The organism is Blautia obeum ATCC 29174 (genome assembly GCF_025147765.1).
In the GTDB taxonomy this organism is placed as follows: domain Bacteria; phylum Bacillota; class Clostridia; order Lachnospirales; family Lachnospiraceae; genus Blautia_A; species Blautia_A obeum.
Genome location: NZ_CP102265.1, coordinates 1 through 57,671, shown reverse-complemented (window position 1 = coordinate 57,671; position 57,671 = coordinate 1). Strand labels below are relative to the sequence as shown.

Below are 57,671 nucleotides of genomic sequence, written 5' to 3'. Positions count from 1 at the left end.
GTTCCAGAATCAGCCAGCTAATTCCTGTCGTAAGAAGTCGCAGAATCGCAAATCCCCGAATTCCCAGGAAACTCATAGTCTCAGCTATTCCACTGCCCAGAGGATTCACAAACGGCTGTTGCAGAATCCGCCATGCGCCTATAAGTGAAGGAGCACGAAAGAACACCCACGCAATATTCACAAGAAGCAGCGTAAGAATCCAGCCAGCCACCGGATGAAGGATTCTCTTTTTATCTTTCCTAATCTGTGAAAGGCATATAGCGCCAACCATATAGATCCCATGGATCAGTCCCCATACAACAAAATTCCATGACGCTCCATGCCAGAATCCACTCAGCAGAAAAACGATCAGTACATTCCTGCATCGCTTTGCAAACCCTCTGCGGTTTCCTCCAAGTGGAATATATACATAATCTGTAAACCAGCATGTCAGGCTGATATGCCATCTTTTCCAGAAATCCTGTATGCTTACCGCGCGATAAGGATGCCTGAAATTTTCCATAAGCCGTATTCCCATCATACGTGCCGCACCTCTTGCAATATCTGTATATCCCGAAAAATCACAATAAATCTGAACCGCAAAAAACGCCGTTCCCAGAACCGCTCCAATCCCTCCGGCATCCTGCGGTGCAGCATATACTTTATCAACATATACCGCCAGATAATCTGCCACGACAACTTTTTTGTAAAATCCCCGGAGCATCAGCCAGAAACCATTCAGCAGATTTTCCCCTCTCATTGTATGCTTTTCCTTCAGCTGTCCAAGAAGATTACCTGCTCTCTCGATCGGACCTGCAACCAGCTGTGGAAAGAACGAGACAAACAGAGCATAGCTTAAAGGACTTTTTTCCGCTGAAATTTCGCCACGATACACATCGATCACATATGCCATTGTCTGGAAGGTATAAAATGAGATTCCCACTGGCGGGACTGAATATTTCAGACCGATCAGAAATCCCAGACATACAGTCACTGCCAAAATCAGCCAGGCTCTTCTGTATCTGCCCTTCTCAACAGCAATTCCCGCCAGATACGTGATTGCCGTTGTAAGCAGAAGCAGTCCTCCTGCCCAGGAACTTTCTTTTATGTAAAAGAAATAGCTCACAGCCAGTAGAAAGAGTTCTCTGTATTTCCATGGAATCTTCCAGTACAAAAGCACTACCACCGGAAAGGAGAAAACAAATGTCAGTGATATAAAATTCATTTCTTTTCCTCCTTCGCAAACTGTTCTTTCAGATCCCTTATCACTTTTTCAGTCCGGATCTGTGCCCCTTCCGTAGACAAATGATTATCCGTTCCATACAGATAAATTCCTGTATACAAAGAATCCTCAAGTTCCGAAATGACAGGAACATTCAGCTGACTCTTAAAATATTCATGCAGCCGGATTCTTTCCTCCTGTGTGCTGTCTTCAGAAAGCGCATATTTATTCCTGGGTGAGTAAGTAAAATAAACTTTTATTCCCTGATCCAGAAATCTTTGAAATTCTGTATTTATGGAATCGATATAAGTATCCTTCGGATATGCATTTACTGTATAATTTACCGGAAGTCCGTAAATCGGTTTTTCACTTGTGGAATTCGGACGGTACACTACATAATCCCCGTATTCATTGTAGCTTGGCTCCTCCACTTCATTTCCATCCTCGTCATACTCTGATGCGCAGACATCATAATTTTTTCTTTCCATATCTGCTCTTGCATCCTGATATGCAGTAAAAGCAGTGAAAATCTGTTTATACTCTCTGAGGTCCAGCTGCGCAAACACATCATAATCAGACTCCATCATGGCAAAAGTTGCATAATCCAGTTCCTTCTGATAACAGAACTGCCGGTTTGCCGCATCAAATTCCGGAGAATCCAGAAGAACATCTCCTTCCTTCATACAGGAACGAATCAGTTCAAGCTGCGGAAGTGCCGGTGAATAGGCAAAAACTCCCATATTGACTACTTCATAATCAGGAAAAGCCTGGTCTATCATCTCACTGTCGTAACCAAATCTTGTCGAAGAGCCGGAAAACAGGACAATCTTCTTTTTATCCTTCATACTCAGCAGACGATCATATTTATCCTGGAATGTATCGAAATAATTTCCACTGTAGGCCGGAGCCTCGATTGCGTTGATATGCAGAGTATGCAGCATATCACAGTCCTGAAATGCATAGTCACTGATTTTTTCCAGATCATCATAAAGATACAACTGTTCCAGATGACTGTTTCTGAATGCCCACTTTTCAATTTCATAGATTCCCGGCGAAAGAATCACGGTTTTACAGTCTGTATCTGCAAAAGCATTCTCCCGGATTGTACGTACCGGCAATCCTCCAAGACTGGGTGGAATACAGATCTGCTGTGCCTTGCCGCTATATCCGGTTATGACTGCAAAGCCTGATACTTTTTTGTATATAAAATCTGCCTCGTCTGTCCACGGCGTCCACTGTGCATACAGCACAAGCCCTGCTTTCCACGCGATCCGGCTTCCAAGTCCCACAGCCTGGCCGCTTCCATCAGCCCTGGTATTCCATCCAAGCAGTGTGTAACCCTTTCTGAAAAAGAGATCCGTTCCTATTGAAGTATTGATTCTCTGGTGAGTACCTCGATAACAGATGCTCACTCTGTCTGAATCCCCTGAAGTGTTTTGTCCGCCATTGGCATCATACAAAATCTCATATTTTCCTTTTTCAGCCTGAATGCAGATACTCTCCGAATATTTTACTTCATGCAGAACAATCTCCACGGTTTTTCCATCATCATCTTTTATTATTTCTGTCTCGCCATGATAATCTGTGCCCAGAATCTGCCAGTTATTATCCAGCGTGACTGTAAAGCTCACATTGCTTCCGGATTTTATTGTTCTGACAGGATCCGTTACCTGATACCCATCCCCCTTTTCCATAACAATATGACAAAGCTGTTCTTTTTCGGGCTCTTTCTGCTTACATCCTATCAGACCTGTCACTATCAGAAGAAGGAATACCCAGAATACAGTTTTTAATTTTCTTTTACCCATAGTTCAGTCTCCTCCTTCCGTTTTATCTTATAAATACACAGCGGCCTTCCGGTAGACTTAAGGCACAGCTTTAATTGCTTGCTAACCTTAGTTATACCAGAAGACCGCCTGATTGTACCAGTCTTTTAAGACTCTTTATTTATTGTTTTTTCTTGCTGCAATTGCCTTCTGCTCTTCCGGCAGATCCTTCTCTATCGTAAAGAAGAAAATCAGAATTGCACAGATCACATAAGCAATTGTCTCTACCCAGATATATCCGACAGAGATTGCTGTCTGTGCCGCAGCTGTCTGTGCTGCAGTACCCAGTGCAATGTCTGCTGCCTGGTCATATCCACTGGCATTTAAGATTGCACTGAAAATAGAATTACATACCGGAGTCGCAGCAACCATGATGGAACTGTAAATAGACATTGTCAATCCATCTGTACGGATCCCGAATTTGTACTCAATATGATCAATAACATCCGCAAGCATGGCAAGGATCATGTAGCATGCCGGAGCAGATCCGAGACATTTCAGTGCCACACCGATTGCTACAGGAACAATCTGTCCGTTACCCATAATCGCGATCACACCACCGACAGCTCCCAGCAGCATACCAACCATACATACAATACGTTTTCCAAATTTATTACAGAGAGGTACGATTGCCACTGCTGCCACAGCCATCGGAACCGCACCCATGATACTTAAAAGTGACTGTGAAGCACCCCAGGCATCTGCTGTTCCAAAGAAAGTGTTGTCCATTACCCATTTACAGAAATACGTCATGGAACCGTTCTTCATAGCGCCGCTCCACTGGAAGCCCATGTAGAACAGCATAACGATCCACCACATTTTTTCACTGGTAACTGCGGAAAGCTGTTCTTTCAGAGAAGCAGTTTTGACTGTTTTCTCCTCTTCAGCTCCCTGTGACATCTGCTCTTCTGTTACACGCTCACGTGTAAATTTAAACTGTAAGAAAATGGTAAGTGCAGAAAAAATAGCAATGGCAGTCATCGCTACCAGCCACAGATGCTGATTTTCTTTCAGTGCGAAAGAAACCAGGATCGGGAATACCATGGAACCGGCACCCATAACAGCAAGTCCTGCCACATTTGTGAAGGAAGCCAGTGCACCTCTCTGTTTACTGTTTCTTGTAGATACAGGAATCAGTGTGGAGTTAGCTGTATTGTAGATCGGATAAGCCACAGCATAAAACAGGTTGTAGGCAATCGCGATCCACACCATTTTGGCAGTTCCCTCAAAAGGAACTACAAACATCAGTACAGAGGCAATGGACAGAGTCAGAGCAGACAGCAGGATCCACGGTCTTGCCTTTCCAGCCATTGTTCTCGTACGCTCAATAAGCTGACCTACGATCAGGTTTGCTGCTACGATCAGAATGGTCGAGAACAGCTGTAAAGTTGTCAGAAATGTCAGGTTCAGTTTCAGGACATCTGTAAAATAATTCTGAAGGATACTGGTAAAAATACCGGAAGCCAGAAGTGCTCCGAACGGTCCGATAAAATATCCGATCAACATCTCCGGAAGTTTTACATCCTCTGATTTGATTCTGGAACCGGTCAGTGGACCGTTCCAGAAATCTTTATTTGTCTTGCTCATAAAATCAATCCTTTACTACTTTGAAGAAGGAGGAAATAATCGTGAAGATCAGAGCGACCGCACATACGATCATTCCAATGATCGCACCTTTTAAATCCGCCATATTCTGAGCGTTGTTCTCAAAAGTCATGATGGACCCGATTGCAGCGATTCTGCTTCCCACAAAAGCAATCAGCGCATATGCTGTCAGCACACCGCATGCTACCGGAATAATATCCAGAACCGGCTTTGCTCCCATTTTCACAGAAACTATGATCATAACGATTTCAAGAATCGCAGCAACAGCCAGGCAGGCAACGATTGTATTATCAGTACCAGTAGTTTTTACAAAATAGTTTGTTTTGCAGTTCATCATGTACAGAACCAGTCCTGCAACAGTTACTAGAACTGTGATTACACTTAAGACCAGTCCTGCGCCCATTTTTTTCTTTTCAGTCATAGTTATTCCTCCTTACTGCTCTTTCTTTTTCAGTCCAAGCAGGTACATTGCTGCACAGAGTACAGTCAGTACACCAAATCCGATACGAAGACCTGTGATCAGGTTATCATACCATGTATTCAGTTTCTCAATATGTGTAGAGGTTGACATACCATCCATTGCATTTGAGTTTGCAAGTGCATAATTCTGATACAGCATTGCCTGTTTCAGATCTGTCAGAAGTTCTTCACTCTGGCTTGCATTTTCTACACTCCAGTATGGCCATACTGCTTCTACTGCTGCCATGGTGTTGTCACCGGTGTTACATGTCATGGTTACACCATTATGTACTGCCATGTGAATCTTCGTATAAGCCGGATCCTGAATGAAGTCCTCAGACATCAGGCCCTTGAAGCCCCATTCTTTGTGAAGGATATTCAGAAGCAGTCCGGTATGTGCATTACTTGTCACACAGCCGACACGGTTGTATGTAGTCATTACAGCAAGCGCATTTGCATCTTTGATACAGGACTGTGTACCACGAAGCTCATTTTCACGTGCAGCCTGTTCTGTCATAAACTCGGCAATACCGGTACGGTTGATCTCCGTATCATTGAATGCCAGATGTTTCGGTGCGATCAGTACGCCATAGTCATGTCCGGCCTTGATGATTGCTGCACCCTGACCTGCTGTCAGAACTGCATCTTCTGAGAAATATTCATGGTTACGTGCATTGTACGGTGTACGATGAAGGTTGGTTCCAACTCCCCACCAGATTGCTGTATTTGCCCACAGAGAATAGTTACCTACTGCTTTTCCCCATTCTGCAGCCAGCTGTTTGCTGAATGTCTGGCCAATAACAGTCTCATTTGCCATAACACCCATCTTGTAGTCACGGTTCGGATCATCTTCTGCGATCACACAAGGATCTCCTGTAGAAGCATCGGAGTTTGCATACTGGCCCAGCGGATAAGAGTTGAATCCGTTCGGTCCATCGTTCTGGATTGCTTCCGGAGAAGTGATAGATTCGATAACCTTTGTGCTGGTTCCACCAAGTCCAGTACGGATCAGGCATTCTTCCAGAGTAAGCTGATCCATCAGTGTACTCCATCTTTCATCTGTGATATCTTCTACACCCTTCATATTTGCCAAGGTCATTCCATTATCTGCCCCGAAGGTTACAGAAGACGGATCTCCGTTTGCTTCGATATCACTGTAGTCATCAGCCATAGTGCTGATCATCTCATCTGTAGCTGTCAGGTCTTTGTATGTTTCCGGCCAAGTTCCTTCCCAGTCATTTCTGCTTAAGTAAGTAACGGTGTCTTCCATCCAGTTATTCAGATCTGCATCCTGGAGCTGATTTTCTACCGGTGTACCATTTAAAGTTACTGCAAAGGAAGAGGAATCGAAATCACCAAGTTCCCATGTCTGTACATTATCTTTATTTCCTTCAACATCCTGATCCTGTGCAGCAAGCACGTTATTTACTGCCTCATGTGCACCATTTCCAACAGTGAAGTAATAAGTTCCATTGTCCAGTATCCAGTTACCTGTTGTTCCTGCTTCATTCTCGCAGGAGCTGTCCCAGCTTGCCATATCCTGTGCATCTGCTGTAATTGTAACAGTCTGGCTTTCGCCTGGCTCGATCATATCTGTTTTTTCATAGTCGAGAAGCTGTACTGCTGATTTTTCTACTTTATTTTCTACATCATAGTCTGTATAAGGAACAGAAGTATACAGCTGCACAACATCTTTACCAGCAACATCTCCTGTATTCTTAACATCTACTTCTGCTGTTACAGTTCTGTTAGCAAGGTCTACATCCACACTCTTGAGAGTCTGCTCGAAAGTTGTATAAGAAAGACCATATCCAAACGGATAAGATACTTCATCATCATAGTTCCATGCTTTGCCTGTAGAACTTCCTACAGTTGCGTCCGCATTTCCCTGTCCAAGTACCGTATCTGCATATCTTGTCTCGTAATATTTATATCCAGTATAAATATCCTCTGCTTCCACTTCTTCTGCATTGATATTTACAGACGGATCTGCATTTGTCCACTCATAGTTTCCAAAATTCTGTGCTGCCGGTGAGTTGGCATTTGTCACAGCATAAGTATCTGTCAGATGACCGGACGGATTTGCTTCTCCGGAAAGGATATCTGCCACACCATAGAAACCATAACCTCCTGGGAAACCAATTTCCATGATTGCATCTACACCATCGTTATTTTTGATCTCATCAATTTCCATTGCATTTGCATTATTCAGCATAACAATGACTTTACCGCCGTTGTTCTCTTTTGCTTCAACAGCAGCGTTGATCAGGTCACGCTCATCATCACTTAAGCCAAGCGGGTCAGTCTGATTCAGATTCTGAGATGCATCTACGCCATCCACACCCGGAAGGTAAGTTCCGTTTTCTGTAGAAGAACGTCCGATTGTTACAAGCATAACATTGTAGTTATCCATGGAATCCTTCCACTTGTCATCTACACTGTCCATTTTTTCCTGAGAAGGCTCTTTGCTTGCAAATACACCATCTGTTGCCGGAGCTGTGATGTGGTAATATTCCATAATATTTCCCCACATGTTAACCTCTGTCTTAAACTCTGATTCCAGACTCTTGTACAGATCATGAAGGTCTTCATTGATCTTGAATCCCTTTGCATCCAACGCTTCAACAAAATCTACAGTATCTGCATCTGTTCCTTTATTCTCATTCAGGGAGCTTCCCATGTCTCCACCCTGTACCGGATAGTAGCTGGAAAATCCAAGAAGGGACAGTTTCTGTGTCTCATCTTTTGACAGCGGAAGTGCATTATTCTCGTTCTTTAACAGAACCGTTCCTTCCTCACTCATACGTTCTCCCAGATCCTCGATGGAATCCAGAAGTTCTGTCGTGCTGGAATAATCAGATTTATGTGTGTACAGGTCCTCATCTGTACTGTCTGTTACCATCGCACTGCTCTTTGTGCCAAGAAATTTGTCGATATCTGTACGATAGCTGTCTACTACAGGTCCTGCCGCAACAGAAACGGTCAGAAGAGACGCTGTAAGAGTAGTCAGACCACGCCAGAGATTTCTTTTTCTGCTCATGATTATAGCTCCTTTCTTTCCCTAAATATGGTCAAGCCTCATCGCTCAAGTGCTTCCATACTTTCTATGAACATAAATTTAACATATTTTTAAAAACGCTCCCATTTTTTTCGCAGACTGCACTTTTTCAGCCGTAAATGGAAGCGTTTTTTTATTAAATTTTCACAAACAAAATTTTTTAAGAAATCTTGCACAAATTGCGAAGTTTGTTTTTGTCTATATTGCCCATATGTTTTATTTTGCTACAATTACCGGAATCTCACAGGTATATATTCTTTCTTCATCAGAAACAGTAATCTTTACAGATCCGGCTTCTCCGGCACGGACTACAGCCATCGCTTCACCGTAATAAGTATCGACCGTATCCTGCGCATAATTTCCTTCTACATAGGAGCAGGCACTTCCCAGCCCTTCGAGCGTAGCATTCTCTACTGTAACTTTCAGATGATGCTTCTCCATCGGTTTCCAGTTTCCGGCAGAATCTCCATACTGTAATGGAATAAACAGCAATCTGCCAGCCTTCACAGTTTTCTGCTCCGGTCTGATATGAAGTACTGTTTCTTCATTTGCTGTCATCAGAGTCTGACGACTGATCTCCTGTCCGTTTTTATCATAAGAAACTGCTGTGATCTCACCGTCTTCATATGGAATGTGGAATTTTGAACGGCATTTCTTTACTTTGCCACGGGCAGCTTTTTTACCATTGACCAGAAGTTCCACCTCTGCTGCTCTTGCAAAAACTTCAACCTCTGCTTTTTCTCCGGCACATCCCCGCCATGACCAGCTTTCCAGTGCTTTGGACAGCGCCCATCCGGTCAATTGCAGATTCTCCTTCTGATAAACAGGTTTCACAGCAATAAACGGACCCGTTTCCCTCTCAAAAGCAACTCTTGTATAAGCAGCCTCTGCACGAGGTTTTCCGAGAAGGTCGATTCTTCCGTTGTTTCCAGTCATTCTGGTATGTGGCATCCTGCCTCTGTAATCTTCATACTCAGCAGCACCATCTCCGGTCTCTCCGATATATTCCCATCCGGACCAGACAAAATCGCCCAAGATTCGTTTATTCTTCTTTGCAATCTCCCAGAAGCTATATGCATCCTTGCAGAAAGTCTCTGTACCGAGGATCAGACGTTTCGGATATTTTTTCAGGTCATGTTTGTATCGGAAAAGTCCGTAGTTGTAACCAGCGATATCCATATTTGCAAAAGCATCTTTTGTTTTCCAGTCACATGGCGGAAGTGTCGCACCAATTTTCATAAAATAGTCGCCAACCAGACAGGCAAGTGTATTATAGAATTCACTTCCTACCGGTTTTTTCTTTTCTTTTTCCTGTTTTTTTGCCTCCTGCTCTGCAATCTCCGCACTTTTTTCTGCTTTATCATCGCTGTAGACACCCATTCCCATGGAGCTTAAGAAGTTAAAGAAAATGTTGATTCCGCAGGTTACCGGTCTGTATGGATCCAGCTTATGAAGATAAGAAGTCATTCTGCCGGTCAGTTCGATTCCTTTTTTCTGTGCAGTTTCTGCAACTTCATTTCCGGTGGAATACATGATCACACATGGATGATTGTAATCTTTCTCCACCATATCTTTAAGGTCCTGCTGCCACCATTCATTCAGATATCCTGCATAGTCATATTTTGTCTTATGAATATACCAGACATCTACATATTCGTCCATCATCAGCATTCCCTGACGGTCGCAGGCATCCAGCATGTCTTTGGAACACGGATAATGAGAAGAACGAATCGCATTATAACCATTCTCTTTGAGGATACGGACTCTTCGTTCTTCCGCTTCCGGATAAGTGCAGGCTCCCAGTACACCATTATCATGATGTACGCAGGCTCCTCTGAGGATTTCCCTCTTACCGTTGATCGTAAGACCTTTTTCCGGATTCCATTCAAGAAGTCGGATTCCAAATGTTTCCTCTACGACATCCTCTCCAAAGGTTGCACGCAGAGTATAAAGATTCGGATGATCACAGTCCCAGAGCTTTGCGTTCGGAATTTCCATACGGAAAACCGACGGGTGTCCGGTATTTTCAACCTCTTGTGTAAGAATACAATTCTCTTTATCCAAGACCTCTGCTTTCACCCTGCCCAGGCAGGAAGTTTTTATTTCTACCTCGATCACTGCCGGTGCATAGCTGACCGTATGGATCTTGATTCCATTTACCGGAATGTACTTCTGATCACCTGTCCAGAGGTACACCGGACGGTAGATTCCTGTTCCGGAATACCAGCGGCTGTTTGGCTGGTCAGAATTCCGTGCGATCACGCGGATTTCATTCTGTGCTTCGTATTTCAGAAATCCTTCCGTATCTACATAGAAATTTGTATAACCATATGGTCTGTATGCGGCTTTCTTTCCATTAATATAGACTTCTGCATTATGATAAACACTTTCAAACTCAATGAGAACTTTTTTGCCGCTGTACTCTGACGGCACAAAAACATGTTTCGTATATTCATAATCGCCACCCAGATACCATCCGGAATTTCCCTCGCTGACACTTTCTTTGGTACGCGGTTCACTCCGCATGGCATCATGTGGAAGTGTTACGGAATATGGTTCTTCATCTCTGGTCAGGCATCTACAAGTCCAGTTTCTGTTAAAATCTATCTTCTTCATTTCAAATCTTCACCCTTCTTGTTTCTCCTCTGACCAGAGAAATTTTTTCTTCACCGAGTTCCAGAACTCCACCTTCTGCATCTGCAATCACTTCCAGACATTCTCCATCCCAGGCCAGCCGGACCGTCCCGTCACTTCCCACAGGAAGTATACAGTCCAGGTCTGTAAAATACTGCATCTGCGGCTTTAATACATAAGTAACCCCATCCTTGTTTACAAGATCCAGTCCGGCAAAGTATTTTGCCAGAAAATAGATAGGACTTGCCGCCCATGCATGGCAGAGACTCTTGCCAAAATGATCCCCGTACATATCATACTGTTCTTCCTTCGGCACGGACGGATCATATTCTTCCCAGAATGTGACTGCCCCAAGATCCAGCATACCACCCCAGTAGGAACGGATCTTGTCCAGAACTTCTGTCAGTTTTCCCATCTGGCACAGTACATCCAACTCAAAGAAGTTAAAGTATGGTGTTGTGATTGCCGGAATTTCATCATTTTCGAGTACGTTTTTGAGTATTTTTTCCTGCTTCTGTTTGTCTGCGATATCAAACAGAATTGCAAAAATATTCGCATGTCTTGTCACATTACGTTTACCAGAAGTGAAGGAATCGATATATGCACCCTTTTCTTCATCCCAGAAAAATTTCTCAATGGAAGCAGTCAGTTTTTCATAGTCCTGCCTGTAAGCACTTCCGTCCTTACCAAGCTGTTCGCTGATTTCTGCCATCACACGGAAACATGCTGCATAAAGCATCTGTTCCGCACAGAGCGGACCATCTTTATCCATATCTGCCCAGTCAATATATACCCAGTCTTTTTCTTTCCCGATCAGGAAGCCATGTTCCTCTCGCCTGCCATTACAAAACTCCATAAGGGAAACCATCTTCGGATAAACCAGTTCCAGAAATTCTCTGTCGCCATATCCTTCATTGTGATAATCCACCCCCAGTAGCCACAACAGAGAGTAATCTACAATTGTATTGATGTGCTTTGTCATCGGGTCATTGCCGCGAAGTGCCAGAATCGTTCTCTGATCAATATCTGCATCAGCCATCAGATAACGGTTTACAAAGAAGCTCTGGTATGCATCTCCTGACCAGATCCATTTATCACGTTTCACTCCATCGATAAAAAAGATTCCACTGCAAAGACGGAATGTATGCTCTGCCACCGACCAGATCTGATTCAGACGTTCTTCTCCACAATGAAAAGCTGCTTTTACCGGGATATCCACATACTGATGATTTGCTCTGAGGATAACTTCTCCCGGCTTACAATCCGGAATATACGCAAAACGTACTGCACAGCATGGACACTTTCCAGTTTCTTTGTCCGGCTGCCAGCTGTAATAGCAATTTACCGGATCAATTGCCTCTTCCCTGGATTCGCCGCAGCAGATCCATACCGGCTGATATCCGTTTTTGAACTCTGCTTCCAGAACAGCATTCAGCTCTGTTTCAAATTCATAAAGTGTTCCGCCATTATATTCTGTGACACAGACTGGCTCATACACCTTTTCACTGTATTCCCAGACTGTCGGATTCTGTTCCGGTCTGGTGAAATATTTGCTTCTTCCCGCCGGCTGTGGGTCCTTTTCATAATCCTCTACCATCCATCCTGTATCAGAGCAGATCACATCGCCTTCTATATAAATACATGGAAAAGCCTCAATGCAGCCTGCATGAACAGCTATTGCAACTTCTCCCGGTCCACAGGTGATCTTTTTTCCAAATGGATATTTCTTTTCTCCTGCCAGCACATGTCCGATCGCATTGGAATATACAGTGAAAGATGTTTCTTCCTCCAGATGATAAGTGCGGCGAAAAGCAACACGGTTGCGGAAACCTTCACTCTTCCAGAAAGCCGGCCATCCAAACCCTCGCTCCACACGACTGAAATTCTGCTTCATTCCATGATATAACTCAAAATCTCCCGGATACCAGATCCAATAACTTTTGCTCATTCCCGATTCCTCCAGTTTTTTCTGTTTTATTCAATTCCATTTGCACTGAGCAGCTGGTTTTAGCATATAATTTCTACCTTAAACTATACGTGTTACTTCTATATAAAGTCAAACACAGTTGACGTACAAAAAGTACCCGTTCACGATATGACCTGCAAAAGTATTTTTTTCGAAATTTATTCCAGCAAAAAACAGCCAGGATTTTACTCCCGGCTGTTCTTATTCATATTTCAAATGTCTTTCAGGCATTCCAGATATTCAGTTAATCCCATCCACCATATTCTTTGATGGTCTCTTCCACTCGTCGTTTCACTTCTGCAGCAATCTCCGTAGTCTTCATGTCCTTATACTCGTCATAATACATTGGCTTCAGGAAATGTACCTGCACCGTCAGTGGCTCTATGGAACCAGTGTCAAAAGCCTTATACGTATCAATCAATGCAACCGGCACGATCGGGCATCTGGCTTTTGTTGCAGCTTTGAAACTGCCGCCTTTAAATTCCAGTGGATGATTTCCATTCTTGCTTCGGGTTCCCTCTGCAAAAATCAGATAGTTTCGTCCAGCCTTAACTTCTTTCGTAACATCAAGGATAACCTGCATAGACTGGCGAATATCCTCTCTGTCCATGATGTATGCCTTCATACAGGTAAAAACCTGCTTCAGAAACGGAACATTCCCCACTTCCTTCTTTGCCACTACAGAAAAAGGTGTCGGGCAGACATCCACAATTGCAAGGACATCATACAGTCCCTGATGATTCGGATAAAACATAAATCCATTTTCGTTCGGTATATTTTCTACACCATATGACTGAACAGTAATATTACCGCCTTTATTCGCACGCCGAACTATTTTTTTCAGAAGTGCATAACGCTCTCCCTCTGTATAATTATCAACGTTTTTGGCATACCGATTCAGCATAAACCATCCCCATGGTACAAACAAGAGATTCCTCAGCACCATCATAATGATTCTTTTCATTCCGCTGCCACCATCCCTTCAAGGATTCTATATTGCTGTTCGCTTAGCTATTTTAATTTTGCAGCTATTTTTTCCTCATATCCAGGATTCTTCTTGATAAACTTGTCATAAGCAGTCGTATAATCCTTATATGCCTGTGTATTCATAAAATCAGCATACTTCGTCGCCGCCTGCTTGCTCAGATCATCCGTAATCTCTGACGGTGTCATTACATAATACTTGCCGTCATCTTTCTTCTGTACCATGTAAGTGCTGATACAAGGGTAGCTCTGTCCATTCTTCAGAACCAGCTCATAGGTAATATACATATATGTATAGTTACCATTCTGATAAATTTTATCACACTGTGTGATTTCTGTTTTTTCAGCCTCGAATGCACTGAAATATTTTACAGTTGCATCCATCTCCTGCTGCAGAGCATCATCTGCCTTGGATACACCATAGCATTTTTTGACTTTGCTCTCATTTCCACCTGTGTAGGATTCGATCAAAGTTCTGACTACTCTTTCCGGAGTCTTGTGGCTGACTCCGCATCCCTTTGCAGCAAATACAATGATAATGATCAAAACGATCAGCGCAACAGCGCCTGCCAGAACCGGTTTTGGTAATCTGGCAATCACTGCAGCTATATCAGAACCTCTGGAAGTTTTACGCCGGGTTCCTGAAGTTTTACGTCTGGTCTGCGTTTTTCTTCTTGCTGATGCGGATTTTGAACGTCCGGATGCACTTGAACCGGATCTGCGTCTGACATTTGTTGCCGCATTTTCCTTATCCATGATTCTTATTCCTCTGTGCTGTCTGTATTTTCGTTACTGTTCTCTTCTGTGGAGACATTTTCAGAGCTTTCCTCTGTCTTTTCAGAATTTTTATCTTCTTCTTTTTCACGGACTTTCGCAAAGCTTGCAACCGTTACTCCATCAGAAAGATTGATCAGTTTGACTCCTGATGTAATTCTTCCAAGGATAGAGATATCAGAGCACTGCAGACGGATAATGATTCCTTCTGTGGTGATCATCATGATCTCATTTTCTTCATTGACAGCTTTTGCTCCGATAACATTACCGGTCTTCTCAGTGATCTTGTAGCACTTCACACCTTTACCGCCTCTGTTCTGGCAGGTAAATTCACTGATAGAAGTACGTTTACCCATACCGTTTTCAGATACAACGAGCAGATAATATCCCTGTGTATTCAGCTGCATTGCAACAACTTCATCGCCATCAAGCAGATTAATACCACGAACTCCCATCGATACTCGTCCGGTACTTCTGACGTCGGATTCTTTGAAGCGAATACACTGACCGTATTTCGTTACAAGGATGATATCTTTCTTGTCATCCGTTGCCTTAACTTCGATCAGTTCATCGTCATCTCTCAGAGAAATAGCTGCCAGACCAATCTTACGGACATTTGCATAATCCTGGATCGGAGTCTTCTTAACAAGACCCTTACGGGTAGCCATCATCAGATACTGGCCTTCTTCAAACTTACTGATCGGAATGACTGCTGTGATACGTTCTCCCGGCATCAGCTGCAGAAGGTTGATGATCGCGGTTCCACGAGCTGTTCTGCCTGCTTCCGGAATCTCGTATGCTTTCAGTCTGTATACACGACCAGTATTGGTAAAGAACATGACATAATGATGTGTTGTCGTCATCATCAGTTCTTCAATATAGTCATCATCCAGTGTCTGCATTCCCTTGATACCTCTGCCGCCTCTGTTCTGACTGCGGAAGTTATCTACTGTCATACGTTTGATGTAGCCAAGTTTTGTCATAGTAATGACTGTATTTTCTCTCGGGATCATATCTTCCATAGAAATATCAAACGCATCAAATCCGATAGCTGTTCTTCTGTCATCGCCGTATTTCTCAGAAATTGCAAGGATTTCCTCACGGATAACGCGAAGAAGTGTATTTCTGTCTGCAAGGATTGCTTTCAACTTACGGATCTTTTCCATTAATTCTGCATATTCTGCTTCCAGCTTCTCTCTTTCCAAACCGGTGAGAGCACGAAGACGCATGTCCACGATTGCCTGTGCCTGAACATCTGTCAGCTCAAATCTGTCCATCAATTCCTGCTTGGCCACCTGGACACTTCTGGATCCACGGATGATACGGATAACTTCATCAATATTATCCAGAGCTTTCAGCAGACCTTCTAATATATGCGCACGTTCCTGTGCTTTATTCAGATCGTACTTTGTTCTTCTTGTCACAACATCTTCCTGATGTGCAAGATAATGTTTGAGCATCTCCGGGAGCGTCAGTACCTTCGGCTGAAGGCTTCCGTTCACTGCTACCAGACACAGCATGATCACACCAAAGGTATCCTGAAGCTGTGTATGCTTGTACAACTGATTCAGAACTACATTGGCATTGGCATCTTTGCGAAGATCAATACAGATACGCATGCCCTCACGACTGGAATGGTCATTCAGGTCTGTGATTCCGTCGATTTTCTTGTCTCGTACAAGCTCAGCGATCTTTTCGATCAGGCGGGCTTTATTAACAAGATATGGAAGTTCTGTAACGATAATACGTGATTTGCCATTCGGCAGTGTCTCGATATTTGTCACCGCGCGGACACGGATCTTACCGCGGCCGGTACGATATGCTTCTTCAATTCCTCTTGTACCAAGGATAGTAGCACCTGTCGGGAAGTCCGGTCCTTTCACGATCTCAAGAAGTTCTTCAATCGTAGTGTCTCTGTCCTCTTCGATGATATTGTCAATAATCTTAACAACGGCACTGATCACCTCTCTCAGATTGTGAGGCGGAATATTGGTTGCCATACCAACAGCAATACCGGAGGTTCCATTTACAAGAAGGTTCGGATAACGGGACGGCAGTACGACCGGTTCCCGTTCTGTTTCATCAAAGTTCGGCTGGAAATCAACCGTATCTTTATTGATATCAGCCAGCATTTCCATGGAAATCTTACTCAGACGTGCCTCTGTATATCGCATGGCAGCTGCACCATCGCCATCCACAGAACCAAAGTTTCCATGACCGTCTACCAGCGGATATCTGGTTGACCAGTCCTGCGCCATATTTACAAGTGCACCATAGATGGAACTGTCTCCATGCGGATGATATTTACCCATGGTATCACCAACGATACGGGCACATTTACGATGTGGCTTATCCGGACCGTTGTTCAGCTCTATCATGGAATACAGCACCCTTCTCTGTACCGGTTTCAGACCGTCTCTGACGTCCGGAAGAGCACGGGAGGCAATAACACTCATGGCATAATCTATATAAGATTTTTCCATGGTCTTCTGCAGATCCACCTCATGGATTTTATCAAAAATATTGTCTTCCATTTTCTATTCTCCTAGATATCCAGATTTTCTACAAAGCGTGCGTTTTCTTCGATAAATTCACGTCTTGGTTCAACTTTGTCACCCATAAGAGTGGTAAATGTCAGGTCAATTTCAGAAGTTGCTGATTCATCCATAGTTACACGGAGAAGAATTCGTTTCTCCGGATCCATGGTTGTCTCCCAGAGCTGTTCTGCATCCATTTCTCCAAGACCTTTGTATCGCTGGATTTTATTGTTGTTGTCACGTCCGATCTGCTCAAGGATGCTGTTCAGTTCCGCATCATCATAAGCGTACCAGACTTTTTTATTCTTTTCGACTTTGTACAGTGGCGGCTGAGCCAGGTATACATATCCCTGCTTGATCAGTTCCGGCATAAATCTGTAAAGGAATGTCAGAAGCAGTGTCGCAATGTGCGCACCATCGACATCGGCATCGGTCATAATGATGATTTTGTGATAACGCAGCTTTGTTATATCAAAATCTTCATGAATACCAGTACCAAATGCAGTGATCATTGCTTTAATCTCTGCATTGCTGTAGATTCTGTCCAGACGGGCCTTTTCTACATTAAGGATTTTACCACGCAGTGGAAGGATTGCCTGTGTTGCACGGTTTCTTGCAGTTTTTGCTGAACCACCGGCGGAATCTCCCTCTACGATGTAGATCTCGCAGTTTTCCGGATTCTTGTCTGAGCAGTCTGCAAGTTTACCTGGAAGAGACATTCCGTCAAGTGCAGATTTTCTTCTTGTAAGATCTCTTGCCTTACGTGCTGCTTCTCGTGCTCTCTGCGCAAGTACTGATTTCTCAACTGTTGCCTTCGCAACCGTCGGATTCTGCTCCAGAAAAATCTCCAGCTGTTTGCTGACTACAAAATCAACAGCTCCACGAGCCTCACTGTTACCAAGCTTCTGTTTCGTCTGTCCTTCGAACTGTGGCTCCTCGATCTTAACACTTACGATTGCTGTCAGACCTTCTCGAATGTCATCACCACTTAAATTCGGTTCACTGTCTTTAAGCAGCTTATTCTTTCTTGCATAATCGTTGAATGTCTTTGTCAGTGCATTACGGAAACCAACGATATGTGTACCACCTTCCGGTGTATTGATATTATTTACAAAGCCATAGCTGTTCTCTGTGTAGGAATCATTGTGCTGCATGGCAACCTCAACCATGACACCATCTTTTTCACCTTCACAGTAAATGACCTCTGGATACAGTGCTTCCTTGCTTCTGTTCAGATAGGTGACAAATTCCCTGATACCACCTTCATAATGAAAGGCTTTTTCTTTTTCCTGATCTTCTCTGGTGTCTTTCAGTACAATGCGAAGACCTTTGGTCAGGAAAGCCATCTCACGGAGGCGCTGTTTCAGAATATCGTAATCATAAATTGTCTCTTCGAAGATTTCTTTATCCGGCAGGAAGGTTACTTTTGTTCCTGTCTCTTCAGGATCACAGACACCAATCTCTTTCAGAGGATACATGGTATGTCCTCTTTCATAACGCTGCTGGTATTTCTTTCCTTCACGGCAGATCGTAACCTCCAGCCACTCAGACAGTGCATTTACAACAGATGCACCTACACCATGAAGTCCACCGGATACTTTGTATCCTCCACCGCCAAATTTACCACCCGCATGAAGAATGGTAAATACAACTTCTACTGCCGGTATTCCTGCTTTGTGATTGATTCCTACCGGAATACCTCGTCCGTTATCAACTACGGTAATGGAATTATCCGGATTGATCGTTACCTGGATTTCAGTACAAAATCCTGCTAACGCTTCATCTACCGCATTATCCACGATTTCATATACAAGATGATGCAGACCCCGGCTGGATGTACTTCCGATATACATACCAGGTCTTTTACGGACAGCTTCCAGTCCTTCCAGAATCTGAATCTGATCCGCGCCGTACTCTGTATTCTCTCCGCCCATTTGCTTCCTCCTGTCATTCTATATTCATTATAATGGAAACCGACATATCGATATTTTTCGCAGTCACCTGTTTCCAGATAGGCATAATAATACTAATTTATTATAGCACAAAACAGCCCTCATTCCAACAAAATCCCTTTAAATAAGAAGAAAAAAACGAGAGCCCGGTTTACACCAGACTCCCGTCAAACGTCTTACACTTTATTTCTGTTTTCTCTTTTTGTAAGCAACTACTCCACCTGCGATCACGATCACAGATACCAGAAGAACCAGACCCCAGAATGCCGGATTCATCGGGTCACCAGTCTTAACCGGACGACTTGTTGCACTTCCGCCATGGCTGGATGCATCACTTCCACCGTTAGATGTACCAGAACCACCATTGCTTCCGCCAGGTGTTACAGTAGCATCCTTCTTGGTATTGGTAATCTCGATGCTTCCTTTATACTGATCAGACTCATTCAGCTTAACACTGCCTTCACCACTTACTACATATGCGAAAGAATCTTTATCGAGTACATTACCATTCTTATCGGTTTCCTTAACTGCATAAGTAACAGTATCTTTTATATCTTCTGAGAATGGAACCGTAACAGTAACTTTATCATTCTGCTTCAGTTCAACGGTGCTTACCGCCTTACCAGAATCATCAAATACAGTTGCATAGAACTTGTCGTCTACAGTCTTTTTCACACCGTCCACTACAACGTTCTTTGTAATCTCGATCTTTCCATTTACAAAGAAGCCTTCCGGAAGAGTTGAAAAAATGTTATTTACATAAGCTGCAATATCTGTAGCAACCGTATTGTCATCCACTACAACACTGTTGTCTTCCTTGGCTGCTGCATTCGTAACATTGTAATGGAAGCTGTTTTCTTTATCAATCTGCACCTCATCATTCAGCTTGATCGCCTTGTTATTCTCATCAAGCTCGAATACATAATAGGTACCTCTAAGAACATTACTGTAAGAAGCTTTGCCTGACTGTGCATTCTGGATATGGATCGTTCTGATGTAATCATCACCATATGGGATCGTACCATCCTTATCAAGGAAAAGACCAACCTTGTAAGTTGCATCGTCAGCAGTTATTTCATCCAGTTCAAACGTATTCGGATTAATACGATAAAGTCTCTTCTCAACTGTAATACCTGCAGTGTTGCTCTTCTCTGCCTTTGGATAAGCCTGTACATCGTAGATCCAGCCTTCCTCTGTGCTTGCAAAAGGAACTGTTAAGAGCATTGGAGTAACCTTAACGGAACTCTCCGCTGCACCGATTACCAGGTACATGCCCTCTTCCATATCGCTGTAAACAACCTTGCCCTGCTCATCCGAAACAGCCTCAACCGGCTTTACTGAAGAAGCAGCTGCAACCTCGGCAAGCTTTTCGGCTGCTGAATACCATTCACTTGCATTCTTGAAGGAATCAAAATCGTATCCTGCAGATGACATGGAGCTGGTCAGTACAAAATGCACATTTCCATCAAATTCAACATCCGCAACCCTGTAAAGCTCTAACTTTACACCCGTCAGCGGTGTTACTTTGCCGTCCTCATCCGTCTGCTGTACCGTCAGATTAAGACTTCCCTTCTTTCCGGCTTCGTAAGAACCTGCCTGAACCGTTCCTGCCAGGCAGCCTGTCAACATGACAAACATTCCCAGGAAAGCCAAAAGCTTATTCCACATTTTAAATTTCTTTTTCTTCTGTTTCACCACGATCGGCCTCCTTGTTATTTTCTGTGATCATTATTCGTCTTTGCGGCTACTCTCCTCTGTTTTTCGGCTTTTACGTCGAATAACTATATAAACAATGATGATCATTATGACCATAGCTCCAAGACCAATGATCATAATCTTCACCGGATCAACCTTTGCGATCTGCTGGATCGGTGTCTCCTCAGCTTTCTCCTCCGGTTCAACATACTCCGTCCGGATTCCCCTGATAAGAAGCCTGTGAGTGTTGACTCCATAAGGAGTACAGGTTACCAGCGTCACATGATCCTCTCCCTCGACGATATCCAGCTCACTGGATTCCTCCGGAAGAACCGTTTTTATCTGATCTACTTTGTATGCAAGAGTCTTTCCCAGAACATGGATCAGAAAAATATCTCCATTCTTCATCTGGTCAAGATCCGTAAAAATCTTTGCACTCGGAAGTCCCCTGTGTCCCGCCAGCACCGCATGTGTACTCGCTCCACCTATTGGAAGACTTGTTCCCTCAACATGCCCGACACCCTTTTCCAGAACCTCTGTACTGAGGCCATGGTAAATAGCAAGTATCAGATTCAGCTTGGGGATCTCGATACTTCCCATCAGCCCGTCACCATTTGGATCAAGGACCTCATCGTAAGGATGACTGAGAACATAATCCTCTTCGTTAAAAGCATCTACGATCGTATTGACCTTGTGCTCCGCATTGTATTCCTCAGCCTCCTGCCAGAGCTTTTCGTACTGGTCATCCGACAGATCACTGACGGATTCATTGTACTTGGTTACAAGCTGCGCATTTCGGTACTCATTCCAGTAATTACTGATCGTTGGGTAAGTAAAGATACCCGCACCGACGAGAAAAAGTAATATAATAAATATGTTGATAACTATAGAACCTTTTTTCTTCTTTTCTTTTGCCATAATCTATTTTTTACCGCCTTTATTTGCTCGCCTCTTCAGCTTTGTTTCCTTTAAGTATAACACAAAAATAAAGAGTGCGGTAACGGATAGACCAACAAATACCCAAAGAAGATAATTTGTGTGAAGACTGCTTCCACTGAGCACTGTCTTCTCTTCTTTGACTTCCTCTTCTACATAAGGTACTCTGTGACCACGAACCAGAAGTCGTTCTGTATTTACTCCATAAGGAGTACAGGTTAAAAGAGTTACTAAATCCTGCCCATCTTCTACTGCAAGAGCAGTCGTATCTTCCGGCTTTACAACCGAAATCTTGTCTACTTCATAACATAAGGTTTCATCTAATACATGGAGCAAAAAATGGTCTCCTACTTTCATCTGATCCAGATCTGTAAAAAGTGATGCACTCGGAAGTCCACGGTGTGCAGAAATAACAGCATGTGTATTTGCTCCACCAACCGGAAGAGAACTTCCCTCCAGATGACCTGCACCCTTGTTCAAAACCTCTTCTTCCGTTGTATGGTAGATCGGGATTTTGATATTAATCTTAGGAATCTCTACACTTCCCATCATCTCATCACCAGCAATGTTCAGTGTATTCATGTAGACCGGATCTACTCCACTTGACTCTGCAAGTGCAAAAGAGTCAGGAAGAACACATGGAAGTAAGGCTTCGTTATAGTCTTCTGCTTTTTTACGCTCTGCATCATAGTCAATTCCTTCTGCTGCTTCCTTTTCAGAAACCGCCTGCTCATAACCACTGATCAACTGTTTCTGTCTGTAGTTATTCCATTGATTGGCTACAAAGGGATACAGCAGCAAGGACAAACCAGCTAAAAATATGATGCAAATTACTAAATTGCCTGCTTTTTTTTTCATCCGAGCTCTCCTTGCTGTTGTATTATTTTTTTATGAATCCGGGGCATCTGCCCCGGATTCGATATTGTTTGGTTATAAACAATCACGAATGATTATTTGTTTGTTCTTTTGCGGCTTGCAAAGAATAAGCCAGCTGCTGTAACCATAATCAGGCATCCAGCGATTGTGAAGATTGTAGTACCGATACCACCTGTGGATGGAAGAGAGGAAAGGGTTGTATTCACAATATTTGTTCCGTTAATTGCTGCTTCCCATGTTCCATCATTCTTTGATGTAAATGTTGATGTTTTATCATTATCAATTGTTACTGACCAAGAAGCTAATGTTCCATTATCATTATAAGTAGTATCAATTACAACTGTATATACATGAGTATTAACACTATATCCATCTGGTGCGTTTAACTCTTTCAGGTAATATGTGCCTTCTTTTAACTGACTGAACTTAATCTGTCCATCAGCATCTGACTTAGCAGTTTTATATGCAGCATTATCAGCAGCAGTTGCAACTGTATCAGCTGTCACATCATCTCCTGATTTGTAAAGACCAAATAAAGCTCCTGGTAATGGATTTTCTTCACCTTTGTCTTTTCCTGTCTTGGTAATGATTCCTGTTGTGCCACTTGCTTCTCCACCAATTTCAAATGTGTAAGTATATGTCTTCTTTTCTGTTGAATCATCATTACCGTCTACTTTAGAGTCATTTGTGTAATATAATTTAGCATCGTTTGTATTAACACTTGTAAATACAACAGCATCACTATTAACTTTAGCAGCATATGTAATTGTTAAGCTCTGACTTGCATAAGCATTAAGTTTATATGCACTACCAACAACAAAATTAACTGTCAGTTTTCTTCCTTCAAATGAAACAGTATAGTCTGTATCTTTTACTAATGTATTATTACCAACTTTAACTATAGGATTAATTGCGTTATTATTATTATCTTTTGCAAAATCAAGACCTGCTGATAATGTATCTTCAACATAAAATTTTGGATGTGATCCTGTATAACTTGGAATTGGATTAACTGTCACTTCATAATTTACAGTATCGCCAACTTCTACAGAATTACCATAATCATTTCCGTTTGAACCTGTAATTTTTTTATCAATTGATGGTTTATCTGATTTTTTGGCATTTGCCACATTTGTTGTTAAAGTTACTTTACCTTCAGAAATATCTGTTTTTCCATCTTTATTTATATAGTATGCGGATACAACCATTGGGTTATAGCTGTGTGCTTCTGTGTTAGATACTAAAACAAGATATGTACCTGCACTAACATTAGCTGTCCAAGTAGTTCCTTCTGTGTTACTTAAAGCAATAGCCGTTTTAGAAGTATTTGCAATAACGGCATTTGCCAACCCATTCAACTGTGTTGGAGATAAAGTTGTAAGATTAGCTTTAACCATATCCTGTGTAATTACTGTCGGATATAATGATTTATAACCACTAAATGTAGAACCTGTGCCTTCATATTTTGCTTCAACTACTTTGTAAGCATTTACCTGAATTCCAGTCTCATTGTCAATTCCAGTTACAGTGATTGTTGCAGTATCATTAGCTGTTCCAAAAATATTATCGTTTCCAGCATTTGCATTTGATGTTGCAAACGCAGTCATACTCATTGTGAGTACCATGGCCAGTGTTAATAACACTGCAAAGATTTTTCTCATCTTCTTCATAATTTTGTCTTCTTTACATTATCGGGCTTTGCCCATTTTATTGTTCCCTCATTCGGGATAATTACTTTCTTTTGTGGCAAGGAGCCACTGAAAAAATCAATCGTTACAATTATTTTCCCAGCACCTCCCTGCATTTGTTTTTATATAAGATCCATGCGGCTGTAGACATAAGTACCATGCCGCTGATCATATACCAGTAAATTCCGTTGCCACCAGTTGATGGGAGGGTGTAGACCTTAGTGTTAGTAAGCTGATAAATGGTTTTATTAGCATCTACACTCGATTGTACACTTTCACCATTATAGGTAACTGTTATGTTTCTGTTTCTGTCATTTGCTACTGTAATCTTCCAAGGAATTGTTGAACACAGATAACCTGCAGGTGCTTTCGTCTCAACTAATACATACTTTCCTATCGGAAGATTTTCTATTGCAATTCCTCCATTCCTATCTGATGTATAAGTCGTACCAACTTGCTCATTTGTCCGATTTCCGTCTGCATCTGCTTTATATAAAGCAAACTCTGCACCAGCTAATTTAGTTGTTGGTGTCTGAATATCAACTTTTTCAAACTCAATGTCAACAACTGATTTCTTGTTATTGAATTCAGCAACACCCTTTTGGCCATTTACTGTATCTGTATTATCACCCTTAAGAACTTCGTTACCATTTTTGTCTGTTCCCATGATAAATGTGAGTACCTTGTCATTGGATACTTCTGCCTTGCAGTTCGTAGAATCAACTACTGTCACCGTATCTAATGAATAATAATCATCAGCCACTTCTGTGATGGTATAAGCACCTCTTGATAAACCAGTCAATATTGATTCATCACTATCATCTGCTTTAATCTGTGAATCAACACCCTTTGCAAGTGTATATTTCACATTAGCCTCCGTTGAACCCTTTTTGATTTCTGCGGTTGCAGTTGCAATTGGTTCATCACCTTTCTTTATTTCAAAAGTGAAGCTTTGATCTTCATCAAATACTACATCTATTTTCTTGGTGATCTGAATCTGTCCGGAAACAACTTTTACAGTATAAGTGCCTGGTTCTGTATTTACAACACCTGTTGAATCAACTTTGTAGTATCCTCCAGTTGCATTTCCATCACCGACTGAGTTAGCACTGGATTTTGAACCATTTGTTTTTGGAGTTACTGTTACTTTTGCGTAATAAACAGTTTCTGCGGTTGGCTTTGCTGCTCGAATTGCATCTGGTGTAATTTCAGTCGTACATTCTGCATCGGTATACCACTTGGTCGAAATATCCACATCACCAAGCATTGTGTACTCTTTTCCAGTAGTTGAAACAAGCTTTGTGATTCCATTTGCTACGTCATCGGTGAAATAATTTGTTAGATTATCACCTTTAAAGATAACGGTTTCAGCATTGCCGATGTTAAAGTCGACTTTTACGTTAACGGTTGGCTGAGGAAATTCTGCATGATTGTTATCAACATCAATTCCTGAACCGGCGCCGTTTGTCGGAACGTCGTTTCCACCGATGTAGTTGTCCTTTGCTTTGATAACGATTGATCTATGCCATCCAGCTCTTTCAATTTCCGTCTCTCCTGAAGCTTTCTTTCCAGTAATACTAGCATTATTCCAAGTTATTGTAGTGGAACCATCATCATTGCTCGTTATTGTTGCTTCTCCTTCTAATGCTTTACGAGATTCAGGTGTTAACTCAAATCGACTATCAATTACATCTGTGACTGTAGCTGTAACAGGAATATTATTGGTGATACTCTCAAATAAACTTGATAAATTGTCAACACTATCAGCTGTCATATATTTCTCATGACTAGATGCTATGCTTTGCATATATTTATCAATACGTTGAACTGATGCGTTATCCATTGTTCCATCAGAATTCGCAGCTCCGAATATACCCAATGCATAAGTTGCAACTCCTTGGTCATGTAGTATCTTAGCTGAATTTGTACCTGCACCTGCAAGATTTTCGTCAAAGTTATTTGTGTTAGCAGGTGCTGGAACTCCATCGGTTAAGAATACAACCATTTTTTTACGTCCGTCAGTTTGCTCTACGGTTTCCCAACTGTTAGAAGAATTCTCAGAAAATATCTCATTTGCTTTATCCAGACCTTTGGCAGGATAAGTATCTCCACCTGTTTTTAAACCATCTATGGTATTAATAATGTCACCTTTTGAAGTTCCAACTTTAGCTAATGTATAGCTATTATTAGTTATTGGCTTTATATAACCATCATTTGAAAAAGTAACGATACCAACACGACAATCTGAATTTTTATTAGCAACATTATTTACAAATGTAGTTGCTGCACTCTTTAAAGCATCAATTTTTGTTTGATTAGACTTCTGAGCTACATAAACATCGGTAGTATTTGGGTCAACTGTAACCGTCTTACCCGAGTAAGAATCTGTATATGACCATGTGTTATCCCAAGACCAACTGAGTTGTTGATATATACCGTTTTGAGTTTTTATATAATATGTTTTCCGCCAAAACATCGAAGAACCATTAATTTTATTGTATTCAACAAACTTTTGACTCATACTTCCTGATTGATCCAATACCAATACGATGTCGTATGGTGTTTTCATCGATTGAGTTGTTTTCGAACTGGCTGTAAGATCAATTTTGTACGTTCTCTGGTTCCAATCAAGAAGTGTGGCGGTTTTATTATATTCTATAACAGAATTAATATCTATCGGTGTATATGTATTGGTGATTGTAAATGTAGCTGAATCTTTCTCGCCAATTTTTGTCGATTTTCCGTCACTCTGAACGTCTCCACCACTGACAGTCTGCGTAGTTTCTACTGTATAGCCATTTACCTGAGAACCAGTTTCTTCAACTTTGTAGATATATTTTTCATTTCCACCAATTTGCTCATTTTGAAAAATCTGGGTATACACACCATCAGATGTATTTTTCATCTCATCAAGAGTAAAAGATGTATTATTTAAAGGAGCATCTGTAGCTTCCTCTGTACCATTTTCTTTATAAGCTTTAATGGTAAAAGTTATATTACCTGTAGGATTTGATAATCCAGAAAATCTCTTTACAACCTGCAGATTGAAATATCCAGCACTTGCTTTTGGTAAATCCTGTGAAAATCCAACATCATCAAGGAAATTACCTACTGTAGGATCTCCGCTTGCAGTTTTTCCGGACATAAAGAAGAATCTGGTCAGATATGAAGTAGATCTATAACGCGCCGTCTCAAGTATTCTATGCCATGATTGATCATCACTAGTTATTCTTGAAATTAATATTCCATCATTATTATATAGAATCTCACTTTTCTGATTTCCGTCTCCTGAAGCCTCTGCATCAAGGTTTACTTCTGGAAGAAGCGATCCAAGGTATGCCTTTAATTGATCCTGAGTTTTCAATTCACTTCCACTAGCAGCAGTCATAGCTGTAGATGTTGGCATGATTACCAAATACATTGTATCTTTTTCGCCTAATTTAGTATTTGTTCCATTGGTAATATACTCGCCTCGTGCTCTGTGAGAAAGCCAATAGTTCATTGTTTCTCCAGCATACGTCATAACATCCTGATATAAAGCACCTGCATTCTGACAGTTCAGTTCAGCAAACTGATTACCATCAAACGCTTTATCATTGTCATTAGCAGCATGCCAACTGTACGAATCCTGGAACGAAGCTCTGGTATTAACAATTTCTATATCAACATCCTTCCCTGAACCATTTGTTCCTCTTCCGGTTGACTGCCACACACCACCAGCCGCCACATATTCTTCATTCGTATACTGTTCATTGATAGATCCACTGATTATTTCCGGTGTTTCAAAACTTCCATTCCTTAACTCATTCCAATATTTGTTATCAAACTCATCAGACTCCATCTCTTCTACATTATCGCCATTTTTTATAGTTATTTTGGCCTTATATTTTACTGAAGTCTGTTTGCTATTTAAAGCACCATCGTCAAGTGCAACATTTAATGATTTTCCATCTTCTGATAAATTGTATTTATCACCATGTTTTACTTTATTAACAGGTGTATAATTTGCACCTCCATCTGTACTTTTAAGCCATGTATACGTTACCTCTTTACCAGCTATAATTGCATCATTTATCTCATTTGTAGTAGTTTCATCTGTTTCTAGTATTAAATTGCCAGTATTCATTATATCGTCTTTAATCCATACTGATAATTTATTATAGACAAGATAAATGTCATAAGTATCTGCTGTTGTCGCATGATACCAATTATTGTTTTTCTCATAAAACCATCCAGATTTACCATGACTATAAGAATTATAACTTATAGCAGAAATTTCTGTTTCTTTATCATCCGCCAATGCCTCCGTATACGTATATCCTTCTGGCAAATACTTGGTTCCTAAAGTAGACACCTCTATACCAGCTCTATCCGACTGAACGCTTTCATTTGCTGTAACAGAACCTTGGATATCATCCAGGTTTGTATCAACCAGATGAACTGTCAAAATTTTACCAGCACTAACATTCCAGGTAATAGTAAATATAGAAAAGCTTTCTGTTTCAAATTCTGCTTTCTGTACGTTTCCGGCTGCATCTGTTTCTACACTTGCAGTTCCTTCCTGGGTCATATCCACTACATTGACGTTACCGTTTTCATCTTCAACCAGATGCATCATTGTAACGTCCATCTGAGTTGCTGTTGTTTCATTCTGACTGAATTCATCTTCTTCAGTGAAAACTGCCACTTCACTTCCATTTTCTGTAACCTGAGCAACTTCTTCAGGTACGAATGGTTCTGTGTAGTGCATGGAAACATTTACGGAACCATCAACTGGTTCTATCTTATTTCCTTCACTGTTCTGGAAATAAATATCGTATGCAAGGAAACCTGCGATTTCGTATCCATCTTCTCCAGCTTTTTCATTAAGCTTTGTTTCTGTTTCTGCGTACTGGTCAGGGTCTGTTTCCTGTACGATAGGAGTTACAACAAACTCTGCATTTCCTGGAAGAACATCTTTTGCAGCTGTTGCAGTTACAACCACATTGCCGATTGTCTGAGAGTAGGTTACTTCGTCTTCGACCTGAACGTCTGCTTCTTCTTCATTTGCATCTTCGTTTTCTGTACCCTGCTCTTCAGTCTCAACAACTTCCGCCATATCGCTTCTTACATAAGCTTGTGCTTCTTCGTAGGAAACTTTGTACCAGGTGAATTCGTCTTCACCGGTTACTGTTTCAATAAGTGGAAGCTGAGTGTCTGTATCTACTGTTGCGATCACTTCTGCTTCTGTGGAAGGAGTTACGCGAAGATTAACTTCGTCTGCGATGACACGGATCATTTTGATCTGTTCCTGATCCGGTGCTTCTTCCGGATTCTGTTCTTCCTCAGAGTTTTCTACATTATTCTCTGTGTTGGTGTCTTCTCCGTTCTCTTCGGTATTTTCGGTGTTGGTGTCTGTATTAACTTCTTCGTTGTTTACTTCACCGTTTTCTTCTTTGTTCTCATTGTTTTCATTATCATCTGCTACCGGTGTGCTGCTCCATACAAATGTGTATGCTGCGGTAGCTGCTGACTGGAAAGCTGCTTTTGTGAGCTGTCTGCTTTCGTTTGTTTCAACTGTAAGCTTGTCCTCTTCGGCTTTGAGCTCTGTCAGTTCCAGTTCGGAAGTTTCTTTGTTGGTTCTAATCATGGCTGCTGTCACTGTGGATGCGGCCGGGTCTGTCAGTTCCGGTGAAGAAGCTTCTTTATAAGTAAAGCTGTAAGTAACTTTGTCGGACGGTTCAACCGGGTTGCCATCTGCATCTGTAAAAGATACGTTGTAAGCAAGGAAGCCGTCGAGGTTTTTGCCCTGGCTCTGAAGCTGCTCTGTAATCTTGGCTGCCAGTTTGTTGTACTGGTCTGTCAGCTCAGCATCTTCGGTGTTGTTCTCGACTGCTTTGACGATCATCTGTGTTCCGTTTGGAAGGACACCTGCAGGAGCTTCGGCCTTGACCTCGATTGTTTCGTTTTTAAGATTTACGATACAGCTTACAGGCTGTGCTGCTTCTTCAGCTGGAGCGCTGCTCTCGGATGTTCCATCTGTGAACATGTTCTCGCCTGATGAGAAGTCGGCATCGCTGGAACCGAAATCATCGGATTCGCTGTATGTTTCGGCCGAACCCTCTTCCGATTCCGATTCAAAATTCACATCTGTGTCGAGATCGTCTCCTGTATCTTCGGATGTATCAGCTGCTGCGGAATCCTCCTCAACTTCGACCATGTCTACCATGTCATCGAAGGAGCTTGCCTGAGATACATAGTCTGTATTTATTAATACAGTGGAGCAGAACAGCACGATTGCAAACATCATACTGAGCACCCGACATGTCAGGCTTCTGTTCTGATTCCGTTTCCTTTTTTTGAATTTTTTATTATTTTCTCTTTTCATATTAACATCCCCTATTATATGCATGATGATAATAAAAAAATTATCGTTAACTGCTTCACGTACAACTTATTTAAGATTTAACGACATTATAACAGGTGAACTGTTTCGTCACCTATTTCGTCAGCCGCTTTCAGCAACATTTTTAGTACTATTTTGACAATTTTCGATTATTTTGAGTAAATCGAGCTCGCTGTTGAAATCTTCTCGCTCGTTGTTTTTCATATGATAGACACTTCCCTGCCATGTAGCGTTCTGACGGTATCTGACATATACAGCCAGGGTGTCTATGCTTCCTCTCTGTTCAAGGATCTGTTCGCGGTTGCTGACCTCTGTAAAAGAGATTCTTTTTTCATTTGCTGGTTTCTGCTGTTTGTCTTCGTATGTCCGCAGCTCTGTTGATGACTGAGGAAAGTTCAGCTCGTTCATGAATCGCTCCATATAGCGGAAGAGTTCATGAATACTTCGGAAGAATATAGGATCTTTACTGTAATAACAGTAAAATCTTCCGGACCTTTCTACTCCGTCTATGTTGTCTATGCAGACATTCACGATATTGGAAGCAGAAACGTTGAGCTTTTCTTTCATCATTCATCCACCTCCAGTGCTCCATCAATCAATCTAATCAGTTCAAGTGCACTCCTGAAACTTTTCTTTTTATTGGCTTCCGCCCAGGTCACTTCGCCCTGCCATGTGGCGTTATCACAGTGACTCACATGTATTACAAATGTCCCTGTATGTTTTTTTTTGCCTTTTTCCATCTGTTCTGTATCCTCCGTCAAGATCCGACCACGGTATTTTTGTTTTTAACCACACGATAACACGCACTTATTTCAGAGTATTTTTATTATAGCATCGGGGTTATTTCTTCAACTATTTCGTGATTCTGCTTTTTGAACATTTTTTCATATTTTTTCGACAATGTTTCTGATAATTTGCGAGGGGGGCTGAGATTTGGGGGGACGGGAGATTTCCGGGCGCAAAAAAACCCGGAGGGGATCTCCGGGCTGAATAGTTTTACTTCTATATTAATTATTAATGTTGTTTGTTTTAGTCGTTGCAGACCTCACCGAGTGAAGCAACGTAGTAGTCGATTGATACGTTCTTGCGGCGGGTGAGTCTTTTGTTGAATTCTTTGTTGATTCGTTTTGATACGAGTGTGCAGTTTTCCTGGGTTATCCCTATCAGCATTACGAGATACTGCTGGATGTTGTATCGGGTGTAAAAATCGCCTTTACGGACTGCTTTCTGAATGGACTCGCGGAGAAGTTCTGAATAGTATTTCTGATTTTCGTCGTCTGTCTCGATATTTATAAAGTTCAGGGTGCAGAGCATCAGGAATACGGACATGCCGGTTCGTTCCATCATGCGGCCGAACACGTGGTAAACGTCCACAAAGCTTGGATAGGTGCAGTAGTAAGCGCCTTCGATGGATTCTTTTTCGCGGAGGCGGTACTTGATGTCTTCGATTGCGCCTGCTGCCTGTGAGGTTCGCTCTCCCATGAGTTTGAATCGCTCGAGCATTCCGGCGGATGGTGACAGGCCGAGTTCTTCGAACATCAGCTTGGTTGTTCTTTTGTAGACATCGAGGCCGTCTTTGTAGCGGGACATTCCGATGAGGCTGTCGATTTCCCATATCTGCCAGTCGTAGAATGGATAGATTTCGGCTGCGCTGTGTGCAACACGGTAGAGTTCTTCGAATTTTTCTTCGGTTTTCAGGTAGTGGCACAGTTCTTCGACACAGTCGAAATACATATCTCGACATGCGATGTTTTCGACTGCCGCCCAGTCCTCGCCCATCATATCCGGGAGGAATTCTCCGGTATAGAGTTTCCATGCTTTGGCGTAGATTTCCATTTTGGTCTTTTGGGATTTTTCGTGACGTGCTGATTCGATCGTCTGCTTGAAGTCGCATACGTCTACTGAAGTTTCGATATCCGGGTCCCAGGTACACATTCCACCATTTATATTGATGTAACTGCTTTCCGGAAGCCCCGCTGCGGTGAGCTGCTTTCGGAGCCTGAATATTGTGTTGTTGAGGCTGCCGTTTTTATTTTCGACATCGCTTCGGCCATACAGGGCATCGATGAGTGCTACTTTGGAGATTCCTCCATCCTGTGTGTGTAGAAGTAATAACTGAAACAGCTGTGTGGTCTTTGATACATTGTTACGGTCCAGGACCAGTTCTTTTCCTTTATATTCAAGTGTAAATCCACCTAACATTCGAACTTTCAGTATATTTTTCATACTTTTCTCCTTCAACAGATATCGTGTTCTGTTTCTTGTCTTTTCATTTTGATTAGACTTATCCTTATTTAGCATATCATTCAATACGTTAAAGTTCTACCACCAAAATACACAAAAAAAGGCTGTTATTATTATTCAATCCGCTAATAACAACAGTCTTTTAAGCTCTATCTAGCAGATAATTCCTTTGCTATCTCATCTATTTTTTCCTGAGTATAACCGGTATACTCTTTTATCTTGTCCATAGTTTCATGATTCATAAGCATTTTCTCAATCAACTCTCTTCGTCCAAATTCAATTCCCTCCTGTTTTGCTTCCTCCCGTAATTCATCAATTGCAAGACACATACTTGTTTCCTCCTTTTCTTCATTGAATTTCAGTTTTGAGTTAGTAAGTGTATTCAGCATGACTACCGTTTCTGTCTTCATGTTCTGAAATCCGTCATCGGTTTGGATCAGGTCAACCAGTTTTTCTTTTTCCTTCGAATATTTGATATACAACAGTACTTCCCGCAGATCTGTGTGAAAACGGTTGATTTCTCTGTTACGACCGAACGGCCAAAGATAATAAGATACAGTTTTCTGTAAAGAACAAAAAGAAATGTGATGCTTTGTTATATTTTAGCACAATATGCTCTATTTATCTACAAGAACATTTTGCTCTTTTTCGACATAAAAAAACAATCCCACCTCAATTGTTGTAGGATTCTTAATATCAACTTGGTAATAGGCATCTGCAAATCCAATTCCAACAAGTTGCAGATGCTTCCAACCCTGACCAGGCATCTGCAAATCCAATTCCAGCAAGTTGCAGATGCTTCCGACCCCAGGATATGTATCTGCAAATTCATATCCAACAAATTGCAGATGATTCCAACCCTGATCAGGCATCTGCAGCTCCAATTTCAGCAAGTTGCAGATGCTTCCAACCCTGGCCAGGCATCTGCAAATCCAATTCCAGCAAGTTGCAGATGATTCCAACCCCAACCAGGCATCTGCAAATCCAATTCCAGCAAGTTGCAGATGATTCCGACCCTGACCAGGCATCTACAAATCCAATTCCAGCAAGTTGCAGATGATTCCGACCCCAGGATATGTATCTGCAAATTCATATCCAACAAATTGCAGATGCTTCCGACCCCGACCAGGCATCTGCAAATCCAATTCCAGCAAATTGCAGATGCTTCCAACCCCGGCCAGGCATCTGCAGCTCCAATTCCAGCAAGTTGCAGATGCTTCCGACCCCGACCAGGCATCTACAAATCCAATTCCAGCAAATTGCAGATGCTTACTACCCCGACCAGGCATCTGCAAATCCAATTCCAACAAGTTGCAGATGCTTCCGACCCCAGGATATGTATCTGCAAATTCATATCCAACAAATTGCAGATGCTTCCAAACCTGACCAGGCATCTGCAAATCCAATTCCAGCAAGTTGCAGATGCTTCCGACCCTGACCAGGCATCTGTAGCTCCCAAAACAACAAATCAAAGATGCCCACCGGTGAATTTTCTTCTCAAATTCGCTGGTGGGCATCTTTATTGCATCTCTATTTCATCAAATAGCTATATATGTCTCTTTTTGATACACCGCGGTCTTTCGCGACCTGTTTCATGGCATCTTTTCTGGACATTCCCTGTTTTTCATAGATTTCCATATGCTCTTCTATGGAAATCTCTTCCCACGAGGCAGCTGCTTCTTCTTTCAGTTCCTGACGGCTTTTGCCCTCGATGACCAGCACACATTCTCCGAGCGGTTTTTCTTTCTCATAATGTGTGATCAGATCATCAATTGTGGAATGAAAGGCTGTCTCATGTTTCTTTGTCAGTTCTCTGCAAAGTGTCATTCTGCGGTTTCCAAGTGTTTCCCTCAGATCACGCAGTGTCCTGACCAGTTTATGCGGAGCCTCATACAAAATGATCGTCCGGGTCTCATTGACAAGCTCTTCCAGAACTTCTTTGCGCTCTTTTTTGTCCATCGGAAGAAATGCTTCAAAAGCAAACCGTCTGGTAGGAAGTCCTGATAATGTAAGCGCGGTAATGCATGCTGCCGGACCCGGAAGGGATGTTACTTCGATTCCGGCCTCATAACACATCGCAGCCAGTTCTTCACCCGGATCCGAAATTCCCGGTGTGCCCGCATCCGTGATCAGTGCGATATTCATACCGTTCTGCATCTTCTCGATCAGTGTATATGCTTTTTCAATCTTGTTATATTCGTGATAACTGGTCATCGGTGTTTTGATTTCAAAATGATTCAGCAGTTTAATACTGTTTCGGGTATCTTCTGCCGCGATCAGATCCACTTCCTTCAATGTGCGGAGTACTCGAAGTGTAATATCTTCCAGATTTCCGATTGGGGTTGCACAAAGATATAATTTTCCACTCATCCGGGAATCCCCTTTCTCTCAGATTATTTGATTCTTTTATACTCTTCCGTATATTTCAAGAATATCACTGGTATAAACACCTGGTTTCTCATAGACGATCAATGGTCGCTCCACCGTTATTCTGGAATTTCCACCTTTTCGTGCTTCGATCAGAACCATATTGGGTTCACGATCTATGTACGGGTACACCAGCTGCATTCTCTTGGGTTCCAGTTTATATTTCATGAGAACCTGAAAGATTTCTGCCAGACGGAAAGGTCTGTGGACCATATAAAAACGTCCTCTGTCTTTCAGCACTGCTGCTGCCTGGCTCACTACATCTTCCAGTGTACAGAGAATCTCATGTCTTGCAATTGCTTTTGCCATGTATGGGTTCTGCAGACCATGCTGTCCGATCATATAGGGCGGATTGCTTGTCACTGCATGAAAAGAAGCTGCTCCAAAAATTTCAGCAGCTTCCTTTATGTCTCCGCATACGATATCAATATCAGCTTCCAGATGATTGTACGATACGCTTCGTCTCGCCATATCTGCACATTCTTCCTGGATCTCAAGTCCTGTCAGATGTGAACCCTTGTCTTTGGCTTTCAGCAGAAAAGGAATGATTCCCGTTCCGGTTCCCATATCCAGAACCTTTTCATTCTGTCGGATATCTGCAAATCCAGATAACAGAACTGCGTCCATTCCGAAGCAGAACTTTTCCGGATTCTGTATCACATACAAACCATTCTGAAGATCATCAACCCGTTCTCCCGGATATACCAGATCATTCTGCGGATTTTTTTCCATGGGATTTAGAATCTCCTTCTTTTTACTCAATGTCCCTTGTTTCTTTGTCAGTGTTCTTTGCTTTTTTCTTGCGTGACCGGAATTTCAGTTCTCCTACCGGATATTCCTGAATCTCCTTTTCATCATTGACTTCCACGATTACTTTGACTCTCTGTCTGAGAACATTTACACTGTGTACGATTCCCTGTAATCCATCCGGAAGAGTAACCGTATCTCCGGTTCCTGGAAGGCTCTTGTTCAGTGCTTCGTAGGTTTCCTGCTCATTCTTGAGACAACACATCAATCTGCCGCAGACACCGGAAATCTTGGTCTGGTTCAGTGACAGATTCTGCTCTTTTGCCATCTTGATAGACACAGGTGCAAACTCGGAAAGATAGGTGTGACAGCAAAGCTGTCTGCCGCAGATGCCGATTCCCCCAAGAATCTTAGTCTCATCTCTTACTCCGATCTGGCGAAGTTCGATTCTTGTCTTAAAGATAGCTGCCAGGTCCTTGACCAGCTGACGGAAATCAATTCTTCCATCTGCCGTAAAATAAAACAGCACTTTGTTATTGTCAAATGTATACTCCGCATCGATCAGTTTCATTTCCAGACCATGTTCGCGGATTTTTTTCTGGCAGATTTTAAATGCATCTTTTTCTTTCAGGCGGTTCTGTTTCTCCCTGTCCTCATCTGCCTGTGTGGCAACGCGAAGGACTTCTTTCAGCGGATGGACCACCTCATCCTCACTCACTTCTTTCGGTCCGAGTACAACTCGTCCGAACTCCACACCGCGGGCAGTCTCTACGATCACATGATCACCGATCTTCATTTTGTAGTTTTTCGGATCAAAATAATAAATCTTTCCGACATTTCTGAATCTTATACCAACAATTTTTGTCATTCTATCTCTCCCTGATCGTCAGGAACAGAAGTTCAAGTGCAAGTTCAAAATTAACGTTTGCACGAAGCCTTACTTTTGTTTTTTCCAGTGCTTCCAGAATCTTTTCCAGGTTCTCATAGGAACGCTGGCTCGCCTGTTCCTTTATATAATTGATTTCTTGTTTAAATACCAGGTTGTCAACCTCCTGAGTTGCCTTAAACATAAGAACATCCCTGAACCAGAACTGGAAAATATCCAGATAATCACTGATATTCTGCTTTTCATCAGAAAGTGCCTTGATCTCATCGGACAGTTCATATACTTCCATCGTATTTACATACTTGAGAATCTTCAGGGCTTTCTCCGTCATTCTGGAAAACTCTTCTGATGTAGCAGCTTCTTTGGCTCTGCCAATACTTCCCTGTGCAAAGGAAGCATCTATCTCTGCCTGATAATCCGGCACATGAAGCCGTTCCATCAGGTATTTCTTAACAAGGCTGTCATCAACCACCTTCAGATCCAGACGCACACATCTGGACTGGATCGTCGGCAGAAGTGCATCCACATTGCTGGTCAGCAGCATGATCACTGCATATTCCGGTGGTTCTTCTATTGTTTTGAGAAGAGCATTCTGTGCCTGTACCGTCATCATCTCCGCATCAGGAATAATGTAAATCTTGTGCGGACTGCTGTATGGCTTAATCGCAACATCGTGAATCACCTGTTCCCGGATCTCATCAATAGAGATTGTACCAGGTTTCTCATGATTGACCATAATGATGTCCGGATGATTCTTGCCCAATGCCTTCTTACAGGAGTCACATTTCTGACATGGCTCTGTTCCACCGGCTTCACACTGCAGTGTCATCGCATATGTGGTTGCAAGAAGCTTCTTGCCGGATCCGGGTCTGCCTGTAAAAATATATGAATGGGAAACTTTTCCCGTCTTCATGGCATTTTGGAGATGCCGGATAATTTCCTCGTGTCCGATAATATTATTGAAACTGACCATTCAGAATCACCTCTCTTGTTTATAGTTTCATATACGAATCTTTGTTCGCTATAGAGTCATTATACCATACTTTATTAGCCATTCAAAACTATTTTTAACTATGACATGGAATTTATATATTTTATAATATTTTTGACACATAAATCCAAATCATCATTAACAAATCGCTTCTGTATTTCTGCTTCCTTTATTTTCTCTTCGGAAAAATCCTCCTCATCCGCAAGAAAACGTCTGCAAAGTTCTTTATACTTTGGTGTTTCCTGTTCCTGCTCTCTTCGGATTGCACGGATCAGACGTTCTCCATCTTCTACTTCAATATAAACAGGTATGACGGATTCTTTTCCGTAATAACATTTCATCTTCTGAAAAGACTCTAACGTACCGATTCCAAGATAATTTCCGTTCTTAAGGTCAATCTGTCCGTCGTCCGCTGTAAAATAAGTCCATATTCCATAAACGGTATTGTAGGCACGGGATTCGATTACCTTTCCCGCTGTCTCAAACTCCTGCAGTCTGCGCTCGTCTGTAAAATAATACTGTACACCATCTTTTTCTCCGTCACGTATCGGTCTTGTTGTATACAGGACCAGTTTTTTCAGATTCAGTTCTTTATTACCGGCCAGTCTGGAATATATTTTATCTTTTCCAGAGGCACTTTTACCCATAATATAAAAAATCTTACCCATGAATTTCTTCGTCTTGCTCCTTTGTACTCTGGGGCTGTTGTTCTACCACAAGGATCGTCTTATTTGTATAGTCTTCCAGTCCCTGCAGATATAACCCCTTATCCATGTATATTCTCATATTACGGATAAATTGTCCAGTAATCTGTTCTCCCGGAGTGATCAGCGGAATTCCCGGTGGATACAGATAAGCAAATTCTGCTGAAATTCTGCCGATGCTTTCTTCCAGCGGACATTTTTCTGTCGGTGCTTCCATGGCATCTGCCATAGACATCATCTGCGTCAGTACAAAATGCATGGATCTGGTGTCCAGTTTTTTATTTTCTTCTGCCGGTATTCCTGCTTTTATCAGGTCTGCCTGTTCCTGATCCAGTTCTTCGATTGCCTGACACAATCGCTCAAAACCTTCTTCACGGTCTCCTACTGATGCAATAGCGAGCACATAATTTTCGGACTCCATTTCCATCTGAATATGGTAGCGGTCAAGAAGGATATGATACAGGTCACTTCCTGACAGTAAAGAAGCTCTGGTAGAAAAGACCAGTTTGGAACGGTCATAATCGAAGACTCCATTCTTTCCTTTGACCGGATCTACCAGGCGGATATATTTGCACACGGAAAGTCTCTTTCTTGTCTGTTCCAGTATTCTGGTGAAATCACGGAACATCTGTTTTCCTTCTGCTGCCATCGTATCCATACAGGCATCGATACTTGCCATCAGAATATACGACGGGCTGCTGGTTTGATAGATTCCCATAAATCTGCGGATCAGCCTGCTGTCAACGCGGTCGCTACAGTTATGAAGTACGGCAGTCTGTGTCATGGCCGGCAGTGTCTTGTGAAAACTCTGGATCACGAGATCTGCCCCAAGTTCTGCTGCCGAAGCCGGAAAATAATTTGAAAAATGAAAATGTGCTCCATGTGCTTCATCTACGATCAGCGGCACTCCATATTTATGTGCGATCTCTGCAATCTCTTTTACATCTGAGACAACACCGTCATACGTAGGTGAAGTGATCAGTACCGCCTGTATCTCCGGATTCTCAGCCAGACATCTTTCCACTTTGTCCGGAAAAATTCCGCCGTTTATCCACCACTCACTGTCCATCTGTGGATAAATATAGGCAGGTTTCAAATTTCTAAGATAGATGGCATGATACACTGCTTTGTGGCAGTTTCTTGCAACAAGGATCTGTCCATTCCTCGGAACCGCCGCTGAGATTGCCGCAAGAAGTGCTGCGGTACTTCCATTAACACTGTAAAAGCTCTCCCTGGTCCCATACAGTTTCGCCACATTCTGTTGTGCCTCCAGAAGAAGGTCTTCCGGATGATGGAGATTATCAAAGCCTTCTATCTCAGTGATATCTCTTTCAAGAGGGAACTCCCCTCTGACAGATGCGGGATTTCTTTTGTGCCCCGGCATGTGGAATGGATAATAATCAGATCGGCTGTATTCTTCTAATTTTCTGTATAATTTTTCCATTAAAGATTCTCCATGTCTGTTATACCTTGAATCGATAACCTACGCCCCATATAGTTTCTATATACTGAGGTTTCGCTGTATTGAATTCGATTTTTTCACGGATCTTCTTGATATGAACCGTGACAGTTGCAATATCTCCTACAGACTCCATATCCCAGATCTGGCGGAACAGCTCTGCTTTTGTAAATACGCGGTTCGGGTTCTCTGCCAAAAAAGTAAGGAGATCAAATTCCTTGGTCGTAAATGTTTTTTCTTCTCCATTTACCCAGATACGTCTCGCTGTCTTGTCTATCTTGATGCCACGGATTTCAATAATATCATTCTTTACCGCACTGGAACCTACCAGTCTGTTGTATCGCTCCATATGTGCTTTTACTCTGGCCACCAGTTCACTCGGACTGAATGGCTTGGTCATATAATCATCCGCGCCAAGACCGAGTCCACGAATCTTATCAATATCATCTTTCTTTGCAGATACCATAATGATCGGGATATTTTTCTCCTGACGTACCTGACGGCATATATCAAACCCATCTACTTCCGGAAGCATCAGATCCAGTATAATCAGATCATAATCTTCATTGAGTGCTTTTTCAAGGCCCACATCTCCTCTGTTTGCTATCTCTACTTCAAATCCGGAAAGTTCCAGATAATCCTTCTCCAGATCTGCAATTGCTTCTTCATCTTCGATGATCAGTATTTTACTCATTTCATAGGTACCTCCTGATATTTTCTCAAAACAAAGTACATGATCGTTCCGATTCCTTCCCGACTGGTTGCCCACACTTTGCCACCATGATCCTCCAGAATCTTACGAACGATAGAAAGACCGATTCCGCTTCCTCCCTTGGATGAATTACGTGAAACATCCGTCCTGTAGAAACGGTCAAAAATATACGGCAGATCTTTGGATGCAATTCCCTTGCCATTATCCTCAATCTCAACCTGTACGAAATCTCCGACATCTTTTACTCTTATCTGTATAATGCCCTTCATTCCATTCTGCTTATCCATATATTTAATGGCATTGCTGATGATATTATGAATCACTCTTCGAATCTGCTCGCCATCTGCAATTACAAGCACATCTTTATCTACATAATTTGCATAGCAGAGCTGGATACCTCTTGTTTCCAGCTCCAGTCCCACTTCTTCTGCGCAGTCAGAGAAATAATCTTCTACATTCAGCTTACTGAATGTATATGGGATACGGTTCGTATCAATTTTAGAATAGAACGTCAGCTCATTGATCAGATGATCCATCTCATTGGTCTTATTGTAAATCGTCCTGACATAGCGGTCCATCTTCTCCGGTGTATCTGCCACACCATCCATGATTCCTTCTACATATCCCTTCACCGCTGTGATCGGAGTCTTGAGGTCATGGGAAATGTTGCTGATCAATTCTTTATTTTCCTTATCCATGGCGATTTTTTCTTCTGCTGATTCTTTCAGTCTGCGGCGCATCTCTTCAAAATCCCGGCAAAGCTCCGAAAATTCATCGGTTCCCTCGACATCCAGAACAAAATCCAGATTTCCTTCCTTGATATTCTGCGTCGCCTTTCGCAGTTTGACCAGCGGCGCCGCCACACTTCTGTATATCCACAGACCCACAGAAACGCCTGTGAAGATAAGAATGATAAAAGCAGTAAAAAAAAGATCCTTCGTCATGATCTGGATTCTTGCCTGACTGCTTCCCGTATCGGAAATTGTAATATCATAGGATGTCTCCTGCGCAGATTCACTATTGGCTGCATTCCTGTGCTGTGTCTCACTGATTCCAAACAGGGCAGCAGCAAATAAAAGAAGCGGTACCAATATTACCATCATGAATCCCACAATGATTCTGTTTTTCAGTTTCATGAAATTCCCTCGTTTCTGTAAAACTTATAATTGCTTCTTAAGCAAAAAATGAACGCACAATACCGAAGTTATTCTTCGCTATATATGCGTTCATTATATCATATCACTATATTCTTATCTCTAAATTTTCTATAAAATCCATGAAAAAACGGTAGTTTTGAAAACCGTTGTGTATTTTACAGATATTTCTTAAGATTTTCGACTTTGTCCAGTTTTTCCCATGGAAGATCTACATCTGTACGTCCGAAATGTCCGTAAGCAGCAGTCTGTTTGTAGATTGGTCTTCTCAGGTCAAGCATACGAATGATTCCTGCCGGACGAAGATCGAAGTTTTCACGAATGATTTCTACAAGTTCTGTATCGGAAAGTTTGCCTGTTCCAAATGTGTTCACATTGATGGAAGTAGGTTTTGCTACACCGATTGCATAAGAAAGCTGGATTTCACATTTGTCAGCCAGTCCTGCTGCAACAATATTCTTTGCAACATAACGTGCTGCATAAGCTGCGGAACGGTCAACTTTTGTGCAGTCTTTACCAGAGAAAGCACCGCCGCCATGACGTCCTGCTCCACCGTAAGTATCAACGATGATCTTACGACCTGTAAGTCCACTGTCACCATGAGGTCCACCGATTACAAAACGTCCTGTAGGATTGATGAAATATTTTGTCTCGTCATCAACCATATCAGCAGGAATGATTTCATCGAATACATATTTTTTGATATCTTCATGAATCTGTTCCTGTGTAACTTCCGGATCATGCTGTGTAGAGCATACAACTGCATCGATACGGATCGGTTTTCCTTCTTCGTTATATTCAACAGTTACCTGTGTTTTTCCGTCTGGTCTTAAGTATGGCAGAGTTCCATCTTTGCGGACTTTTGTCAGCTGACGTGCAAGTTTGTGTGCCATGTTGATCGGATATGGCATATATTCTTCTGTTTCATTGGAAGCATATCCAAACATCATACCCTGGTCTCCGGCACCAATCGCATCGATCTCGTCTTCACCCATTTTTGCTTCCAGAGCTTTGTCAACTCCCATTGCGATGTCTGTGGACTGCTCATCGATTGCTGTGATAACTGCACATGTTTCTGCATCAAAACCGTATTTTCCACGTGTATAGCCGATTTCTCTTACGGTATCTCTTACGATTTTCTGGATGTCAACATAAGCACTTGTTGTAATCTCACCCATTACAAGTACAAGACCTGTTGTTGTTGCTGTCTCGCATGCAACACGTCCCATCGGGTCTTCTTTCATGATTGCGTCAAGAATCGCATCAGAAATGGCATCGCACATTTTGTCCGGATGGCCTTCTGTTACTGATTCAGAAGTAAATAAAATTTTTTCTTTCTCCATTGTTAACCTCTTTCTGTAAATAACCAGTTAAATGTTCTACGAATTACTCCATTGCTCTGCAATTCTCGTAATTCTGCAATCAACAACAAATAAGACAGCCCCAACAACAGGACTGTCTTGAAATTTATTTCAATCCTCTTATTGTTCGATGTCTCGCTCAGGTTGGCACCTTCCTCATACATAAAGGGGTTGCCGTGGCTTCTCAGATCCTTTGTATCTCCACCACTCTGAATAAAAGGCCGTTTTATTTAGTTATTCTTAGTTGATATTGCAGTACATACAATATACTCATTTTATATAATTGTCAAGTATAAGAAGTGACAATTTTTATCATCCTACGCGAAGACGGAATTTCTGGATTTCTTTCTCACTGGAAACTTTCTCAATCTCAGCACCGAGACTTCTCAGTTTCTCTTCGAAATTCTCATATCCACGCTGGATATAAACGATATCATCAACAACAGTGATTCCGTCTGCTGCCAGACCTGCAATGACAAGTGCTGCTCCTGCACGGAGATCCGGTGCACTTACTCTTGCGCCTGTCAGTTTCTTGACACCGTCGATGATTGCTGAATTACCTTCGACTTTAATGCATGCTCCCATTCTGGAAAGCTCGTCCGCATATTTGAAACGGTTTTCAAAAATACTCTCCGTAACAATACTGGTTCCTTCTGCAAGTGCCAGAGTTACTGCGATCTGCGGCTGCATATCTGTCGGATATCCCGGATAAGGAAGTGTCTTCACATGTGTGCGGTGAAGTCTCTTGCCTGCACGTACACGTACAGCATCATCAAATTCTTCAACCTCACAGCCGATTTCTTCCAGTTTGGCTGTAGTTGCTTCCAGATGTTTCGGGATAACATTCTTAACGGTAACATCACCACCGGTTGCTGCAGCTGCGAACATAAATGTTCCGGCTTCAATCTGATCCGGGATGATGGAATATTCAGTACGGTGAAGTTTCTCAACACCTTTGATACGGATAACATCTGTACCTGCACCTTTGATGTTGGCGCCCATGCTGTTCAGGAAGTTCGCAACATCAACGACATGCGGCTCTCTTGCTGCATTCTCAATTATCGTACGTCCTGACGCCATAGATGCTGCCATCATGATATTGATCGTAGCTCCTACAGAAACTACATCCAGGAAGATATGACTTCCGTGAAGATTCTCTGTCTCGGCAACGATCGCACCGTGAAGAATATTCACAGATGCACCAAGTGCACGGAATCCTTTGAGATGCTGGTCTATCGGACGACTTCCGATGTTGCATCCGCCAGGAAGCGGTACTTCTGCATGTTTGTATTTACCAAGTAATGCACCCAGAAGATAATAGGATGCACGGATTTTTTTAATATATTCATAATCAACGCTGATGTCGTTGATCGTAGAACCATTGATTTTTACTGTAGATCTGTCAATTCGCTCTACCTGTGCGCCAATACCGGCGATTGCTTCCAATAAAACATTAATGTCTCTTACATCAGGCAGGTTCTCGATAAGGATTGTTTCATCCGTCATAATTGCTGCAGAAAGAATTGCAAGTGCAGCATTTTTGGCGCCACCAATTTCTACTTCTCCCACTAACGGGTTGCCGCCTTTAATTACATACTGTTCCATAAAGCACCTCTATAATTATTTTCACTCCGTAAGCCGAAGCAAATATCAGAAATTTATTATCAGACTTTTAAAAACTTTTAATACTTTGTTAAAAAGCTCAGTTTCGTATTATAACACAAATTTCACATTTGTAAATAAAAATTTCCTCTGTACGCTTCTGCTCCCCTGCTTTTCAATGGTTACTCTTACTTTTCTTTCAGTGTTTTCAAAAGAATCTCCAGACTTGCTTCCAGATCTTTCCCCTCTTCATCTATCACAATATCTGCGTACTTTTCGTACAATGGAGTTCTTTCTTCATACAGATTCGTAAGGGTCTGTCCTTCTCTCAGCAAAACGCCTCTGCCCTTCAGATTTCCGAGTCGCTTTGAAAGAGCATTTAAAGACAATTTCAAATACACAACGGTTCCTATGGATTTCAGATGTTCCATGGCTTCTTCGCAGTAAACAACGCTTCCACCTGTTGCAATGACCGTATTCTCTGCCTCTATTGATGCATTGACACGATTCTCAACATCTTTAAATCCTTTATATCCTTCTTCTTCTATGATTTCGGACAGGCGTCTCTTTTCCTGTTTCTGAATCAGAAGATCGGAATCAAGGAACTGATAGCCCAATACCTTCGCCAGTACAACCCCTATTGTACTTTTTCCTGCTCCCGGCATTCCTATCAACGTTATATTATTCATAAAATTTCTTTTCTCCTGTCTCTTATGAATTGCTTAAAGAATATTTTACCATAAACAGCAGTATTCTGCAATCTCTTTTAAATCAAGGCTTGGCGGTCTTTTTCGTTTTTGGGGGAACAGTTTTTTTACGTTTTTTTACACTGTATCCAAAAGTTCCCAGCTTCTTTCCTGTGCCAAGATATTCTCCATGAGAATAGACCAGCGGTCTGGCTTTGTTCAGGTCAAAACGATTATTTTCGTCCATATAACGTTCGTCTGCATGAACTGCAACAACCTCTGCCAGAAACATATGATGTGAACCAAGCTCTCTGATTTCTTTTACTCTGCATTCGATTGATACCGGAGCCTCTTTTATCATCGGTGCTTTTACGATATCCGCCTTTTCTCTCGTAAGTCCAGTCTCTTTGAATTTATCTACATCACGTCCGGATCTGACTCCACAGTAATCCGTTGCTGCAGCAAGTTCTTCTGTTGTCAGATTGATCACGAATTCTCCGGTTTCTTTTATCATGTGATAGGAAAAACGCTCCGGTCTTACTGAAATATAAGCCATCGGAGGATTGGTACAGATGGTACCGGTCCATGCAACCGTTATAATATCATCCTGCCCTTTCCCATCTGTAACGCTCACCATGACTGCCGGGATCGGGTAGATCATATTGCCTGGTTTCCATGTTTGTTTTGCCATTTGTTTTCCTCCGATTTATACGTAATCGCTGCCGATCATCTGTGCGGCCTCCATAAGTGGCGGAATCAGCTGTTTCTTACGTGATACGACACCTTTCAGATAAATCGTTCCATCCTTAGGTTCAATCTTAAATGCATTGACAGCCATTTCCTCACTTCCCTCGCCATAGAACAGAAGCTCTGTAGACTGCTCCATAATATCTGTCAGCATAAAGTATACTCTTGATACACCATGACGTCCGCATTCGCTGACCATAAACGGAATCAGACGCTCTTTGATCTCGCGCAGTTCATCTGCATCCATGGAGCTGATCTGACCTACACCGAAGCAGATATCTCCCTCTGCAATAAACTTCTTGTAATCCTGATAGAAGATTTCCTCCGGAGATTTGTCTTTCAGATTGCTTCCTGCCTTAAACATTTCTCTTGCAAATTCTTCAATGGAAATGTCTGCAATAAGTGCAAGTGCACCTGCAGCCATTTTGTCCTGCAGTGTACAGGTCGGAGAACGGAACATCAGTGTATCAGAAATGATCGCAGCGCAGAGAAGTCCGGCGATTTTAGGCGGAATCTCCAGTTTCTGTTCTCCATACATCTGATACATGATCGTGCCTGTACAGCCAACCGGCTGATTTCGGAAACTGATCGGCTGCATTGTCTGCAGTGTGCCCAGTTTGTGATGATCAATGATCTCCATGATATCAGCCTTATCAATATTATCTACAGCCTGGTCTTTTTCATTATGATCTACCAGAACCACTTTTTTCCTGTGCATGTCCAGAAAATTACGTCTGGAAATCGTACCAATACATTTGCCCTTTTTGTTGATGACCGGAAATGCACGATGACGATGTTTGATCATTACTTCCTGAATATCATCTGTAAAATCTTCTGTGTTAAATGTAACCAGATTATCTGTTTTCATGATATATTTAACAGGAATACTCTGATTGATCAGACGTGAGATCGTAAAGGTATCATACGGAGAAGAAATAATGACTATATCTTTCTCATGTGCCAGTTTCAGTACCTTTTCGGTAACTTCAATCCCCATTCCAACGATGATACAGCTTACATTCTGCTCAATCGCCTGCAGATGGTCTTCTTCACGATTACCCATGATGACCATATCATTTTCTTCTACATATTCTTTCATCTTATCCGGATTGGCAGTTGCTACCATAATCTTTCCCTGGATAAAATATCCATGTGCGTTACCTTCGATCACTTTTCCTCCGATTGTCTCAGCGATTCGCTGATACTGCGTTCTCGCTCTGGAAAGAAGATAGCTGTCTGTTGTATCCATATATGTTTTTGCAATATCACCAATTGTGATCAGGCCTTCCAATGTGCCGTCTTTTTCACGAATCGGCAGAGAAACGATGCTGTTTTCCTGCATCAGATCCCATGCATTTTTCAGTGACATGCTCTTATTTGCTTCCGGACTCAGGCGGATATCCATATCCTTTACCTGTGTTCCTATATTGCTTAAGTATCCTGGTGGATGTACTCCAAAACGATTCAGTACATATTCTGTTTCTTCATTGATCTGTCCTGCACGTTTTGGAATATATCTGCTTTCCTGCGTAGTTCTGTTTTTGATATCACAATAGGCGATTGCAGAACAGATGGAATCTGTATCCGGATTTTTGTGTCCGATAACAAAAATTTTTTCCTGATTTTTCATAAAAATAAAATCCTCTTATTAATTAATCTAATTTAATGTTTGCAAAAAGTGATCCCAGAGAAGTCGTTGCCTGCTCTCCTGCATCCGGCACTTCGTAAACCTCTTCTTCGATTTCCTTTGCCATCATATCTGTTGCTTCTTTGATGCTGAGACTGAGTTTGCCATCTTTGATCGCAGTAACTTTGACCTTTACTGTATCTCCCACTGCCAGAACCTCTGATGGTTTCTTGATCCTTTTTTCACAGATCTGTGAAATGTGAACCAGGCCGGAAAGTCCATTTCCAAGATTTACAAATGCCCCATATGGCTGAAGACTCTCTACAGTTCCTTCTGTTACAAGACCAATCTCCAGGTTTGAAACTTTATTTTTTCTTTCTTCTTCCGCTTTTGCTCTGAGAATTTCTTTGGCAGAAAGAATCAGTTTCTTACTTTCTTTGTCTACATCCAGCACCTGTACCTGAATCGGTTTATTCAGATATTCTTCTGTGTCCTCCACATAATTCAGTGCAAGTTTGGATGCTGGAATAAATCCCCTTACACCTTCCACATACGCAATAACACCGGCATTTGTGATTCCTTTTACTACAACATCCAGCACTTCACCGGATTCTTTCAGTTCTTTTAATTTATCCCATGCCAGCACGTCTACTGCCTCAACTCTGGAAAGAAGAATATTTCCCTGTCCATCGTCTTTTCTTACAACTGTTGCAGAGACTTCATCTCCTTCATGTACTTCATCCTTCAGGCTGAATCCCGGTTCTCTGCTGTAGTTTTCTGCCGGAATCACGCCCTCTGCATAATATTTCAGATCAAGGATTACTTCTTTTTCATCTACACTGATTACAGTCCCTGTAAGAATATCGCCTTCTTCTATTGTTTTCATAGACTCTTCCAGTTCTTTTTCATAATCTTTCATTGATTCAGCCATGATTTTCCGTTCTCCTTTACTTATACTTGTTATTCTTTATTTATTATCTGTATTATAGCATGCCACATGTTTTCGCAATGCATTTCCTTCAATACATTCTTTTATATCTGGTATCATAATTATATTATAACCTGTAAAATAAAAAAAGCCCCAAATAGGGGCTTATAAACGAGGAGTGCCCCGGCAGTGGTTTACCGGGGCGATTATTATGAAAAAATTTATGTGTAATGAAGAACATTACAACGTCTGTTTTGTGTAGCTCTTTCGAACTATTCATATAGTATCAGCTAATTATGAACATAGTATGAACAAGTCATGAACCTTTCGTGTATTTGCACAATTTTTTCGTTTTTCATCCTCGTTTTTTATAAAAATGTAACATATGGTTTTTTTATGTTATTTTACTTGTTGTGTATTTTATACATTGTCATATAACAGAACTCTTCTTAGTTCAGAAATCCTTTTACAAGCTCAACAAGTTTGCCAAGAATTCCCTTCACATCTTCTTTCGTAATTCCAAGGCTTTCCAGTTTGTCATACACTTTGTTTACCTGAGATCTCAGTTCATTCTCATCCAGATCCATGTTTTTGAATTTATTGTACAGCTGAATTAATGTGGATTTGTCAGAATCAGAAAGAGTTACCCCTAATTCTCCAGCTGCAACATCCAGTGCACTGCTGATCTGATCATCTGTTACATTTACTGTTCCCAGAGTTTCTTTGGCAGCGATAATAAGATCTACCACTTTATCCGGATCTGATAACAGGTCATCTACTCCACTCTGCTCCAGAAGTTCTACTGCCTGATCTACAGCAGCATCGGTTGTCTGATCTGCATAAACCATGGCAGGTGCAGTACATGTAAGAGCTCCTGCAAGAATAAATGCGCTTAATTTGTTTATTTTCATCATTTTAATTACCTCCTGAATAAATACAATTACATTTTCTATCAATGATACGAACTGCATTATAACACACTCTGAAAAAAAAGCTGTAAAATATTCTTAATTCATAGAACTTTCGACAATCGTTCACTTTTTTTTCATAAGTTAAACATGATTCCATCACAATTTCTGGATATACTAAGACCATAAAAATAATACAGCCAACATTATTTTTATAAAATTTTCTTTTTCATATGTTGATTGCCGAAAAGCAATCAACTCTCCTTCCTTTTAAATTTAATAAATATTACTATAAAAGGCATCCGACCAGCCACCGGATGCCTTTTATAGTTGTTATTTTTATTATTTCATATCTACAAAAATATCTGCCAGTGCAGCAAACTGTTCCAGGGTAAGAGCCTCACCTCGGATATTCAGTGGAAGTCCACATTCCGTGATTGCCTGCTCAACCTGTTCTTTGGTAAACTGCAGTTCCTGTGAATTTTTTAATCCGTTTGCCAGTGTCTTTCTTCTCTGGTTAAAAGAAGCGCGGATAATACGGAACATCAGCTTTTCATCCTTTGCCTGTACCGGCGGATTCTGATGTCTGGTCAGCCGGATCACTGCACTGCCAACCTTCGGTCTCGGCATAAAACAGTTCGGCGGAACATTTGCCACGATCTCCGGTTTTGCATAATATTGTACTGCCAGTGATAAAGCACCATAATCCTTGGATCCGGGACCAGTCTGCATTCTGTCTGCAACTTCTTTCTGAACCATTACCGTAATGGAATCTACAGGCACATGACTTTCAAACAGTCCCATAATGATCGGTGTTGTTATATAATACGGCAGATTTGCCACAACTTTGATCGGACGTCCCTGATTCTTTTCATCTGCAATCTTCCGGATATCTGTCTTCAGGATATCACCATGTATCACAGATACATTATCCCACTCTTTCAGCGTATCCTGAAGAATCGGGATCAACGCGTCATCAATCTCAACTGCAGTAACCTCTCTGGCCGCATCTGCCAGATACTGAGTCATCGTTCCGATTCCTGGTCCGATTTCCAGTACAAAATCATCTTTTGTAATTTCAGATGCCTCAATGATCCTGTCCAGAACACGGGTATCGATCAGAAAATTCTGACCAAACCTTTTCTGGAACACAAATCCGTACTTTTGAAGAACTTCAATGGTATATTTCGGGTTTCCAAGATAAGGTCTGGTCATAATTTCCTCCTGCTGCTTATGCTCATTTTAATTTTTCAGCTGAAATCTTTCTCGAAAAGTACCATGTATCCGTCAGGATTGACTTTCTTCTTGCCTATCAGCTTGCGAAGTCCGCCTTTGGATTTTGCAATGGCATTATCAATGATTTCTTTGACAGCGCCTACATTCATCGGCTGATCTTCTTTCTGGCTTGTACTGATCAGATTATACAGTGCAAGCATACCCATCTGATCAATAGTATATCCATTTTCTCTTGTGTACACTTTTGCAAAGTTAACAAGCTCATCATTGGTAAATACCGGAATATTGATCATAGATGTAAATTTGGATGTAAATTTCGGGAATCTCGCAATCAGTTTACGCATACCGATCTTTTCATCTTCGATGATAACGATCAGACCGTCTGTACGGAATTCCATTGCTTTGTTCAGCTGATTTACTGTTTCTTTGGTAAGCTGATTTGCGTTTTCGATAACCAGGAATCCTCCTGCCATCTTGCTGACGATCTCTGCAATATTCTTGCCATTGATCTGATCTGCAAATACATAGGCAACTTTGGATGCATCCAGATTCAGCTCTTTGCAGATTGCAGGAATCAGACTTGAGATCAGGCGGGTTTTTCCGGTTTCACGACCACCCATAACAATCACGTTACCTGTTCTGGATGTTTTATCTGCAGCACCCATCTGTACATCATAAAGCGTATCAAGGATCTGTTCTTTCAGTCCAGGTACTTTTGCAAAGTATGTAAAGAGCTTCTCTTCATCCTCTGTAAGTACTTTTTCCCTCGGAATGATATCTTCTGCATTTTTCTTAGGCTGCATAGAATCGATCAGCTGTTCCATTTCTTCTTCTTCTGAAACCGGTTTTTTTGCTTTTTTCGCAGGTTTGGATTTCTTAACTTCTCTGACAGGAATCTCCATTGTCTCTGCATTATCAATATCATTGAGGAAATCCATTCCTTTCAGCAGATCATCCTCATCTTCATAACCATCTTCTTCTCCGAAATCTTCATCATCTTCCATCAGAGAATCAAATTCATCTGTTTCCGGTTCTTCCTGATCATTCTCATCGGATTCCGTTTCATCCTGTTCCGGCTCGGCTGCTTTTCCTGCCGGACCATTCATAAATTCATCCTCTGCACTCTGAAGATCTTCTTCGGACATATATTCTTCATCGTCCTCCGGAACAGTTTCCTGAACCTCTTCAGCTGGTTTCTTTGCCGGAATCGGTCCTTTCGGAATTTCAATTCCCTGGGCAGACGCAGCTGCAAGGATCGTATCTTCAAGATTAAATTCAAAATCATCTGAAGATGCATTTTCTGCACCTGGCAGGCAAATATCCGGTGCTTTTGGAATTTCTATTTCTTCAGGATTATCCAAATTCATATTCTTCATGGATTCCGGAATTTCAAGCTCCGGCATTTTCATTTCAACCGGCTGTTTTTCTGTATTCTCAGCCGCTTTATCTTCCTTCTCAGCTTCAACATTTTCAGCAGGCTCAGCTGCTTCCAGAGTATCCTCTGATTCCAGTATCTCCGTATTTTCTCCGGCAGTCGGTTCTTCCGGACCGCTCTTGATTTCCTCTTCGGTAACCTGCTCGATCATTTCTTCCATATTGCTGAAAACAGACTGTCCTGGATTCTTAGGCGGATGGATCATTGCATCTTCCGGCTCAAGTTCCGGAACATTCACATCAGTCTCATCAGAAGAAATGTCTTTGATAAGTTCCTCCTGGACTTCTTCCGGAGCTTCCTGTTCTTCTTTCATGAAATCTTCTTCAGTTTCTTTCTTTTTGTTTCCACTGAAGATATCTCTGATACCTTTCGAAATTTTTTCCTGAAGACTTTCTGCACTGTTGACATCTCTCTCATCGATTGCTACGCTCTCGATCACAGGTCCGTCCTCTTCTGCAGTTTTCACTTCCTGCGCAGGCTTTTCTTCATTGATAGAATCCGCATCTTCTACAGGTGTAAGTTTTGGAATAAACTGACTGTCATATTTTTCTTTTTCTTCTCCCGTCAGCATTCCCATTCTGTTCTTGAGATCCAGTGCCTTCATAACGTATTTTCCGTCACTGAACCAGAGAACCATTTCATCACAAAGACTCAGACACTTCTGAGTATCTCCATTCTGATAATACAGTTTTGCCAGTTCATAAGACCAGCGCTCTGTAAATTCTTTCTCTTTGTATTCTTCCAGGATTCTGATCTGTTCATCCAGAGAAACCTGTTTTTCCTTGCAGATTTTGTACTTGAGGATATATCTGGTGTTATCATTTGGTGCAACCTCCAGAAATTCCTCATAAAATTCTTCCGCTTCAGCGATATCCTTCATTTTGAGGGACACTTCAATCAGGCGGTATAAAATATTTTTGCCAATCGGTGCTCTGTGATAAGCCAGAAGGAAGATTTCCTTACTGTCTTCGTATCTTTTATTTGCTGCATAGATTTCTCCAACAACGCATAAGGTACGAACATTCTTAACACGACGCCAGTCAATACTGTCTACCACTTCCATAGCATCCTTGTAATTTTTCTTTTCTACAAGGCGATTTATTTCTTCGAGTTTGATCCGAAATTCCTCTTTATCCAATGCATTCACCAACTTTCCAATATTAAAAACAGTGTAACATATGCCATAATGCTTGTCAAAATGTGATAACCACAAAAATACTTTAATTTACAGGGTTAAACACCTCTCCTTTTACTACTTTGAAAACTTTGTTAATATGAAACTGGTGGCTTACAAAATCATCCAGTCCCGTACAGGTAATTAGCGTCTGTATATCATGAATGCTGTCCAGCAGATATGTCTGTCTGTTGCTGTCCAACTCTGAAAGTACATCATCCAGAAGAAGTATCGGCGTATCTTTGATTTTTTCTTTTACCAGATAGATTTCTGAAAGTTTCAAAGACAGGGCCGCTGTTCTCTGCTGTCCCTGTGAACCAAATTTCCGGATATCGATCCCGTTTACCATAAAACACAGATCATCTCTGTGTGGACCGGCAGATGTCATTTTCATCCGCATATCACGTTCTCTGTTTTTTTTCAAAGTTTCTTCAAAGCATTCTGACTCTGTACTCGGTTCATAAATAACCTCAAGATGTTCTTCTCCACCCGTCAGATTACGGTGGATATCCTGAATCACATCATTCAGGTCTCTGACAAAATCCCGCCTTTTTTCAATGATCTTCTTTCCGTACTGCAACATCTGAATGTCCCAGATTTCCAGTGTTTCCCGTAAAGAAGGATTCTGGTAAAGATCTTTCAGAAGACGGTTTCTCTGATTTACGATATGATTATATCCTGCCAGATCCGTCAGATATATCTGGTCAAGCTGGCATAATTCCAGATCCATAAATCTTCTTCTCTCACCAGGTCCGTTTTTGATGATATTCAGATCCTCCGGTGAGAAAAAAACAAGATTTACGATTCCAAATAATTCCCTGGCTTTTTTGATCCGTAATCCATTGATTGCCACGCCTTTTGCCTTATTTTTACGAAGATGCATGTCGATCTTATAAGAAAGCTCATCCTTTTTTACCATCATTCGAATATGAGATTCTTCCTCTCCAAAACGAATGATTTCTTTGTCTTTACTTCCTTTATGTGATTTCGTTGTCCCACAAATATACACAGATTCCAGAATATTGGTTTTACCCTGCGCATTATCTCCATAAAAAATATTGGTTCCTTTATCAAAATCCAGCTGCAGATCCTGATAATTTCTGAAATTCTTAAGTTCTATCGATTCTATATACATAATTATCTGATGACTTTGATTTCCTGATCTTCAAAAGTGATCACATCACCTTCATAAACCTTACGGCCTCTTCGCTGGTCAACTTCACCATTTACCTGAACAAGACCATCCTGAATCGCATACTTTGCTTCCACTCCGTCTTCTACGACTCCGGCAAGTTTCAAAGCCTGTCCGAGTTTTATAAATTCATCTCTGATTTTGATTTCCAAATCATTCACCTCTTATCTGGACTGATTCTATTTTTATCTATTCTGATTCTGACTGATATTTACTGGCAGGATCAGATATGTGTAGTTTTCTTCATCATCTCTGATAAAACATGGTGCTTTCGGGTTCATCAGATACATATGAATTACTTCATCATCTATAACTTTCAAAGCATCGATCAGGAATTTCGGGTTGAATCCGATGAGAATATCTTTACCATCTTTTTCAATATCAATCTCTTCATTCATGGAACCCATAGCAGAATCGATTTTCAGTTCCATGCTGTTATCTTTGATCTCGATTACGATTGGTTTTTTGTCGCCTTCTCGTACCAGAAGTGTTGCTCGGTCAATACAGTCAAGGAATTCTTTTTTGTTTACGCTGACTTTTGTATCGTAATCACTGGAAAGCATCTGATCAATGCGGAAATATTCTCCTTCGATCAGTCTAGAAACAACCATAGTCTGGTCAAATTCAAACAGAATATGATTTTTTGTAAAATAGATACTTACCTGATCATCAATTTCACCGGACAGGATCTTGCTTATCTCACTTAATGTTTTTCCCGGAACAACGATCTTGCGATCTGAATATTCTTTTTTCAGAGGCATCTTCCGGATAGAGATACGATGACCATCCAGAGAAACAATTTTCAGACAATTATCTTTTATTTCAAATAATTCTCCAGTCATCAGGCGGTTATTTTCATTAACTGCAATGGAAAAGATTGTCTGACGAATCATTTCTTTCAAAGTAAACTGAGAAAGAGTCAGTGATTCATCTTTTTCAATAACCGGAAGATATGCAAAATCTTCGCCTGCTTTGCCCGGAATTGTAAATTTGGCTTTTTCACAGGTGATCGTAGCTACGAAGTTGCTGTCTGTGGTAATGGTTACATCATTATCCGGAAGTCTTCGAATGATTTCATAGAAGATTTTTGCATCAAGAGCAACCATACCTTTTTCTTCAATATGACCATCAACGATTGTTTCAATACCAAGTTCCATGTCATTGGTAGTAAATTTGATCTGATTTGTTGTTGCATCCATAAGAATACATTCAAGAATTGGCATTGTTGTTTTGGATGGTACAGCTTTCAAAGATATATTTACGCTTTTTAAAAGATTACTTTTGGAACAGATGATTTTCATGATGTGTATAACTCCCTTCCTGTTTCAGAATTGGCTTTATAAATAAAAATATATAAAGAAATCCGCCGTAGCCGCCTTAGGGGGGTGTGAATATGTGAAAAAGTCTTTCAAACCTTGAAAAACGGGGATTTCTTTACTGTATAACTCCGTGTATAAACGACTTTCAAAGTTAAAATTGTGTGTGGAAAAGTCTCTTAACCTTGTGGATTAATTTTTTTCCTTAACGTATCAATGGAGTTTTTGAGGTTATCATTTGTCTTTAATTCGTTCTCAATCTTCTCTATCCCGTGCATAACTGTGGTATGGTCACGGTCTCCCAGATTTTTGCCGATTGTTTTGAGCGAAGTATCTATAATATCACGGCACAGATACATTGCAATCTGTCGTGGCATAACGATTTTGGAGCTTCGTTTATTGCCGCAGAGATCTGCAACTGTTACGTGATAATGCTCAGCAACTACAGAAATAATGTAATCTGGAGTGATCACCTTCTGTTCATCCGGTGAAATAATGTCTTTTAATGCCTGTTCGGCAAGTTCCAGGGTTACTTCTTTCTTTTCCAGTTTGGAGCTGGCCATGACTTTGTTGAAAGCACCTTCCAGTTCTCGGATATTGGATTTGATATTTGTTGCGATATATTTGATGACTTCTTCGCTGATATTATAGCCTTCCAGTTCTTCTTTTTTATGAAGAATAGCCATTCGTGTTTCATAATCCGGAAGGGTGATATCTGCGATCAGCCCCCATTCGAATCTGGAACGGAAACGTTCTTCCAGGATTTCCATATCTTTTGGCGGTTTATCAGAAGATATGATGATCTGTTTTTTCGCACTGTGCAAACTGTTAAAGGTATGGAAAAATTCTTCCTGTGTAGATTCCTTTCCTATAATAAACTGAATATCATCGACAAGAAGAACATCGATGTTTCTGTATTTTTCACGGAATTTGGACATTGCTGAGTTGTTTCCGTTTCGGATCGTTTCAATCAGTTCATTGGTAAATTCTTCACTGGTAACATACAAAACTTTGCTGTTTTCATCGTGCTCAATAATATAATGAGCGATGGAATGCATAAGATGGGTTTTACCAAGGCCGGCACCTCCATAGATAAACAGTGGGTTGTATGTATCTCCCGGAGATTCAGCAACTGCAAGGGCTGCGGCCTGTGCAAATTTATTATTGTTACCGACGATAAAGGTATCAAAAATATATTTGGGATTGAGGTGAGCTTCTTCACAGCGACGGTCAATATCGGTAAGACCTGTTTCTGCTGCAGCATTAGTATAAGAAGAAACTTCTTTTTTGGGTGCCTCATCAGGAGATATGAATTTGACTTCGCATTCGTCCATGCCGGTTATTTCGCAAATAGTAACCTGAAGGAGAAGCTTATACTTCTTATTAAGAAGGTTTATTAAAACAACCTGTTCTGAAGGAACAAGAATCGTAATCACATTATCCTTGACATCATAGACTTTTAGCGGCTTCAGCCAGGTATTAAAGGCAACATCGCCTACATCGTAATCTGCTTTAACAGTCTGCAGAATTTTATCCCAATTTTCAATCACTTTATCCAT

The 57,671-nt window shown here is 41.5% G+C and carries 42 protein-coding genes and 1 riboswitch (1 of these 43 running past the window's edge); all 42 genes read right to left on the bottom strand.

All coding sequences use genetic code 11. From position 1 onward, the window contains the following. Nucleotides 1-1,204, bottom strand: partial view of an MBOAT family O-acyltransferase gene (locus NQ503_RS00210; RefSeq protein ID WP_005423953.1) — the 5' portion only. The gene continues 155 nt to the left of window position 1, outside the view; only the first 1,204 of its 1,359 coding nucleotides appear in the window; the start codon lies at nucleotides 1,202-1,204; its stop codon lies off the left edge, out of view. After that, a complete protein-coding gene (locus NQ503_RS00205) occupies nucleotides 1,201-3,009 on the bottom strand; it encodes a leucine-rich repeat protein (protein ID WP_005423951.1) in 1,809 nt (602 codons plus the stop codon). Before NQ503_RS00205 ends, NQ503_RS00210 begins: the two co-directional genes overlap by 4 nt. 135 nt (nucleotides 3,010-3,144) lie before the next feature. Continuing rightward, complete coding sequence (locus NQ503_RS00200; protein ID WP_005423949.1) at nucleotides 3,145-4,614, bottom strand: MFS transporter; 1,470 nt, start codon at nucleotides 4,612-4,614, stop codon at nucleotides 3,145-3,147. Between the two features lie 4 nt (nucleotides 4,615-4,618). Beyond that, on the bottom strand, nucleotides 4,619-5,053 hold the full coding sequence (locus NQ503_RS00195) for a hypothetical protein (protein ID WP_005423947.1): 435 nt from the start codon (nucleotides 5,051-5,053) through the stop codon (nucleotides 4,619-4,621). 12 nt (nucleotides 5,054-5,065) lie between these two features. Then, nucleotides 5,066-8,131: a glycoside hydrolase family 3 C-terminal domain-containing protein gene (locus tag NQ503_RS00190; protein ID WP_005423945.1), complete on the bottom strand. Its 3,066-nt coding sequence runs from the start codon at nucleotides 8,129-8,131 to the stop codon at nucleotides 5,066-5,068. Nucleotides 8,132-8,365: 234 nt separating this feature from the next. Next, entirely contained in the window at nucleotides 8,366-10,765 is a 2,400-nt protein-coding gene (locus NQ503_RS00185) for a glycoside hydrolase family 2 TIM barrel-domain containing protein (protein WP_005423940.1), read from the bottom strand. A 1-nt stretch (nucleotide 10,766) separates the two neighbouring features. Continuing rightward, nucleotides 10,767-12,731, bottom strand: coding sequence for an alpha-L-rhamnosidase-related protein (locus tag NQ503_RS00180; protein ID WP_005423938.1), 1,965 nt, complete (start codon nucleotides 12,729-12,731; stop codon nucleotides 10,767-10,769). Nucleotides 12,732-12,993: 262 nt separating this feature from the next. Continuing rightward, nucleotides 12,994-13,713 carry a lysophospholipid acyltransferase family protein gene (locus NQ503_RS00175; protein ID WP_005423937.1) on the bottom strand — a complete coding sequence of 240 codons (720 nt, stop codon included), beginning with the start codon at nucleotides 13,711-13,713 and terminating at the stop codon, nucleotides 12,994-12,996. Between the two features lie 47 nt (nucleotides 13,714-13,760). After that, nucleotides 13,761-14,489, bottom strand: coding sequence for a hypothetical protein (locus NQ503_RS00170; RefSeq protein ID WP_005423936.1), 729 nt, complete (start codon nucleotides 14,487-14,489; stop codon nucleotides 13,761-13,763). A gap of 5 nt (nucleotides 14,490-14,494) precedes the next feature. Next, on the bottom strand, nucleotides 14,495-17,041 hold the full coding sequence (gyrA, locus tag NQ503_RS00165) for a DNA gyrase subunit A (RefSeq protein WP_005423935.1): 2,547 nt from the start codon (nucleotides 17,039-17,041) through the stop codon (nucleotides 14,495-14,497). 11 nt (nucleotides 17,042-17,052) lie between these two features. Continuing rightward, complete coding sequence (gene gyrB, locus NQ503_RS00160; RefSeq protein ID WP_005423933.1) at nucleotides 17,053-18,978, bottom strand: DNA topoisomerase (ATP-hydrolyzing) subunit B; 1,926 nt, start codon at nucleotides 18,976-18,978, stop codon at nucleotides 17,053-17,055. 201 nt (nucleotides 18,979-19,179) lie between these two features. Next, entirely contained in the window at nucleotides 19,180-20,691 is a 1,512-nt protein-coding gene (locus tag NQ503_RS00155) for a pilin N-terminal domain-containing protein (RefSeq protein WP_207635525.1), read from the bottom strand. 33 nt (nucleotides 20,692-20,724) lie between these two features. Next, the gene (locus tag NQ503_RS00150) at nucleotides 20,725-21,609 is read right to left on the bottom strand and encodes a class C sortase (protein ID WP_005423930.1); all 885 of its coding nucleotides are present in this window, start codon (nucleotides 21,607-21,609) and stop codon (nucleotides 20,725-20,727) included. A 3-nt stretch (nucleotides 21,610-21,612) separates the two neighbouring features. After that, complete coding sequence (locus NQ503_RS00145) at nucleotides 21,613-22,485, bottom strand: class C sortase (protein WP_005423928.1); 873 nt, start codon at nucleotides 22,483-22,485, stop codon at nucleotides 21,613-21,615. A gap of 92 nt (nucleotides 22,486-22,577) precedes the next feature. Then, nucleotides 22,578-24,173: a SpaH/EbpB family LPXTG-anchored major pilin gene (locus NQ503_RS00140; RefSeq protein WP_005423927.1), complete on the bottom strand. Its 1,596-nt coding sequence runs from the start codon at nucleotides 24,171-24,173 to the stop codon at nucleotides 22,578-22,580. Between the two features lie 109 nt (nucleotides 24,174-24,282). Next, nucleotides 24,283-30,558, bottom strand: coding sequence for a SpaA isopeptide-forming pilin-related protein (locus NQ503_RS00135; protein ID WP_044925343.1), 6,276 nt, complete (start codon nucleotides 30,556-30,558; stop codon nucleotides 24,283-24,285). A 120-nt stretch (nucleotides 30,559-30,678) separates the two neighbouring features. Next, entirely contained in the window at nucleotides 30,679-31,146 is a 468-nt protein-coding gene (locus tag NQ503_RS00130) for a hypothetical protein (protein WP_005423924.1), read from the bottom strand. Continuing rightward, nucleotides 31,143-31,316, bottom strand: a complete 174-nt coding sequence (locus NQ503_RS00125; RefSeq protein ID WP_005423923.1) for a hypothetical protein — start codon at nucleotides 31,314-31,316, stop codon at nucleotides 31,143-31,145. The genes NQ503_RS00130 and NQ503_RS00125 overlap by 4 nt, the downstream gene beginning before the upstream one ends. A gap of 289 nt (nucleotides 31,317-31,605) precedes the next feature. After that, complete coding sequence (locus NQ503_RS00120; RefSeq protein ID WP_044925341.1) at nucleotides 31,606-32,802, bottom strand: AfsR/SARP family transcriptional regulator; 1,197 nt, start codon at nucleotides 32,800-32,802, stop codon at nucleotides 31,606-31,608. Nucleotides 32,803-32,969: 167 nt separating this feature from the next. After that, nucleotides 32,970-33,302, bottom strand: a complete 333-nt coding sequence (locus NQ503_RS00115; protein WP_049940392.1) for an RpnC/YadD family protein — start codon at nucleotides 33,300-33,302, stop codon at nucleotides 32,970-32,972. Nucleotides 33,303-33,437: 135 nt separating this feature from the next. Beyond that, nucleotides 33,438-33,692, bottom strand: coding sequence for a hypothetical protein (locus NQ503_RS00110; RefSeq protein ID WP_138344182.1), 255 nt, complete (start codon nucleotides 33,690-33,692; stop codon nucleotides 33,438-33,440). Nucleotides 33,693-34,350: 658 nt separating this feature from the next. Then, on the bottom strand, nucleotides 34,351-35,190 hold the full coding sequence (rsmI, locus tag NQ503_RS00105; RefSeq protein WP_005423919.1) for a 16S rRNA (cytidine(1402)-2'-O)-methyltransferase: 840 nt from the start codon (nucleotides 35,188-35,190) through the stop codon (nucleotides 34,351-34,353). Nucleotides 35,191-35,226: 36 nt separating this feature from the next. After that, complete coding sequence (locus NQ503_RS00100) at nucleotides 35,227-35,979, bottom strand: tRNA1(Val) (adenine(37)-N6)-methyltransferase (protein ID WP_005423918.1); 753 nt, start codon at nucleotides 35,977-35,979, stop codon at nucleotides 35,227-35,229. A 22-nt stretch (nucleotides 35,980-36,001) separates the two neighbouring features. Next, nucleotides 36,002-36,862, bottom strand: a complete 861-nt coding sequence (locus NQ503_RS00095; protein WP_005423917.1) for a PSP1 domain-containing protein — start codon at nucleotides 36,860-36,862, stop codon at nucleotides 36,002-36,004. Between the two features lies 1 nt (nucleotide 36,863). Next, nucleotides 36,864-37,853 carry a DNA polymerase III subunit delta' gene (holB, locus tag NQ503_RS00090; RefSeq protein ID WP_005423916.1) on the bottom strand — a complete coding sequence of 330 codons (990 nt, stop codon included), beginning with the start codon at nucleotides 37,851-37,853 and terminating at the stop codon, nucleotides 36,864-36,866. 98 nt (nucleotides 37,854-37,951) lie between these two features. Continuing rightward, on the bottom strand, nucleotides 37,952-38,539 hold the full coding sequence (locus tag NQ503_RS00085; RefSeq protein ID WP_005423915.1) for a nucleoside/nucleotide kinase family protein: 588 nt from the start codon (nucleotides 38,537-38,539) through the stop codon (nucleotides 37,952-37,954). Next, nucleotides 38,532-40,019 carry an aminotransferase class I/II-fold pyridoxal phosphate-dependent enzyme gene (locus NQ503_RS00080; protein ID WP_118044812.1) on the bottom strand — a complete coding sequence of 496 codons (1,488 nt, stop codon included), beginning with the start codon at nucleotides 40,017-40,019 and terminating at the stop codon, nucleotides 38,532-38,534. The genes NQ503_RS00085 and NQ503_RS00080 overlap by 8 nt, the downstream gene beginning before the upstream one ends. A 19-nt stretch (nucleotides 40,020-40,038) precedes the next feature. Beyond that, the gene (locus NQ503_RS00075) at nucleotides 40,039-40,728 is read right to left on the bottom strand and encodes a response regulator transcription factor (RefSeq protein WP_005423912.1); all 690 of its coding nucleotides are present in this window, start codon (nucleotides 40,726-40,728) and stop codon (nucleotides 40,039-40,041) included. Further along, nucleotides 40,725-41,882, bottom strand: coding sequence for a sensor histidine kinase (locus tag NQ503_RS00070; protein ID WP_005423911.1), 1,158 nt, complete (start codon nucleotides 41,880-41,882; stop codon nucleotides 40,725-40,727). Before NQ503_RS00070 ends, NQ503_RS00075 begins: the two co-directional genes overlap by 4 nt. A gap of 176 nt (nucleotides 41,883-42,058) precedes the next feature. Continuing rightward, on the bottom strand, nucleotides 42,059-43,243 hold the full coding sequence (gene metK, locus NQ503_RS00065) for a methionine adenosyltransferase (protein ID WP_117593251.1): 1,185 nt from the start codon (nucleotides 43,241-43,243) through the stop codon (nucleotides 42,059-42,061). Between the two features lie 135 nt (nucleotides 43,244-43,378). Then, a riboswitch (SAM riboswitch) is annotated at nucleotides 43,379-43,481 on the bottom strand. A 92-nt stretch (nucleotides 43,482-43,573) separates the two neighbouring features. Next, nucleotides 43,574-44,866, bottom strand: coding sequence for a UDP-N-acetylglucosamine 1-carboxyvinyltransferase (locus NQ503_RS00060; RefSeq protein WP_005423907.1), 1,293 nt, complete (start codon nucleotides 44,864-44,866; stop codon nucleotides 43,574-43,576). Between the two features lie 185 nt (nucleotides 44,867-45,051). Then, nucleotides 45,052-45,552, bottom strand: a complete 501-nt coding sequence (locus tag NQ503_RS00055; protein WP_005423905.1) for a shikimate kinase — start codon at nucleotides 45,550-45,552, stop codon at nucleotides 45,052-45,054. Between the two features lie 82 nt (nucleotides 45,553-45,634). Next, nucleotides 45,635-46,240 (bottom strand): flavin reductase family protein, encoded by a 606-nt coding sequence (locus NQ503_RS00050; RefSeq protein ID WP_005423903.1) that lies wholly within the window; start codon nucleotides 46,238-46,240, stop codon nucleotides 45,635-45,637. A 15-nt stretch (nucleotides 46,241-46,255) separates the two neighbouring features. Then, on the bottom strand, nucleotides 46,256-47,926 hold the full coding sequence (locus NQ503_RS00045) for a putative manganese-dependent inorganic diphosphatase (protein ID WP_005423901.1): 1,671 nt from the start codon (nucleotides 47,924-47,926) through the stop codon (nucleotides 46,256-46,258). Between the two features lie 22 nt (nucleotides 47,927-47,948). After that, entirely contained in the window at nucleotides 47,949-48,854 is a 906-nt protein-coding gene (locus NQ503_RS00040) for a S1 RNA-binding domain-containing protein (RefSeq protein WP_005423899.1), read from the bottom strand. A gap of 446 nt (nucleotides 48,855-49,300) precedes the next feature. Next, nucleotides 49,301-49,765, bottom strand: coding sequence for a DUF1002 domain-containing protein (locus NQ503_RS00035; RefSeq protein WP_022388851.1), 465 nt, complete (start codon nucleotides 49,763-49,765; stop codon nucleotides 49,301-49,303). A 336-nt stretch (nucleotides 49,766-50,101) separates the two neighbouring features. After that, nucleotides 50,102-50,974, bottom strand: a complete 873-nt coding sequence (rsmA, locus tag NQ503_RS00030) for a 16S rRNA (adenine(1518)-N(6)/adenine(1519)-N(6))-dimethyltransferase RsmA (protein WP_005423882.1) — start codon at nucleotides 50,972-50,974, stop codon at nucleotides 50,102-50,104. A 35-nt stretch (nucleotides 50,975-51,009) separates the two neighbouring features. Then, on the bottom strand, nucleotides 51,010-53,568 hold the full coding sequence (locus NQ503_RS00025) for a hypothetical protein (RefSeq protein ID WP_330423559.1): 2,559 nt from the start codon (nucleotides 53,566-53,568) through the stop codon (nucleotides 51,010-51,012). An 82-nt stretch (nucleotides 53,569-53,650) separates the two neighbouring features. Then, the gene (gene recF, locus NQ503_RS00020) at nucleotides 53,651-54,739 is read right to left on the bottom strand and encodes a DNA replication/repair protein RecF (RefSeq protein ID WP_005423878.1); all 1,089 of its coding nucleotides are present in this window, start codon (nucleotides 54,737-54,739) and stop codon (nucleotides 53,651-53,653) included. Nucleotides 54,740-54,741: 2 nt separating this feature from the next. Beyond that, a complete protein-coding gene (locus NQ503_RS00015; RefSeq protein WP_005423876.1) occupies nucleotides 54,742-54,957 on the bottom strand; it encodes an RNA-binding S4 domain-containing protein in 216 nt (71 codons plus the stop codon). Between the two features lie 24 nt (nucleotides 54,958-54,981). Further along, the gene (gene dnaN, locus NQ503_RS00010; protein WP_005423872.1) at nucleotides 54,982-56,097 is read right to left on the bottom strand and encodes a DNA polymerase III subunit beta; all 1,116 of its coding nucleotides are present in this window, start codon (nucleotides 56,095-56,097) and stop codon (nucleotides 54,982-54,984) included. Between the two features lie 194 nt (nucleotides 56,098-56,291). Beyond that, nucleotides 56,292-57,671 carry a chromosomal replication initiator protein DnaA gene (dnaA, locus tag NQ503_RS00005; RefSeq protein WP_005423870.1) on the bottom strand — a complete coding sequence of 460 codons (1,380 nt, stop codon included), beginning with the start codon at nucleotides 57,669-57,671 and terminating at the stop codon, nucleotides 56,292-56,294.

Bases quoted from the DNA above. Each gene is read 5' to 3' on its own strand.
- NQ503_RS00130 (WP_005423924.1), bottom strand. From the start codon at position 31,146: ATGATGAAAGAAAAGCTCAACGTTTCTGCTTCCAATATCGTGAATGTC.
- NQ503_RS00120 (WP_044925341.1), bottom strand. From the start codon at position 32,802: ATGAAAAATATACTGAAAGTTCGAATGTTAGGTGGATTTACACTTGAA.
- gyrA (WP_005423935.1), bottom strand. From the start codon at position 17,041: ATGGAAGACAATATTTTTGATAAAATCCATGAGGTGGATCTGCAGAAG.
- holB (WP_005423916.1), bottom strand. From the start codon at position 37,853: ATGGTCAGTTTCAATAATATTATCGGACACGAGGAAATTATCCGGCAT.
- NQ503_RS00100 (WP_005423918.1), bottom strand. From the start codon at position 35,979: ATGGAAAAAAATCCGCAGAATGATCTGGTATATCCGGGAGAACGGGTT.
- NQ503_RS00205 (WP_005423951.1), bottom strand. From the start codon at position 3,009: ATGGGTAAAAGAAAATTAAAAACTGTATTCTGGGTATTCCTTCTTCTG.
- NQ503_RS00060 (WP_005423907.1), bottom strand. From the start codon at position 44,866: ATGGAACAGTATGTAATTAAAGGCGGCAACCCGTTAGTGGGAGAAGTA.
- NQ503_RS00085 (WP_005423915.1), bottom strand. From the start codon at position 38,539: ATGGGTAAGATTTTTTATATTATGGGTAAAAGTGCCTCTGGAAAAGAT.
- gyrB (WP_005423933.1), bottom strand. From the start codon at position 18,978: ATGGGCGGAGAGAATACAGAGTACGGCGCGGATCAGATTCAGATTCTG.
- NQ503_RS00125 (WP_005423923.1), bottom strand. From the start codon at position 31,316: ATGGAAAAAGGCAAAAAAAAACATACAGGGACATTTGTAATACATGTG.
- recF (WP_005423878.1), bottom strand. From the start codon at position 54,739: ATGTATATAGAATCGATAGAACTTAAGAATTTCAGAAATTATCAGGAT.
- NQ503_RS00045 (WP_005423901.1), bottom strand. From the start codon at position 47,926: ATGAAAAATCAGGAAAAAATTTTTGTTATCGGACACAAAAATCCGGAT.
- NQ503_RS00080 (WP_118044812.1), bottom strand. From the start codon at position 40,019: ATGGAAAAATTATACAGAAAATTAGAAGAATACAGCCGATCTGATTAT.
- NQ503_RS00145 (WP_005423928.1), bottom strand. From the start codon at position 22,485: ATGAAAAAAAAAGCAGGCAATTTAGTAATTTGCATCATATTTTTAGCT.
- NQ503_RS00200 (WP_005423949.1), bottom strand. From the start codon at position 4,614: ATGAGCAAGACAAATAAAGATTTCTGGAACGGTCCACTGACCGGTTCC.
- NQ503_RS00140 (WP_005423927.1), bottom strand. From the start codon at position 24,173: ATGAAGAAGATGAGAAAAATCTTTGCAGTGTTATTAACACTGGCCATG.
- NQ503_RS00050 (WP_005423903.1), bottom strand. From the start codon at position 46,240: ATGGCAAAACAAACATGGAAACCAGGCAATATGATCTACCCGATCCCG.
- NQ503_RS00040 (WP_005423899.1), bottom strand. From the start codon at position 48,854: ATGGCTGAATCAATGAAAGATTATGAAAAAGAACTGGAAGAGTCTATG.
- NQ503_RS00110 (WP_138344182.1), bottom strand. From the start codon at position 33,692: ATGCCTGATCAGGGTTGGAATCATCTGCAATTTGTTGGATATGAATTT.
- NQ503_RS00185 (WP_005423940.1), bottom strand. From the start codon at position 10,765: ATGAAGAAGATAGATTTTAACAGAAACTGGACTTGTAGATGCCTGACC.
- metK (WP_117593251.1), bottom strand. From the start codon at position 43,243: ATGGAGAAAGAAAAAATTTTATTTACTTCTGAATCAGTAACAGAAGGC.
- NQ503_RS00190 (WP_005423945.1), bottom strand. From the start codon at position 8,131: ATGAGCAGAAAAAGAAATCTCTGGCGTGGTCTGACTACTCTTACAGCG.
- rsmA (WP_005423882.1), bottom strand. From the start codon at position 50,974: ATGACCAGACCTTATCTTGGAAACCCGAAATATACCATTGAAGTTCTT.
- NQ503_RS00150 (WP_005423930.1), bottom strand. From the start codon at position 21,609: ATGGCAAAAGAAAAGAAGAAAAAAGGTTCTATAGTTATCAACATATTT.
- NQ503_RS00070 (WP_005423911.1), bottom strand. From the start codon at position 41,882: ATGAAACTGAAAAACAGAATCATTGTGGGATTCATGATGGTAATATTG.
- NQ503_RS00170 (WP_005423936.1), bottom strand. From the start codon at position 14,489: ATGGATAAGGAAAATGCGGCAACAAATGTCAGACGCAGATCCGGTTCA.
- dnaN (WP_005423872.1), bottom strand. From the start codon at position 56,097: ATGAAAATCATCTGTTCCAAAAGTAATCTTTTAAAAAGCGTAAATATA.
- NQ503_RS00180 (WP_005423938.1), bottom strand. From the start codon at position 12,731: ATGAGCAAAAGTTATTGGATCTGGTATCCGGGAGATTTTGAGTTATAT.
- NQ503_RS00095 (WP_005423917.1), bottom strand. From the start codon at position 36,862: ATGACAAAAATTGTTGGTATAAGATTCAGAAATGTCGGAAAGATTTAT.
- NQ503_RS00195 (WP_005423947.1), bottom strand. From the start codon at position 5,053: ATGACTGAAAAGAAAAAAATGGGCGCAGGACTGGTCTTAAGTGTAATC.
- NQ503_RS00075 (WP_005423912.1), bottom strand. From the start codon at position 40,728: ATGAGTAAAATACTGATCATCGAAGATGAAGAAGCAATTGCAGATCTG.
- rsmI (WP_005423919.1), bottom strand. From the start codon at position 35,190: ATGAGTGGAAAATTATATCTTTGTGCAACCCCAATCGGAAATCTGGAA.
- NQ503_RS00035 (WP_022388851.1), bottom strand. From the start codon at position 49,765: ATGATGAAAATAAACAAATTAAGCGCATTTATTCTTGCAGGAGCTCTT.
- dnaA (WP_005423870.1), bottom strand. From the start codon at position 57,671: ATGGATAAAGTGATTGAAAATTGGGATAAAATTCTGCAGACTGTTAAA.
- NQ503_RS00175 (WP_005423937.1), bottom strand. From the start codon at position 13,713: ATGAAAAGAATCATTATGATGGTGCTGAGGAATCTCTTGTTTGTACCA.
- NQ503_RS00055 (WP_005423905.1), bottom strand. From the start codon at position 45,552: ATGAATAATATAACGTTGATAGGAATGCCGGGAGCAGGAAAAAGTACA.
- NQ503_RS00135 (WP_044925343.1), bottom strand. From the start codon at position 30,558: ATGAAAAGAGAAAATAATAAAAAATTCAAAAAAAGGAAACGGAATCAG.